Raw genomic sequence first — 55997 nt, forward strand, 5'->3', positions numbered from 1 at the left:
CCCGGACCGCCTGAACGGTCGCCGGCCCGGCGCCCTGCGGGCCGTTCGTCCGGCGGTCTGAGGCGGACGGCATCCGGGGCCGGCCGGTGCCCGTCAGACGGGGACTTCGTGCGCGTACGGCGGTTCCGCACCCGCGCGGGAACAGGTGACCGCCGCCGCGCGGGCGGCGAAGCCCAGCAGTTCGGCCCAGCCGTCCTGACCCAGAGCGGCCACGGCGCCCTCACCGAGGGCGTCCTGGGCCGCGAGACCGTGCAGCAGGGCCGCGTTCACCGTGTCGCCCGCGCCGATCGTGTCCACCACCTCCACGCGCTCGCCCGGCACCGTGTACTCGCCCCCGTCACGGGTGAACGCCGTCAGCCCGGCACCGCCCCGGGTGACCACGACCGCGGCCGGGCCCGCCGCGAGCCACTCCCGGGGCGTGCCGCCCAGCCACTCGGCGTCCTCGGCGGACAGCTTCAGCAGCGACACCGAGGGCAGCCAGTTCCTGAACCGGGCCCGGTAGGCGCCCGGGTCCGGGATCAGTCCTGCCCGGATGTTCGGGTCCAGCGCCGTGAACACGCCGCGCGCCGCCGTCTCGCGCAGCAGCTCCTCGTACGCGCCCGCGCCCGGCTCCAGCACCAGCGAACAGGTCCCGAAGGAGACGGCCCGGGTGCCGGACGGCAGACCGGCGGGCACCGAGAACAGCCGGTCGGCCGTCCCGTCCACATAGAAGGAGTACGCGGCCGAACCGTCCGCGTCGAGCGAGGCCACGGCCAGAGTCGTCGGCTCGGCGCCGCGCTGCACCCATGAGACGTCCACGCCGGTCTCGCGCAGCCGGTCGAGCAGCGCCTCGCCGAAGGCGTCGTACGACACCCGCGAGCAGAACGCGACGGGCGAGCCGAGGCGGCCCAGCGCGACGGCGGTGTTGTAGGGACCGCCGCCGAGCGCCGGCCGCAGCGCGGCGAGGGCGCCCGTGCCCTGCGGTACCAGGTCGATCAGTGCCTCACCGGCGACGACGATCACGGGAGGGTCCTTTCGTTGGCCTCGGCATGGGCTTCCCCGGACTGCTCGGAGGGCTGCCCGCGCTGCCCGGAGCAGCCGCAGGAGGTGCGGTGGACGAAGGCGCAGGGCAGCCGTACGGTCCGGGCGGGCCGGTCCGGCGCGGCGAGGCGTTCCAGCAGCATCCGGACCGCCTGTGCGCCCAGCTCCCTGCTGGGCTGGGCGACGGCGGTGAGCCGGGGCGAGAAGAGGTCCGCCCAGGCGAAGTCGTCGAAGCAGCACAGCGCGAGGTCGGCGGGCACGGACAGACCCCGGGCCCGAAGAGCCCGCAGGGCTCCGATGGTCATCGCGTTGTTGGCGGTGACCAGCGCGGTGGGCGGTACCGCCAGGGACAGCAGGTCCGCCGTGGCCCGTTCGCCGCCCGCCGCCTCGGAGTCGCCGTGGACCAGCAGCCGCTCGTCGAAGGGCAGCCCGGCGGCGGCCAGGCCGTGCCGGTATCCGGTGATCCGCTCGCGGGTCGTGCTGAGTCCCGGCCGGCCCGCGACCAGGCCGATCCGGCGGTGGCCGAGTCCGGCGAGGTGACCGACCAGCAGGGTCGTCGGCTCGGCGCTCTCGGCGCAGACCTGGTCGAAGCGCGGTGTGCCGTCGCTCTCCGGCGCGTCGACGACCCGGTCGAGGAACACGGCCGGCACCCGGTGGCGTCCGAGATAGGCGAGGAGGTCGCGCGGGTCGGCGGAGGGCGCGACGATCATGCCGTCCACGCGCCGCTCGTGCAGCAGCTGGACGACCTTGCGCTCGTGCCGGGGATCGTCGTGCGGATCGGCGATGAGCAGGCTGTAACCGTGCTCCAGGGCACTGGCCTCGACGCCCTGGAGGATCTCCGTGAAGTACGGGTTGCTGATCGCCGACACCGCGAGCCCGATGGAGCGCGTGCGGGAGGTGACCAGGGAACGGGCGAGGGTGTTCGGGGTGTAGCCCAGCTCCTCGACGGCGTCCAGCACCGCCCGACGGGTGTGCGGCAGCACCGGACGGGTGTCGTTGAGCACGTGCGAGACGGTCGCCACGGAGACCCCGGCGCTCCGTGCGACATCGGCCATGGTCGCCACCGGCGTGCCCCCTTCGCGTCGGTCGCGCATCGACCCCGTGCGGCACCTGACGGGTGCCGTGTCCGCGCGCACTGGCCGGACGGTATCTCATCCGCCGAGGACGCGTAAACGCTTGCGCAAGCGTTTACGCGGCCTCGAAGGAACCATCCGCGTCCGGCCCCCGGCCCCCGGCCCGCGGCACGGCCGCGCTCGCCGGATATCGTCGCTCTGCACCCGCATGCCGCCGTCCCGACCAGTGGAGATCCCATGCCCGGCCGTCCCGCCCCGCGCCGCCGTACCGTCCTGAGCGCGGCGGCTCTCACGCCCGTGGCCGGACTCGGCCTCACCGCCTGCTCCCCGGACGACGACGGTGCCGCGCCGGCCAGGCCCACCGCGCCCGTGGACCTCGGCGCGGACGGAGAGGTCGCCAAGGGCGCCGCCACACTCTTCCCGGACGGGAACGTGGTGGTCAGCCGGGCCGAGAACGGCTCCCTGAAGGCGTTCAGCACGGTCTGCACGCACGCGGGGTGCCCGATCGAGAAGCTGGAGGGGGCCAAGCTCGTCTGCCCCTGTCACGGCAGCGAGTTCGACGCCCGTACCGGCGAGGTGCTGCACGCCCCGGCGACCGCGCCGCTCATCGAACTGCCGGTCGAGGTGAAGCAGGGACGGATCATCGCGAGTCCGGGAGCCTGACCGGCACCGACCGGCCCCACCCGCCCGTCGCCGCATTCACTCCCAGTCCCAGCCGATCCCGAGCATCCCCGACCGCACGCGCGCTTCCACGAGGTGCACCGAGTGGTGCTGCCCGCTGAGCGCCAGCTCCTGCCGTCCGCCGCGCGGTGCCGCCGGCGAGTGCTGCGTGAACCGGTGGCAGCGCACCGGCAGGGCCGCGGCGTCGAACCGCACCTGCAGCGCGTACTGCCCGCCCGCCGTGCCGAACCCGCGGACGTACTCGCGCGACACACCGGCCGTGCCGTCCTCGACGCCGTAGCGGAAGAGGTGCGTGTCACCGGTCCGCAGCCGCGTGTCGAAGAGCAGCTCGGTCACGAGCACACCGGTGTCGTGGTGGGTGCGCACACGTCCCGTGCGGCAGTTCTCCAGCGCGTGGACGGTCATCCGGGCGGGAGCGCATCCCGGATCGCCGTAGTGGACGGCGACGAAACGGTCGACGCCGTCGCGGTGGGCGCGGACGATGTGGTGCGACTCGCGCCCCGCCAGCTCGCGGCCGGGTCCGATCCGGATCCGTTCGTGGTGCCCGAGGGTGTGCACCCCGCCGTCCGGCGACGGGTGTCCCAGCTCGGCCAGCAGCCGGTCCAGGACGCCCGACGCCGCCAGGTGGGCACGGTAGGAGCGGGCCGCGGGCCGCCGCCGGTCGGAGACCTCCTCGTCGGCCTCGGAGAGCAGGCGTATCAGCGACTCCTCGGGCAGCTGGAGTATCTCCTCCAGGGCCCGCACCGCCCGCAGCGACTCCGGACGCTGCGGGCGCCGGGCGCCCTGCTGCCAGTAGCTCAGACTCGTGACGCCCACCTTCACCCCGTGACGCGACAGATGGTGCTGCACGCGCTGCAACGGCAGTCCGCGTGCGGCGATCGCGGCGCGCAGGGCGACGTGGAAGGGCCCGCCGCGCAGGGCCGAGTCGAGTTGCGCGGTGGCGACGTCCGCGTGCTGTGTGGCGTGCGGCATGCAGAGGCCTTTCTGTGAAGTTCACGACGGCTGGTCAGACCGTCGACACGAATCGGCCGGGGCCGCCTCCCCCGGTCGCGGCGCAGAGGTCTTCACATCCGTACGCCGTGCTTCAAGGCCCCGAGTCCCCCCGCATTGAAGCGTGTTGACCTGGTCCGGACAACACCTGACGCCCGACCGTCATGGGCTCCTGGCCGAGAAAGCACGGGCCGGCCGCCTCGGGGGCCACCCGGTGTGACCGACCGGTCCCGTACCGTCCTCCCCGTCCTTCCCGGCCGGCCGTCCACAGGGGTGCGGCCCGTCGTCCACAGCCCCGCCGGAGTGTCGGTGCCCGCCAGTAGGGTGTGAGTCATGGCCGACCCCTCCAGCTACCGCCCCAGGCCGGGTGAGATCCCGGACTCCCCGGGGGTGTACAGGTTCCGTGACGAGCACCGCCGGGTGATCTACGTCGGAAAGGCGAAGAGCCTGCGCCAGCGCCTGGCGAACTACTTCCAGGACCTGGCGAACCTCCATCCCCGCACCCGCACCATGGTCACCACGGCCGGGTCCGTGGAATGGACGGTGGTGTCCACGGAGGTCGAGGCGCTGCAGCTGGAGTACTCCTGGATCAAGGAGTTCGACCCCCGGTTCAACGTCAAGTACCGCGACGACAAGAGCTACCCGTACCTCGCGGTGACGATGAACGAGGAGTTCCCGCGCGTCCAGGTGATGCGTGGCCACAAGAAGAAGGGCGTGCGCTATTTCGGTCCGTACGGGCACGCCTGGGCGATCCGCGACACCGTCGACCTGCTGCTGCGTGTCTTCCCGGTGCGCACCTGCTCCGCGGGCGTCTTCAAGAACGCCGCCCGTACCGGCCGCCCCTGCCTGCTCGGCTACATCGGCAAGTGCTCGGCGCCCTGCGTCGGCCGGATCGACCCCGACGACCACTGGGACCTGGCCGACGAGTTCTGCGACTTCATGGCCGGCCGCACCGGCACGTACCTGCGCCGCCTGGAGCGGCAGATGGCCGAGGCGGCCGAGGAGATGGAGTACGAGCGGGCGGCGCGCCTGCGGGACGACATCGGAGCCCTCAAGAAGGCGATGGAGAAGAGCGCGGTCGTGCTGGCCGACGCCACCGACGCCGACCTGATCGCGGTGGCCGAGGACGAGCTGGAGGCTGCCGTCCAGATCTTCCACGTGCGCGGCGGACGCGTGCGCGGCCAGCGCGGCTGGGTGACCGACAAGGTGGAGGAGATCACCACCGGAGCCCTCGTCGAGCACGCCCTGCAGCAGCTGTACGGCGAGGAGACCGGGGACGCGGTCCCCAAGGAGGTCCTGGTCCCCGCCCTGCCCGACCCGGTGGAGCCCGTCCAGCAGTGGCTGACCGGCCGCCGGGGGTCGGGCGTGTCGCTGCGCATCCCGCAGCGCGGCGACAAGAAGGCGCTGATGGAGACCGTCCAGCGCAACGCCCAGCAGGCCCTCGTCCTGCACAAGACCAAGCGCGCCTCCGACCTGACCACGCGCTCGCGAGCCCTGGAGGAGATCGCCGGGGCCCTCGCTCTCGACAGTGCCCCGCTCAGGATCGAGTGCTACGACATCTCGCACCTCCAGGGTGACGACGTCGTGGCCTCCATGGTCGTCTTCGAGGACGGGCTGGCCCGGAAGAGCGAATACCGACGGTTCCAGATCAAGGGCTTCAGGGGACAGGACGACGTCCGTTCCATGCACGAGGTCATCACCCGCCGCTTCCGCCGCTACCTCGCCGAGAAGGAGAGGACCGGCGAGTGGGCGGACGGCGAGGGCCTGGAGTACGGCGAGCAGGGCGCGAACGGCCGGGCCGCCACGACCGGCCACACCGCGCCCGACGGACCCACCGCCTCCGAGGCGCCGGCCGCCACGACGGGCCGAGCCGGCGCCGACGACGGTGAGATCCTCATGGACGGCCCGGCGCTCAAGGACGACGACGGCCGTCCCAAGCGCTTCGCCTACCCGCCCCAGCTCGTCGTCGTCGACGGCGGACAGCCGCAGGTCGCGGCCGCCCAGCGGGCGCTGGACGAGCTCGGCATCGACGACATCGCCGTCTGCGGTCTCGCCAAGCGCCTGGAGGAGGTCTGGCTGCCGCGCGAGGACGACCCGGTCGTTCTGCCCCGCACCAGCGAGGGCCTGTACCTGCTGCAGCGGGTCCGCGACGAGGCCCACCGCTTCGCGATCACCTACCAGCGCTCCAAGCGCTCCAAGCGCTTCCGCTCCAGTCCACTGGACGACGTGCCCGGCCTGGGGGAGACCCGCAAGCAGGCGCTGATCAAGCACTTCGGGTCGGTGAAGAAGCTGCGGTCGGCGACGATCGACCAGATCTGCGAGGTGCCCGGCATAGGCCGTAAGACGGCGGAGACCGTGGCCGTGGCCCTGGCCGGGGCCGCCCCGGCCGCTCCCGCCGTGAACACGGCGACCGGAGAGATCATGGATGACGAGGACGGGGCACCCGAGACGGAGGACGGGGCACCCGGGACGAGGGCGGATGCCCCGGGGGAGCCCGTGTCCGCGGGCACCCCGGACGAACGACGGGGGCAGGAGAGATGACCGAGCACGAGGCACAGCCCACAGCGGAACGAGAACAGACCCGCGACGACGGAGCACAGGTGAGTACGGGCAAGGAAACAGCCGGGGCGCACGAGGCGGCCATCCCCGAGCTGGTGATCATCTCCGGCATGTCCGGAGCGGGCCGCTCGACGGCCGCCAAGTGCCTGGAGGACCTGGGCTGGTTCGTCGTCGACAACCTGCCGCCCGCACTGATCCCCACCATGGTGGAGCTCGGCGCCCGCTCGCAGGGCAACGTGGCCCGCATCGCGGTGGTCGTCGACGTCCGGGGCCGGCGCTTCTTCGACAACCTGCGGGAGTCCCTGGCGGACCTCGACGCCCGCGGCGTCACCCGCCGGATCGTCTTCCTGGAGTCCTCCGACGACGCCCTGGTGCGCCGCTTCGAGTCGGTGCGCCGCCCGCACCCCCTGCAGGGCGACGGCCGCATCGTCGACGGCATCGCCGCCGAGCGGGAACTGCTGCGCGAGCTGCGCGGCGACGCCGACCTGGTGATCGACACCTCCAGCCTCAACGTGCACGAGCTGCGCGCCAAGATGGACGCCCGGTTCGCCGGCGACGAGGAGCCCGAGCTGCGGGCCACGGTGATGTCCTTCGGTTTCAAGTACGGCCTCCCCGTAGACGCCGACCTCGTCGTCGACATGCGCTTCCTGCCCAACCCGCACTGGGTCCCGGAGCTGCGCCCCTTCACCGGACTCAACGAGGAGGTGTCGAGCTACGTCCTGAACCAGCCCGGCGCCAAGGAGTTCCTCGACCGCTATGCCGAGCTGCTCCGGCTGATCGCCGCGGGCTACCGTCGTGAGGGCAAGCGCTATGTGACCGTCGCCGTCGGCTGCACCGGCGGCAAGCACCGGTCCGTGGCCATGTCGGAGAAGCTCGCAGCCCGGCTAGCAGCCGAGGGCGTGGAGACGGTGGTCGTCCACCGGGACATGGGACGGGAATGACAGGACGTACTCCGCGGCTGAGCAGGCTGCGCCGGGTGGTGCCCGAGGGGCGCGGCGGCAGACCCGCCGACACCCGCGCCGCCCGGCCCGAACAGACGCGCGGCGGCAAGCCGCGCCGCCGGGGCGCACAGCCCAAGGTCGTCGCCCTCGGCGGCGGCATGGGCCTGTCCGCCTCGCTCGCCGCACTGCGCCGGATCACCGGCGACCTCACCGCCGTCGTCACCGTGGCCGACGACGGCGGCTCCAGCGGGCGTCTGCGGGACGAGCTGGGCGTCCTGCCGCCCGGCGACCTGCGCAAGGCGCTGGCCGCGCTGTGCGGCGACGACGACTGGGGCCAGACCTGGGCCCGCGTCATCCAGCACCGTTTCCAGTCCCAGGGCGACCTGCACGAACACGCGGTCGGCAATCTGCTGATCGTCGCCCTGTGGGAGCAGCTCGGCGACCACGTCCAGGCGCTGGACCTGGTGGGCAAGCTGCTCGGCGCGCACGGACGCGTGCTGCCCATGTCCGCCGTGCCGCTGGAGCTCCAGGCCCTGGTCAGGGGCCACGACCCGGACCGGCCCGACGAGGTGGACACCGTACGGGGTCAGGCGAACGTGGCGCTCACTCCCGGCGAGGTGCAGTCGGTGCACCTGGTGCCCAACGACCCGCCAGCCGTCTTCGAGGCGGTCGACGCCGTCCTGGACGCCGACTGGGTGGTGCTGGGGCCCGGCTCCTGGTTCTCCTCGGTCATCCCGCACCTGCTCGTGCCCGATCTGCTGGACGCGCTGGTCGAGACGAAGGCCCGCCGGGTGCTCTCGCTGAACCTCGTCCCGCAGCCCGGAGAAACCGAGGGCTTCTCTCCGCAGCGTCATTTGGAGGTTTTGGGACGACACGCCCCTAAACTCGCCCTGGACGTGGTGCTGGCCGACGAGGCCGCCGTGCCCGACCGTGACTCGCTCACCGATGCCGCGAAACGGTTCGGTGCCGCGGTCGAGCTGGCTCCGGTCGCCCGGACCGACGGGACCCCGAGACACGACCCGGAGCTGCTGGCCGCCGCGTACGACCGTATTTTTCGGATGCATGGAAGGATCGGCCCATGGCGATGACGGCAGCGGTGAAGGACGAGATCTCCCGGCTCCCCGTCACCCGGACCTGCTGCAGAAAGGCGGAGGTCTCCGCCGCCCTGCGGTTCGCCGGCGGCCTTCACCTGGTGAGCGGGCGCATTGTGATCGAGGCGGAGCTGGACACCGCGCGGGCGGCCCGCAGGCTCAAGCAGGACATCCTGGAGATCTTCGGGCATGGCTCGGAGCTGATCGTGATGGCGCCGGGCGGACTGCGCCGCGGTTCGCGTTACGTCGTTCGGGTGGTTGCGGGCGGTGACCAGCTGGCCCGGCAGACCGGCCTGGTGGACGGCCGGGGCCGCCCGATCCGGGGCCTGCCGCCGCAGGTGGTCTCGGGGGCCACCTGCGACGCCGAGGCCGCCTGGCGCGGGGCCTTCCTGGCGCACGGCTCGCTCACCGAGCCCGGCCGCTCCTCCTCCCTGGAGGTGACCTGTCCGGGCCCCGAGGCGGCGCTCGCCCTGGTCGGCGCCGCCCGCCGGCTGTCGATCCCCGCCAAGGCCCGCGAGGTGCGCGGCGTGGACCGGGTCGTGGTCCGCGACGGCGACGCGATCGGCGCCCTGCTCACCCGTCTCGGGGCCCACGACTCGGTACTGGCCTGGGAGGAGCGCAGGCTGCGGCGCGAGGTCCGCGCCACCGCGAACCGCCTCGCCAACTTCGACGACGCCAACCTGCGCCGCTCGGCCCGCGCGGCCGTCGCCGCCGGTGCCCGGGTCCAGCGCGCCCTGGAGATCCTCGCCGACGACGTGCCCGAGCACCTCGCCGCCGCGGGCCGGCTGCGCATGGAGCACAAGCAGGCCTCCCTGGAGGAGCTGGGTGCCCTCGCCGACCCGCCGCTGACCAAGGACGCCGTCGCCGGCCGCATCCGCCGCCTGCTGGCCATGGCCGACAAGCGGGCCTCGGACCTCGGCATCGCCGGCACCGACGCCAACATCGGCGAGGAGCTGGCCGACAACCTCGTCGGCTGACCCGGCCGCCGACGGGCCGGCCTGCGAAAACAGAGCCAACAAGCCGGTGCCGGAGCCCACTTGGGTGACCGGCACCGGCTTCAGCGTGTCCTTGCCGCACTCTTGACTCGATCATGAGCTGTCATGAGCCTGGCATCTGTTCGCCACTGTGGCGAACCCAGGCCTGTTGGACAGGCCCCATCTAGGGGGGTTCATGAGACGAAGAGCGAGATCGATCCTCGCTGTCGGCGCGCTCCTGATCGGCGGAGCGAGCTTCGCGCCCATCGCCCAGGCGCAACCCGCGGATCCGGTGACCCCGGACGCGAACGAAGTGAAGGTCTTCCGCGCCGACGTCACCCGGGAGCAGGTACCCCTGCTGCTGGCCGCCGGACAGGACGGCCACGAACTCGGCGAGCAGGTCCCCGACCGGGGCACGGCCGCCGTGGAGCTCTACCTCACCGAAAAGCAGGCCGGCACGCTGGAGAAGCAGGGTGTCGACCTCGCCGAACACACCCTGTCCACCAAGGCCGAGAAGCGGGTCGAGGACGCCGCCGAGGGCGTCTTCCGCCCGTACAGCGGCAGCGGCGGCCTGCGCGAGGAGATCCTGCGCACCGCGCGGGAGAACCCCGGTCTCACCAAGGTCGTCTCCATCGGGAAGACCGTGAACGGCCAGGACATCCTGGCGCTCAAGCTCACCAGGCACGCGAAGAAGTCGAAGGACGGCTCCAAGCCGTCCGTCCTCTACATGTCCAACCAGCACGCGCGTGAGTGGATCACCCCGGAGATGACCCGGCGGCTGATGCACCACTACCTGGACAACTACAAGAAGGACCGGCGGATCAGGAAGATCGTCGACTCCACCGAGCTGTGGTTCGTCCTGTCGGCCAACCCCGACGGCTACGACTACACCTTCGAGGACACCGACCACCGCCTCTGGCGCAAGAACCTGCGCGACGTCAACGGCGACGGCACCATCGGCACCGGCGACGGCGTCGACCTCAACCGCAACTTCGGCTACAAGTGGGGGTACGACGACGAGGGCTCGTCCCCCAACCCCACCAGCGAGACCTACCGCGGCGCGAGCCCGGGCTCCGAGCCCGAGACCAAGGCGCTGGACGCCTTCGAGAAGCGGATCGGCTTCGCGTACGGGATCAACTACCACTCCGCCGCCGAACTCCTCCTCTACGGCGTCGGCTGGCAGGTGGCCACCAACACCCCGGACGACGTCCTCTACAAGGCGCTGGCCGGCACGCCCGACAACTCCGCGGTCCCCGGCTACCACCCGCAGGTCTCCTCGGAGCTGTACACCACCAACGGCGAGGCTGACGGGCACGCGGCCAACGTCAACGGCATGGCGATGTTCACCCCGGAGATGTCGACCTGCCAGACCGTCTCCGACGTGGACCCCGACGACCGGTGGAACGCGCGCGACTGCCGGTCGGGCTTCAACTTCCCCGACGACGAGAAGCTGATCCAGCAGGAGTTCGCCAAGAACGTCCCGTTCGCGCTCTCCGTCGCGGAGACCGCCGCCCACCCCGACCGTCCGTCCTCCTCGGTCGGCCTGGACGCCGCCGACTTCACCCCGGCCCCCTTCACCACCTCCTACGCGCGCGGCGCCGACCAGGAGGTCTCCGTCGTCGTACGCAAGTCCGTGCGCCACAAGGAGCTGAAGTACCGGGTCAACGGCGGACGCACGCACGACGAGGCGCTGCGGCCCTGGCGGGGCGGCGAGACGTACGGCGGCGAGGACAACTTGTACTTCGACGAGTACCGGGCCAGGGTCGGGCACGGCGACCCCGGCGACCGCGTCGAGGTCTGGTTCACCGGCGAGACGGAGCGGGGAACCCCTGACAGGCACGGAAGGCACGGCAAGCGCACCGAGAGCGAGCACTTCACGTACACCGTCGCCGAGCGGCCCCGCGCCAACGTCCTCGTCGTCGCCGAGGAGGGCGCTAAGGCCACGCAGACCCGCACGTACGTGGACGCCCTCAAGGCCAACGGCCGGCGAGCGGCCGTCTGGGACGTCGCCACGCAGGGCGCTCCCGACGCGCTCGGCGTCCTCGGCCACTTCGACACCGTCGTCCACTACACGGGCGCCGCGGTGCCCGGCAACGCCACCCAGCTCCAGCTGCGCGCCTTCCTCAACGAGGGCGGCAGCCTGGTCGAGGCCGGCGAGCAGGCCGGCGGTGACGTCGACCTCGGCGGCGGCACCCTCTCCGACGACTTCAGCCAGTACTACCTGGGCGCCTACACCCGCACCTCGACGTCCGGCGCCACCGGCTTCACCGGCTCCGGAGAACTCGACGGAGCCGGCGGCACGCTCGGCGACGCCCCCGGCAACCCGCTGAACGCCGCCGGCACGTACAGCGTGACCTCCGACGAGCTCGATCCCGGCACCTACCCGCAGTTCGCGAGTGAGGGCGCCGGGAAGTTCGCCGGGACGGTCAACCCGTACGGGCCGTACGCGGGCGGGTGGATGGCCGCCGCCGTCCACACCGACGACGCCTACAAGCGCCTCACCCGCACCGTCGACCTCACCGGCGTCACCGCCGCCGACCGGCCCACGCTCCGCACCCAGCTGCTGTGGGACACCGAGGGCGGCTACGACCACGCCCTGGTCGAGGCGCACACCACCGGCGCCGACGACTGGACCACGCTCGCCGAGGCGGGCGGTGCCACCGGCACGGCCGTGCCCGCGGAGTGCGCGGCCGGGTTCTACATGGGCGAGCACCCCTGGCTGGAGCACTACCTGACCCTGTCCGACGACGGCTGCACCGCGGCCGGCACGACCGGGCGGTGGAACAGCCTCACCGGCTCCTCCGGCGGCTGGAAGCAGGTCGGGTTCGACCTGAGCGCCTACGCCGGGAAGTCCGTCGAGCTGTCGATCGCCTACGTCACCGACCCCGGCAGCGGCGGCCGCGGCGTCCTCGCCGACGAGGCCTCCCTGGTCGTGGGCGGTACGGCGACGCAGACGGAGGGCTTCGAGACCTCGCTGGGCGCCTGGCGGGTCTCCGGGCCCCCCGCGGGCAGCCCCGCCGTCCTGAAGGACTGGTCCCGCACCGGGACCCTGTTCCAGACGTACGGCGCGGTCACCACGGACGACACGGTGCTGCTGGGCTTCGGCCTTGAGCACCTCGCCGAACCGGCCGCCCGCGCGGCACTGGTCCGGCAGGCGCTGCGTGCCCTGGACGAGTGAATTCCGGTGCGCGGGGGACTGACACGGTGTAGCGCATTCGGGTGATCGGTCCCCGTCGCCCAGGGCGGTCCGTACCCCTACTGGCGGGTACGGACCGCCCTGCCGGGTATGGGCCGTCTCGATGTCACCCCCGACGCCGCAGGGAGGTAGGGTCGGAGGTGGTCGGGGACATCCCAAACACAGCTCGCCGGCACATCGGGCCGGCGTACCAACGAGGAGATCGGTTCGTGACGATCCGCGTAGGCATCAACGGCTTTGGCCGCATCGGTCGTAACTACTTCCGCGCGCTGCTGGAGCAGGGTGCAGACATCGAGATCGTGGCTGTCAACGACCTGGGTGACACCGCGACCACCGCCCACCTGCTGAAGTACGACACCATCCTCGGCCGCCTCAAGCAGGAGGTCACGCACACCGAGGACACCATCACCGTCGACGGCAGGACCATCAAGGTCCTCTCCGAGCGCAACCCGGCCGACATCCCCTGGGGTGAGCTGGGTGTCGACGTCGTGATCGAGTCGACCGGCATCTTCACCAAGAAGGCGGACGCCGAGAAGCACATCGCCGGTGGCGCGAAGAAGGTCCTCATCTCGGCTCCGGCCAAGGACGAGGACATCACCATCGTGATGGGCGTCAACCAGGACAAGTACGACCCGGCGAACCACCACGTCATCTCCAACGCCTCCTGCACCACCAACTGCGTGGCGCCGATGGCCAAGGTCCTCGACGAGAACTTCGGCATCGTCAAGGGCCTGATGACGACGGTGCACGCGTACACGAACGACCAGCGGATCCTGGACTTCCCGCACAAGGACCTGCGCCGCGCCCGTGCCGCCGCGGAGAACATCATCCCGACCACCACGGGTGCGGCCAAGGCCACCGCGCTGGTCCTGCCGCAGCTCAAGGGCAAGCTCGACGGCATCGCGATGCGCGTCCCGGTCCCCACCGGCTCGGCCACCGACCTGGTCGTGGAGCTCCAGCGCGAGGTCACCAAGGACGAGGTCAACGCCGCGTTCAAGAAGGCCGCCGACGACGGCGACCTCAAGGGCTTCCTGTTCTACACCGAGGACGCGATCGTCTCCTCGGACATCACCGGCGACCCGGCCTCCTGCACCTTCGACTCCTCCCTGACCATGGTCCAGGACGGCAGGACGGTGAAGATCCTCGGCTGGTACGACAACGAGTGGGGCTACTCGAACCGCCTCGTCGACCTCACGGTCTTCGTCGGCAACCAGCTCTGATCGACTTCAGCAAGGCACCTCGATGCGGTAGCAGGGCTCGGGCAGCGCAAGGCCGCGCTGTCCGGGCCCTGCGTCGCGTCCGCCGCGACCAGCCCTCGTAGGATCACGAGCGATCCGAGAACCCAGGAGCCCTCTTGAAGACGATCGACGAACTGCTCTCCGAAGGCGTCGCGGGCAAGCGCGTCTTCGTCCGCGCCGACCTGAACGTGCCGCTGGACGGCACCACCATCACCGACGACGGCCGCATCCGCGCCGTAGTGCCCACCGTCAAGGCCCTGGCCGACGCGGGCGCTCGCGTGATCGTCGCCTCGCACCTGGGCCGCCCCAAGGGCGCCCCGGACCCCGCCTTCACCCTCGCCCCGGCCGCCGCCCGTCTCGGGGAACTGCTCGGCGCCGACGTCGCCTTCGCCGAGGACACGGTCGGCACCTCCGCCGAGTCCACCGTGTCCGCTCTGGCCGACGGCCGGGTCGCCGTCATCGAGAACCTGCGCTTCAACGCGGGCGAGACCAGCAAGGACGACGCCGAGCGCGCCGCCTTCGCCGACAGGCTGGCGGGCCTCGCGGACGTCTACGTCGGCGACGGGTTCGGTGCGGTGCACCGCAAGCACGCCTCGGTCTTCGACCTCCCCAAGCGGCTGCCGCACTACGCCGGCCACCTCATCGCCACCGAGGTCGGCGTCCTGAAGAAGCTCACCGACGAGGTCGAGCGCCCCTACGTCGTCGCCCTCGGCGGCGCCAAGGTCTCCGACAAGCTCGCCGTCATCGACCAGCTGCTCGGCAGGGCCGACCGGCTCCTCATCGGCGGCGGCATGGCGTACACCTTCCTGAAGGCCAAGGGGTACGAGGTCGGCGTCTCCCTGCTCCAGGAGGACCAGATCCCGGTCGTCAAGGAGTACATCGAGCGCGCGGAGAAGAACGGCGTCGAGCTGGTCCTCCCCGTCGACGTCCTGGTCTCGGGCGGGTTCCCGGACCTGAAGGCCAAGGCCCCGACCCACCCCACCACCGTCGCCGCGGACGCCATCCCGGCGGACCAGCTGGGCCTGGACATCGGTCCCGAGTCCCGCAAGCTGTACGCATCGAAGCTCGCCGACGCCGCCACCGTGTTCTGGAACGGGCCCATGGGCGTCTTCGAGCACCCCGACTACGCCGAGGGCACCAAAGCGGTCGCCCAGGCCCTCCTCGACGCCCCGGGCTTCACCGTGGTCGGCGGCGGCGACTCCGCCGCGGCCGTACGCACGCTCGGCTTCGACGAGAACGCATTCGGCCACATCTCGACCGGTGGCGGCGCCTCCCTCGAATACCTCGAGGGCAAGACGCTCCCCGGCCTCGCCGCACTGGAGGACTGACCCCGATGACCACCCGCACGCCGCTGATGGCGGGCAACTGGAAGATGAACCTCAACCACCTCGAGGCCATCGCGCACGTCCAGAAGCTCGCCTTCGCCCTCGCGGACAAGGACTACGACGCCGTCGAGGTCTCCGTCCTCGTACCCTTCACCGACCTGCGCTCGGTGCAGACACTGGTCGAGCACGACAAGCTCAAGATCAAGTACGGTGCCCAGGACGTCTCCGCCCACGACGGCGGCGCCTACACCGGCGAGATCTCCGGCCCGATGCTGGCCAAGCTGCGCTGCACCTACGTCGCGATCGGCCACTCCGAGCGCCGCCAGTACCACGGCGAGAGCGACGCGCTGGTGAACGCCAAGGTCAAGGCCGCCTACAAGCACGGTCTGACCCCGATCCTGTGCGTCGGCGAGGAGCTGGACGTCCGCGAGGACGGCAAGCACGTCGAGCACACCCTCGCCCAGGTCGAGGGCGGTCTGAAGGACCTCCCGGCCGAGCAGGCCGAGACCGTCGTGATCGCCTACGAGCCCGTGTGGGCCATCGGCACCGGCAAGGTCTGCGGCGCCGACGACGCCCAGGAGGTCTGCGCGGCCATCCGCGGCAAGCTCGCCGAGCTGTACTCCGAGGAGCTGGCCGGCAAGGTCCGCATCCAGTACGGCGGCTCCGTCAAGTCCGGCAACGTCGCCGAGATCATGGCGAAGCCCGACATCGACGGCGCCCTGGTCGGCGGTGCCTCGCTGGACTCGGACGAGTTCGTGAAGATCGTCCGCTTCCGCGACCAGTAGCCGGCGGCGGGTCGACCGGCAGATCGACCGGTGAGTATGCGGTAGCGGCGATACGTCGTACCCTTGCGGGGGCATGGTGGCCTGCTGTCACCGTGCCCCCGTCGTTCATCCGAATCCGAGGAAGTTGGTCCAGCCGTGGTTTTGGGGTTCTCGATCGCCCTGATCGTCTTCAGCCTGATGCTGATGCTGCTGGTGCTGATGCACAAGGGGAAGGGCGGCGGCCTCTCCGACATGTTCGGTGGCGGCATGCAGTCGTCCGTCGGCGGCTCCTCGGTCGCCGAGCGCAACCTCGACCGGATCACCGTGGTGGTCGGTCTGTGCTGGTTCGCGTGCATCATGGTGCTCGGCCTGCTCATGAAGGCCAACAACTGACACCTCACGCACTTCCGCACGTAAAGCCCCATGTTCGGTACGCGCCGCACGGCGCCGCCTATCATGGGGCTTGCGTCTGCGCGCTGGAGCTTGTAACTCCAATCACTAGACGCGCGTTGGGCCTTACGTAGACTGAGGCGCTCGCAGTGAAGCGAAACGCCGACTCGCTTCGCGGCACCATGACGCAGGGAGTTACGACCGTGGCAAGTGGCAACGCGATCCGGGGAAGCCGGGTCGGGGCGGGGCCGATGGGCGAGGCCGAGCGTGGCGAGTCCGCGCCGCGTCTGCGCATCTCCTTCTGGTGCTCCAACGGACACGAGACACAGCCGAGCTTCGCGAGCGACGCCCAGGTCCCGGAGACCTGGGACTGCCCGCGCTGCGGCTTCCCCGCCGGACAGGACCGGGACAATCCGCCGGACCCGCCGCGCACCGAGCCCTACAAGACCCACCTGGCGTACGTGCGCGAACGCCGCAGCGACGCGGACGGCGAGGCCATCCTCGCCGAGGCGCTCGCCAAGCTGCGCGGCGAGATCTAGTTCCGTCTCCGTCGGCCGCCTCAACTTCTGACCAACTAGGGCGGACCAGCCGGGGCAGCTGGGACACCCGGGGAAGACGGCTGACGTCCGACATGAACGCAGACGGCCGTACCAGGCTCAACCGGCGGCCGGAAGGGGCCGCGCTGGCCGAACACCGCGAGCAGCCCGGCGAGGTGCGGCTGCGCGAGCTGTTCGCCCAGGGCCCCGGGCGGGCGGAGCGGTACGTCGTGCGCGTCGGCGACCTGCGCGTCGACTACTCGCGCCCGGACCGCACCACCCCTACGCGCCGGCCACGCCGCCGTTCGCGCCACACCGTCACGGCCCCGGCAGCCCCTACTCACCGGGCCCGGGCCGTTCCTGACGCCTCAGGACCCGTGGCCGCCGCCGGGGGAGCGGAGGAGCCGACCGGGCCCGGCGCCCCGACCGCCGTGCTCAACGACGTGCGCGTTCCCGCCGAGTACAACCACCTGCTCTTCGACGCCGAGAGCGTCACCTCGATCCTGGGCCTGACCGCGCTGCGTCCGCAGGAGCGGCGGGACCACCTCTTCCGGTAGCCGCCCACCACGACGGAATGCCGGGCTCCGCGCTCGCGGAACCCGGCGTTCTCTCGCTCTCGGACGCTCTCGGACCTACGCCGACGCCGGTGGGTACAGCGACCTCGGCAGCTGGGACGCCGCCGCCGAGTCCAGGAGCCACAGGGTGCGGGCGCGGCCCCGGGCGCCCGCTGCCGGGGCCTGGATCTCGCCCGTGCCCGACAGGGCCATCGCCACCGCGTTCGCCTTGTCCTCGCCCGCCGCGAGCAGCCACACCTCACGGGCGGCGCGGACCGCGGGCAGGGTCAGGGAGATGCGGATGGGCGGCGGCTTGGGGGAGCCGTGGACGCCGATCACCGTGCGCTCCGTCTCCCGGACTCCGGGGTGCTCCGGGAAGATCGACGCCACGTGGGCGTCCGGGCCGACGCCGAGGAGCAGGACGTCGAAGGACGGGACCGCGGCGTGGTTCTCGGGGACGGACGCCGCGGCCAGCTCCTGCGCGTAGGCGGCGGCCGCCGCCTCCACGTCCGCACCGTACGGGCCGTCGGACGCCGGCATCGCGTGCACGCGCTTCGGGTCCAGCGGCACCGCGTCGAGCAGCGCCTCGCGCGCCTGGGTGACGTTGCGCTCCGGGTCACCCTCGGGCAGGAAGCGCTCGTCGCCCCACCACAGGTCGATCCGGCCCCAGTCGACCGCGTCCCGGGCCGGGGAGCCGGCGAGCGCCGCGAGCAGGCCGTTGCCGTTGCGGCCGCCGGTGAGGACCACGGACGCGCTGCCCCGGGAGGCCTGCGCGTCCACGATCTTCGTGATGATCCGGGCCGCCGCGGCCTCGGCCATCAGCGCCTTGTCACGGTGCACGACCAGCTGCGGGGTGTCGCTCATTTCGCCGCCGCCTTCCTTACCGGGGTCTTCTCCTGCGTCGCGTCCTTCGCGGGAGCTTTCGCGGCGGTCCCGGCCGCCGCGGCGGCACCGTCCCGGTCACCGGCGCCTCCTTTGGCGGGCGCGTTCAACCGGTTCACCCCGTACCGCAGGGCCGACGCGTACGTGTCGTCCGGGTCCAGGCGCCGCAGCTCCTCCGCGATCAGCTCGGCCGTCTCGCGGCGCTTGAGCGCGACCGCCCGGGCCGGCTGACCCTGGATGGAGAGGTTCGCCAGTGAGCCGTCGGCCCGGTCCAGGACGACCGGACCGCAGTCGGTGTCCATCCGGACCGCGGTCAGACCGGGACCGTTCGACACCGAGCGTTCCACCGGCACGTCCAGCCGGTCCGCGAGCCACATCGCGAGCAGCTCACAGCTCGGGTTGAACTCCTCGCCCTCCACCTCGACCGACCGCACCCGGCAGTCGGTCTGGTCCAGGGCCGCCGCCAGCATCGAGCGCCAGGGCGTGATCCGGGTCCACGACAGGTCGGTGTCGCCGGGGGCGTAGGCGTCGGCGCGGGCCACCAGTTCCCGTATCGGCTCCCCGCAGGCGTAGGTGTCGGTGACCCGGCGCTGGGCGAGCGCGCCCAGGGGATCCCTGGCCGGGTCCAGCGGAGCGTTCACCGGCCACCACACCACGACCGGCGCGTCCGGCAGCAGCAGCGGCAGGACCACCGACTGGGCGTGGTCGACGACGTCGCCGTACAGCCGCAGCACGATCGTCTCGCCGGTGCCCGCGTCGGCACCGAGCCGTACCTCGGCGTCCAGCCGGGACCGGGTGCGGTCCCGGGGCGAGCGCGAGACGCGCTTGATGACGACGAGTGTGCGCGAGGGGTGCTCGTGCGCGGCGTCGCTCGCGGCCTTCAGCGCGTCGTAGGCGTTCTCCTCGTCGGTGACGATGACCAGGGTGAGCACCATGCCGATGGCCGGGGTGCCGATGGCCCGGCGGCCCAGGACAAGCGCCTTGTTGATCTTGCTGGCGGTGGTGTCCGTGAGGTCTGTCTTCATGGCCGGCGCCAGCTCCGTCCGTCTCGCTCCAGCATGTCGTCCGCCTCCACGGGCCCCCAGGTGCCGGCCGGGTACTGGGCCGGGGTGCCGTGCCGGTCCCAGTACTCCTCGATCGGGTCGAGGATCTTCCAGGACAGCTCGACCTCCTCGGTGCGCGGGAAGAGGTTGGCGTCGCCCAGGAGGACGTCGAGGATCAGGCGTTCGTACGCCTCCGGGCTCGACTCGGTGAAGGACTCGCCGTAGGCGAAGTCCATGGACACGTCCCGGATCTCCATCGACGTGCCCGGCACCTTGGAGCCGAAGCGGACGGTGACGCCCTCGTCGGGCTGGACGCGGACGACGATCGCGTTCGAGCCGAGTTCCTCGGTGGCCGTGGTGTCGAAGGGGGAGTGCGGGGCGCGCTGGAAGACGACGGCGATCTCCGTGACCCGGCGGCCGAGGCGCTTGCCGGTGCGCAGGTAGAAGGGGACGCCCGCCCAGCGGCGGTTGTCGATACCGACCTTGATCGCGGCGTAGGTGTCGGTCTTCGACTCGGGGTCGATACCCTCCTCCTCCAGATAGCCGACGGCCTTGGCGCCGCCCTGCCACCCGGCCGCGTACTGGCCGCGCACGGTGTCCCGGCCCAGGTCCTTGGGGAGCCGGACCGCGCCGAGCACCTTGGTCTTCTCGGCGGCCAGCGCGTCCGCGTCGAAGGAGGCGGGCTCCTCCATCGCGGTCAGCGCGAGCAGCTGGAGCAGGTGGTTCTGGATGACGTCACGGGCGGCGCCGATGCCGTCGTAGTAACCGGCCCGGCCGCCGATGCCGATGTCCTCGGCCATCGTGATCTGGATGTGGTCCACGTAGGACCGGTTCCAGATCGGCTCGAACATCGTGTTGGCGAAGCGCAGCGCCAGGATGTTCTGGACGGTCTCCTTGCCCAGGTAGTGGTCGATGCGGAAGACCTGGTCGGAGCCGAAGACCTCGTGGACGATCGCGTTGAGCTCCTCGGCCGACCTCAGGTCGTGGCCGAACGGCTTCTCGATCACCGCGCGGCGCCAGGAGCCGCTCGACTGGTCGGCCAGCCGGTGTTTCTTCAGCTGCTGGATGACCACCGGGAAGGACTTCGGCGGCACCGACAGGTAGAAGGCGAAGTTGCCGCCCGTGCCCTGTGCCTTGTCCAGCTCCTCGATGGTGCCGCGCAGCCGCTCGAAGGCGTCGTCGTCGTCGAAGGTGCCCTGGACGAAGCGCATTCCCTGGAGGAGCTGCTGCCAGACCTCCTCGCGGAACGGAGTACGCGAGTGCTCCTTGACGGCGTCGTGCACGACCTGGGCGAAGTCCTCGTGTTCCCAGTCGCGGCGGGCGAACCCGACGAGCGAGAAGCCCGGCGGCAGCAGACCCCGGTTGGCGAGGTCGTACACGGCGGGCATGAGCTTCTTGCGGGACAGATCGCCGGTGACGCCGAAAATGACGAGACCCGACGGCCCCGCGATACGCGGGAGCCGTCGGTCTGCGGGGTCACGCAGCGGATTGCTGCTCGACAATTTCTAGCCCTTCGAGGGAGCGAGGCGCTTGAGCTCCGCCTCCGTGGACTTCAGCAGGTCGTTCCAGGCGTCCTCGAACTTGTCGACGCCCTCCTTCTCGAGAAGCTTGACCACCTCCTCGTAGGGGATCCCGAGCTTCTCGACCGCGTCGAGGTCGGCGCGGGCCTGTTCGTAGGTGCCGGCGACGGCGTCGCCGGTGATCTCGCCGTGGTCCTCGGTGGCCAGCAGCGTGGCCTCCGGCATGGTGTTGACCGTGTTGGGCGCGACCAGGTCGGTGACGTACATGGTGTCGCTGTACGCCTTGTCCTTCACGCCGGTCGACGCCCACAGCGGACGCTGCTTGTTGGCGCCGGCCTTCTCCAGGGCGGCCCAGCGGTCGTCGCCGAAGACCTCCTCGTACGCCTGGTAGGCGAGACGCGCGTTGGCGACGGCGGCCTTGCCGCGCAGGGCCTTGGCATCGTCGGTGCCGAGCGCGTCGAGCCGCTTGTCGATCTCGGTGTCCACGCGGGACACGAAGAAGGACGCCACGGAGTGGATCTGCGACAGGTCGAGGCCGCGCTCCTTGGCCTTCTCCAGGCCGGTCAGGAAGGCGTCCATGACCTTGCGGTAGCGCTCCAGCGAGAAGATCAGCGTGACGTTGACGCTGATGCCCAGGCCGATGGTCTCGGCGATCGCCGGGATGCCGGCCTCGGTCGCCGGGATCTTGATCAGCGTGTTGGGCCGGTCCACCAGCCAGGCGAGCTGCTTGGCCTCGGCGACCGTCGCCCGGGTGTTGTGCGCTAGGCGCGGGTCCACCTCGATGGAGACCCGGCCGTCCTTGCCGCCGGTGTTGTCGTAGACCGGGCGCAGGATGTCGGCGGCGTCGCGGACGTCCGCCGTGGTGATCATCCGGATGGCCTCTTCGACGGTGACCTCGCGGGCGGCGAGGTCGGTGAGCTGCGTGTCGTAGCCGTCGCCCTGCGAGATGGCCTTCTGGAAGATCGACGGGTTGGTGGTGACGCCCACGACGTGCTGCTGGTCGATCAGCTCGGCGAGGTTGCCGGACGTGATCCGCTTGCGCGACAGGTCGTCCAGCCAGATCGCCACGCCTTCATCGGAGAGGCGCTTGAGTGCGTCTGTCATGGAAAATGCATCTCCTACGTGTCGTATACGGGCGTCAGCGTCGGGCCGCGGCGAGAGATTCCCGCGCGGCCGAGGCCACGTTCTCGGCGGTGAAGCCGAACTCCTTGAAGAGCACCTTGGCGTCCGCCGAAGCACCGAAGTGCTCCAGGGAGACGATGCGGCCGGCGTCTCCCACGTACTTGTGCCAGGTCAGTCCGATCCCGGCCTCCACCGCGACACGGGCCCTCACGGACGGGGGCAGGACGCTGTCCCGGTACCCCTGGTCCTGCTGCTCGAACCACTCGACGCACGGCATGGACACCACACGGGTCGGCACACCGTCGGCCTGGAGCCGCTCGCGCGCCTCCACGGCGACGTGCACCTCGGAACCGGTCGCGACGAGCACGACCTCGGCGTCGCCGCCGTCCGCATCGAACAGCACGTAGCCGCCCTTGGCCGCGCCCTCGTCGGGTTCGTACGTCGGCACGCCCTGGCGGGTGAGCGCCAGACCGTGCGGCTGGCCCTTGCCGAACTCCTTCGTCCAGCGGCGCAGGATCTCGCGCCAGGCGATGGCGGTCTCGTTGGCGTCGGCCGGGCGGACCACGTTCAGACCCGGGATGGCGCGCAGCGAGGCCAGGTGCTCGACCGGCTGGTGGGTCGGACCGTCCTCGCCCAGTCCGATGGAGTCGTGCGTCCACACGTACGTCACCGGCAGGTGCATCAGCGCCGACAGCCGCACCGCGTTGCGCATGTAGTCGGAGAAGACCAGGAACGTTCCGCCGTAGATGCGGGTGTTGCCGTGCAGCGCGATGCCGTTCATCTCCGCGGCCATCGCGTGCTCGCGGATGCCGAAGTGGATGGTGCGCCCGTACGGGTCCGCGCCGGGCAGCGGGTTGCCCTCGGGGAGGAAGGACGACGTCTTGTCGATCGTCGTGTTGTTCGAGCCCGCCAGGTCGGCCGAGCCGCCCCACAGCTCGGGGACGACCGCGCCGAGCGCCTGGAGCACCTTGCCGGACGCGGCGCGGGTGGCGAGGCCCTTGCCCGCCTCGAAGACCGGGATCTTCTCCTCCCAGCCCTTCGGCAGCTCTCCCCCGGCCACACGGTCGTACTCGGCGGCGCGCTCCGGGTTGTTGTCCCGCCACTGCTGGAAGGACTTCTCCCACACCGCTCGGGCCGCCCGGCCCCGGTCCAGCGCCTGCCGGGTGTGCGCGATGACCTCGTCGGAGACCTCGAAGGACTTCTCCGCGTCGAAGCCCAGGACCCGCTTGGTGGCGGCGACCTCGTCGTCGCCGAGCGCCGAGCCGTGCGCGGCCTCGGTGTTCTGCGCGTGCGGGGCGGGCCAGGCGATGATCGAGCGCATGGCGATGAAGGACGGCCGGTCGGTGACCTTCTTCGCCGCCTCGATCGCGTCGTAGACCGCGTTCGGGTCCAGGTCGCCGTCCGGCTTCGGGGCGACGCGCTGCACGTGCCAGCCGTACGCCTCGTACCGCTTGCAGGTGTCCTCGGAGACGGCGGTCTCGGTGTCGCCCTCGATGGAGATGTGGTTGTCGTCCCACAAAAGCACCAGGTTGCCGAGCTTCTGGTGGCCCGCGAGGGAGGAGGCCTCGGCGGAGATGCCCTCCTGGAGGCAGCCGTCACCGGCGATGCAGTAGATGAAGTGGTCGAACGGGGACTCGCCCTCGGCGGCCTCCGGGTCGAACAGACCGCGCTCGTAGCGGGCGGCCATCGCCATGCCCACCGCGTTGGCGACACCCTGCCCCAGCGGGCCGGTCGTGGTCTCCACGCCCGTGGTGTGGCCGTACTCCGGGTGGCCGGGGGTCTTGGAGCCCCAGGTGCGGAAGGACTCGAGGTCCGCCAGCTCCAGGCCGAAGCCCGCCAGGTACAGCTGGGTGTAGAGGGTCAGGGACGAGTGGCCGGCGGACAGCACGAAACGGTCGCGTCCGACCCAGTTCGCGTCGGCGGGGTCGTGCCGCATCACCTTCTGGAAGAGGGTGTAGGCGGCGGGCGCCAGGCTCATCGCCGTACCCGGATGGCCGTTGCCAACCTTCTGTACGGCATCGGCGGCCAGGACGCGGGCGGTGTCCACGGCCCGCTGGTCCAGTTCGGTCCACTCGAGGTCTGCGGTGGTCGGCTTGGTGCTCACCCTGAGTCAGGGCTCCTCTCCATGTCGGATGCCGGTGCACGGATGCACCGGCTGCCGGCGCGTCCGTGAATCGGCCGGCCATTGTCGAGCCTACCCCCGTAAGTACGTGCGTTTTTCCGCTGGAAACCAGACTGCCGGGACTCTTCTCGATCCGCCTGTCGACTGGGCGAAACCGCATTCGGCAAGTGAATACGGAGCCGCTCATCTGACTGCTCAACCGACTGTCCGAACGCACGTCGGAGCGCCCGCGTCACAGCACCCCCGCCAACACGAGCGCACCCCCGCGAAGGCCGAGGTATGGGCAACGTCTAAAGTGGCGTGGTACGCGCGAGCCTTCACCGCCACTTCACATGGGGGGCTTGCTGGGATGTCTCTGTCAGGGGTGTGCGTGACGGCCGTTGAATCCCGTCCTGCGGGGGTTATCGGGACGAACCAGAGCCCGAGTCACCGGCCGTTCGGGGCCCGTGTCAAGGCGTTCGTGGCGCTGACCAAGCCGCGGATCATCGAGCTTCTGCTGATCACCACCGTTCCGGTGATGTTCCTCGCCGAACAGGGTGTTCCGGATCTGCGGCTGGTGCTGCTGACCTGCGTCGGCGGATACCTGTCGGCCGGCGGCGCCAACGCGCTGAACATGTACATCGACCGCGACATCGACGCGCTGATGGACCGGACCTCGCAGCGCCCCCTGGTGACCGGCATGGTCGGCCCGGCGGAGTGCCTGGTCTTCGGCATCACCCTGGCCGTCGTCTCCACGCTGCTGTTCGGCCTCACCGTCAACTGGCTGTCGGCCTGGCTCTCGCTCGGCGCGCTCCTCTTCTACGTCGTCGTCTACACGATGATCCTCAAGCGCCGTACCTCGCAGAACATCGTCTGGGGCGGCATCGCCGGCTGTCTGCCGGTGCTCATCGGCTGGTCGGCCGTGACCGACTCGATGTCCTGGGCGCCGGTCATCCTCTTCGGGGTGATGTTCTTCTGGACGCCGCCGCACTACTGGCCGCTGTCCATGAAGGTCAAGGAGGACTACGCGCGCGTCGGCGTGCCGATGCTCCCGGTGATCGCCTCCAACAAGGTCGTCGCCCGGCAGATCGTCATCTACAGCTGGGTGATGGTCGTCGTCTCCCTGCTGCTGACGCCGCTCGGCTACACCGGCTGGTTCTACACGGCGGTCGCCCTGCTGGCCGGCGGCATGTGGCTGTGGGAGGCCCACGGGCTGCAGAACCGCGCCAAGGCCGAGGTCACCGGCGGCAAGCTCAAGGAGATGCGGCTGTTCCACTGGTCCATCACCTACGTGTCGGTGCTGTTCCTGGCGATCGCGGTGGACCCGTTCCTGCGCTGAGCGCCCCATGGTGAGGCCGCCCGACGGGCGGGGCGCGTGGTCAAGGCCACGCACCCCGCCCGTCGCCGTTCGATCTACCCGTCGGTAGCATCCTGGTCATGGCAGACACGCAGCAGGTTGAGACGAAGGCGGACCGGCGGGCCGAGCGCCGGGTGGCCAGGCTGGCCGGGCGGATCGGCTCCTTCTCCGAGGCCCACGGCGGTGCCGAGGCCCAGGTGGCCTACCTCGGCGAACGCGGCGCCCGGATCGTGCTGGTCGGCGAGGACGGCGCCTGGGGCGATCTCGTCGCGCGCTCCTACGAGACGGCGCGGCAGGCTGTGGAGAAGTCCGGGGTCACCGTCCACGAGGACTTCGACGGCGAGTTCGCCGCCAAGGTGACGACCGGTCCCTACGAGTGGTCGCGCATGGCGGGCATCCAGGTCGGAGGCCCGAGCAACACCTGAGGCCGGGTTCACCCGTTAGGACCGTAGGAAGCCGCGAGGCGCGCGAGCCGCGAGGCCGCGAGCCACGAGGCGCACGGTCCCAGCACGGGGAGCCCGGATGATCGAAACGCCGTCCCTGGTGGACCAGTACTGCCACGGCGTCCTGAGAACGGAGCTGGGCCTCGGCACCTTCGAGGCCCAGCTGGCCCGCACCGAGGGCCCGCCCGCACCCGGCACCACCCTCTTCGACACCCAGACCGGCTTCGCGGTACGCCGCTGGTGCCCGCCCCTGCTCGGCCTGGAACCGCACTGCCCGCCCGCCCGCTACCTGGCCCGGCGCCGCGAGCTGGGTGTCATGGAGGCCGACCGCCGGCTGCTGCGCGGCAGCGGCGTCACGACCTACCTGGTCGACGCGGGACTGCCCGGCGACCTCACCGGACCCGCCGAGATGGCCTGCGCAGCGGACGCGGACACCCGCGAGATCGTCCGCCTGGAACTGCTCGCCGAACAGGTCGCCGACACCTCGGGGACCGTCGAGTCCTTCCTCGCCAACCTCGCCGAGGCCGTGCACGGCGCCGCCGCCGGCGCGGTCGCCTTCACCTCCGTCGCCGGTGTACGGCACGGCCTGTCGCTCGCGCCGGAACCTCCCGGCGCCGGCGAGGTGCGCGGGGCCGCCGCCCGCTGGCTGACCGGGCGCGAGGTCGGCGGGGAGCTGAGCGACCCGGTGCTGCTGCGCCACCTGCTGTGGATCGCCGTCGCCTCGGGGCTGCCGCTCCAGCTGCACGCGGGCCTCGGCGAGCCGGGCCTGCGCATCGACCGCACCGACCCGGTCCTGCTCACGGACTTCGTGCGGGCCACCGCCGGCCTCGGCACCGACCTGGTCCTGCTGCACGGCTACCCGTACCACCGTCACGCCGCCCATCTGGCCGGCGTCTTCCCGCACGTCTACGCCGACTCGGGCGCCGCCCTGCTGCGCACCGGCGCCCGGGCCGCCACGGTCCTCGCGGAGATCCTGGAGCTGGCGCCCTTCGGCAAGATCCTCTTCTCCAGCGGCGCGCAGGGCCTGCCCGAGCTGCACGTGGTCGCGGCCCGGCTGTTCCGCGAGGCCCTCGGCAGGGTGCTGGGCACCTGGGTGGCCGAGGGGGCGTGGTCGCCCGGCGACGCGCAGCGGGTGGCGGGGATGATCGCCTCGGGAAACGCCGGGCGGGTGTACGGACTGGAATGAGTCGTCGACACTGGGCGGATGCCGACCGCCGCACTGCTCGACCGCTTCCTCACCGGCCTGAAACCCCTCGGCCCCGTCGCCGTCTGGGCCCACGGCTCACTGGGCGGGGGCGACTACCAGGAGGGCCGCAGCGACCTCGACCTGATCGCGGTCCTGCCGCGGCCGGCCACGGCCCGCACCGCCTGGCGGCTGGGGCTGCTCCACGCCCGCCTGCGCGCCGCACCCCTGGCCGGACTGCTGCACTGCACCTATCTGTCGCCCGGCACCGCCGCCGACCCCGAGGAGCGGCATCTGACCTGGGCCCACCAGCAGCTCTTCAAGCGGACGGTCACGCCGGTCACCCGGCGCGAACTCCACGAGTCCGGGCGCGTCCTGTACGGCGAGTCGCCGCGGGAGCTGCTGCCGCCGGTGCCGGATCCGGAACTGGCGGCGTTCGTCGTCCGCGACCAGCGGGACTTCTGGCGGCCGACCCTGCGCAGGGCGGAGCCGTGGCGGCAGGACGTCTGGGTCGACCTGGGCCTGCTCACCTTCGCCCGCGCCACCGTCACGCTGCGGGAGGGCCGTCTGATCACCAAGCGGGAGGCGCTGGACGGGCTGCCCGCCCTGGGGGCTCCCGGCCAGGTCGTCGAGGACATCGCCGAGCGGCGGTACGGGAACGCCGCGCGGCCCGCGGCCACGCCGGAGTGGACCGCCCGCCGCGCCGAGCTGACCCGGAGCTACCTGGGACCGGCCATCGACACGCTGGTGGCCCCGTACTCCTGAACGGGCAGCCCGGACGCCGTCTCCTCGGACCGCTCACGCAGGGAGAGCAGCACCCGCAGCACCGCGATCCACACCAGGCACGAGCCGAACATGTGCAGATCCACCAGGATCTCGGGCAGGTCGGTGAAGTACTGGACGTACCCGATGGCCCCCTGGGCGAGCAGCACCAGGAACAGGTCGCGGGTGCGGGCCGGCGGCCCCTCGGGCGCGTCGACCGCCTTCAGCACGAACCACAGGGCGAACGTCAGCGTCACCACGATCCACGCCAGGACGGCGTGCGCCTTGCTCACCGTCTCCCAGTCGAGCGGCATCCGTGAGACGTCGCTGGAGTCACCCGCGTGGGGCCCCGCGCCGGTCACCACGGTGCCGACCGCGATCAGCAGCACCGAGACGACGGTCAGGACCCGCATCAGCTGCTGGACCGCCTTGCCGACCAGGGGGCGGGGTGCCGCGTCGCCCTCCCGGGTGCGCTGCCACATCACGGTCGCGACGGCGATCAGCGCGGTGGACAGCAGGAAGTGGGCCGCGACGGTGTACGGGTTGAGGCCGACCAGGACCACGATGCCGCCGAGAACCGCGTTGCCCATCACGATCCAGAACTGCAGCCAGCCCAGCCGGGTCACACCGCGCCGGTACGGCTTGTGCGACCGGGCGGCGATGATCGCCCAGCCGACCGCGGCGCACAGCACGTACGTCAGCATGCGGTTGCCGAACTCGATGACGCCGTGGAAGCCCATCTCGCTCGTGGTGGTGAGCGAGGTGTCGGTGCACTTGGGCCAGGTCGGGCAGCCGAGACCCGAGCCGGTCAGGCGTACGGCACCGCCGGTCACGACGATGACCACCGCCATGACGAGGGCGCCGAGGGCCGCCCGCTGGACCGTCCGGGGGTGCGGGGTCCAGCGCGCGGCGATGAAGGCGAGCGGGTTGCGCACGGCGGCTGCGGCGTCGGCGCGGGTCACGTTTGGCACGCCGTCCATCGTAGGCGCCCGCTTGTGCACGCTTTCACGAGGGTCGGTCTCCGGCGTGCGCCCCTACTCCCAGCGGAAGAACTTCCCCGCGGCCGCGAGCCCCACGACCGCCCACACGGTGAGGATCCCCAGGTCGCCCCAGGGCACCCCGGTCCCGTGCTGGAGGACGTCCCGCAGCCCGCCCGACAGGGCGGAGACCGGCAGCAGCCCCAGCAGGCTCTGCGCCGTGTCCGGGAACCTGTCCAGCGGTACGACGACCCCGCCGCCCACGAGGAGCAGCAGGAAGACCAGATTGGCGGCGGCGAGCGTGGCCTCCGCCTTCAGCGTGCCCGCCATGAGCAGTCCGAGCCCGGAGAAGGCGGCGGTGCCGACGACCAGGAGCAGCAGCACGGTCGCCGGGTTGCCGTGCGGCGACCAGCCCAGCGCGAAGGCGATCGCCGTCAGCAGGACGACCTGGAGCACCTCGGTGACCAGCACCGACGCGGTCTTGGCGGTCATCAGGGCCCAGCGGGGCAGTGGCGACGCGGCCAGCCGCTTCAGCACCCCGTACCGGCGCTCGAAGCCGGTGGCGATGGCCTGGCCCGTGAACGCCGTCGACATCACGGCGAGCGCGAGGATGCCGGGGGCGAGGAAGTCGACGGTCTCTCCGGTTCCGGTGTCGATGATGTCCACGGAGCTGAACAGGACGAGCAGCAGCGTCGGGATGACCACCGTCAGCAGCAGTTGCTCGCCGTTGCGCAGCAGCATCTTCGTCTCGAGCACGGCCTGCGCCGCGATCATGCGCCCGAGCGGCGCGGCGCCCGGCTTCGGCGTGTAGGCGCCGGCGGTGTCCGTGGTCGTGGTCATGAGCGCAGCTCCTTGCCCGTGAGCTCCAGGAAGACGTCCTCCAGGGTGTGCCGCTCCACCGAGATGCGGTCCGGCATCACTCCGTGCTGGGCGCACCAGGAGGCGACCGTCGCGAGCAGCTGCGGGTCGACCTTGCCGTTCACCCGGTAGGAGCCCGGTGTCAGCTCGGCGGCCGCGGAGTCCGCGGGCAGCGCCTTGAGCAGGGACGCGACGTCGAGTCCGGGACGGCCCGAGAACCGCAGGGTGTTCTCGGCGCCGCCGCGGCACAGCTCCTCCGGGGAGCCCTGCGCCACGACCCGGCCGGTGTCGACGATGGCGACGTCGTCGGCCAGATGCTCGGCCTCGTCCATGTGGTGCGTGGTGAGGATCACCGAGACCCCGTCGCGGCGCAGGTCCCGCACGAGGTCCCAGGTGGCGTGGCGGGCCTGCGGGTCGAGGCCGGCGGTCGGTTCGTCCAGGAACACCAGCTCCGGACGGCCGACCACGGCCATCGCCAGGGCGAGCCGCTGCTGCTGCCCGCCCGAGAGCCTGCGGTACGTCGTGCGGCCGCACGAGCCGAGACCGAGCCGCTCGATCAGCGCGTCGACGTCCAGCGGGTGGGCGTGCAGCCTCGCGACGTGGCGCAGCATCTCGTCGGCGCGGGCGCCGGAGTAGACGCCGCCCGACTGGAGCATCACGCCGATCCGCGGGCGCAGCGCGGAGCCCTGTCTCACCGGGTCAAGGCCCAGGACGCGGACGGTCCCGGAGTCCGGCCTCCGGTATCCCTCGCAGACCTCGACCGTGGTCGTCTTGCCCGCCCCGTTGGGACCGAGCACGGCGGTGACGCCCGCCCGGGCCACCAGGTCGAGGCCGTCCACCGCGGTCTTCGTGCCGTACCGCTTCACCAGGGCCTGGACCTGGACCACGGGCTCACTTCGCATGGGTCACGAGTCTAGGTAGCCCGCAGAGTGCTCGGTGGCGGGGGTGCGGGATCTCCTTCGCACGGGGCCGTCACCCGCGGGGCCGGTGCACGGGCAGCCAGCGTTCCGCGTAGGCGACCGCGGCAGGGAGCGGGAACAGCCGGGCCTCGGCCGAACCGATCCGGCCGCGCAGGACCGGCCGGTCGCGCTCGAAGTCGTGGCCCAGTTCGTCGAACCGCTCCGAGGTGATCGACACCTCGGTCACCCGCTCCCACCCCACCGGTCCCGGGCGCCCCACCTCCACCAGCGGGGAGGTGATCCGGTACTCGGCGAGATGGAAGGCGGTGCACGCCTTGTAGCCCGCGCCCAGGAGCAGGACCCTGGCGGCCAGCCGTTCCAGCACGGCCAGGGGACTGCGCTCGCCGAGCCGGCAGTCGGTCGCGTGGTCCGCGACGACCTCGGCGGCGCGTGCGCCGAGGGCCGCGAAGGAGGTCTGCGGATGCGCGCTGCGCCGGGCGCCCGGCCAGGTGCGCACCGTCTCGGGGAGCACGCCGACCCCGCGCGAGGGCGTGATCAGCGGGTCGAAGGGGGGCATCGCGGCCCGCACGGTGTCCCACCAGTCCTCGGGCACCGGCGGGCTCGTCCACAGTGCCGGGTCCGAGAGGTCGCCGGTCTGGGTGGGGACCACCAGGGTGCCACCCGGACCGAGGACGTCGAGCAGCGCCTGGACGACGGCGACGGGCCCTCCGCAGACCCAGCCGAGGGAGCTGAGGGAGGAGTGCGCGAGGAGGGTGTCACCGGTGCGCACACCCAGTTCGCGCAGGCCGGTGCCGATCGTGCCCCGGGTGACGAGCGGGCCGGTGGGAGGGGGTGTGGGCATGCGGGGAGTGTTGCGGAAGCGGCCCGGGTACGCCAGCGGATCGCCGCCCGCGCCGGCGCCGCCGTCGCCCCGCGGTGGTCGATCAGAGATCGTTTCCGCAGGTCACCTTAGGTATGCCTAAGTGACGCAGGGCACCGCCGGATGATCCGGCACGGCTTGCCCGCCCCCGAGGAATTACGCAACAATGGCGTTGTGAAAAACGTTGGCGAGGCTCCGCAGGAGGAACTCGCGACCGGTGAGCGGTCCACCCGCAACCGCGTCGCGCGCTCCATCCTGGACCACGGGCCGTCGACCGTCGCCGAGCTCGCCGGGCGCCTGGGCCTGACCCAGGCCGCCGTCCGGCGCCATCTCGACGCGCTGGTCGCCGACGACGTGGTCGAGGCCCGCGAGCAGCGGATCTACGGCGCGCGCACGCGCGGGCGACCCGCCAAGGTCTTCGCGCTCACCGACTGCGGCCGGGACGCCTTCGACCAGTCGTACGACAAGCTGGCCGCCGACGCGCTGCGCTGGATCGCCGAGCAGGAGGGCGGGGAGCAGGCGATCGCCGCCTTCGCCCGCGCCAGGATCGCCGCCCAGTCGGGCGTGTACCGCAAGGCGGTCGAGTCCGTCCCCGCGGAAAAACGCGCGGAAGCCCTGGCCAAGGCCCTGAGCGAGGACGGGTACGCTGCTACCGCGCGGAGCGCGCCCCACCCCCAGCAGGGCGAGCAGCTGTGCCAGCACCACTGCCCGGTCGCCCACGTCGCGGAGCAGTTTCCGCAGCTGTGCGAGGCGGAGACGGAATTTTTCGCCGAGCTGCTCGGTACGCATGTACAGCGGCTCGCGACCATCGCGCACGGCGACGGGGTCTGCACCACGTTCATTCCGAAGACTTCGCACGCGCCGCCCGCGGCGCACGCGCCCACGAACACCGCTCACGCATCTGCAAGCACGGCCGGGAGGAACCCCGCATGACGCTCCCCACGGAGACTGCTCACCCTGAGCTCGAGGGCCTGGGCAAGTACGAATACGGCTGGGCCGACTCCGACACGGCCGGCGCCTCTGCCAAGCGCGGCATCAACGAGGACGTCGTCCGCGACATCTCCGCGAAGAAGAACGAGCCGGAGTGGATGACCAAGCTCCGTCTCAAGGGACTGCGCCTCTTCGAGAAGAAGCCGATGCCGAACTGGGGCTCGGACCTGTCGGGCATCGACTTCGACAACATCAAGTACTTCGTGCGCTCCACGGAGAAGCAGGCGGAGTCCTGGGAGGACCTGCCCGAGGACATCAAGAACACCTACGACAAGCTCGGCATCCCCGAGGCGGAGAAGCAGCGCCTCGTCGCCGGTGTCGCGGCCCAGTACGAGTCGGAGGTCGTCTACCACCAGATCCGCGAAGACCTGGAGGAGCAGGGTGTCATCTTCCTGGACACGGACACGGCCCTGAAGGAGCACCCGGAGCTCTTCAAGGAGTACTTCGGGACGGTCATCCCCGTCGGCGACAACAAGTTCGCGTCGCTGAACAGCGCCGTGTGGTCCGGCGGCTCCTTCATCTACGTGCCGAAGGGCGTGCACGTCGAGATCCCGCTCCAGGCCTACTTCCGTATCAACACGGAGAACATGGGCCAGTTCGAGCGGACCCTGATCATCGTCGACGAGGGTGCCTACGTGCACTACGTCGAGGGCTGCACCGCGCCGATCTACAAGTCGGACTCGCTGCACTCCGCGGTCGTCGAGATCATCGTCAAGAAGAACGCCCGCTGCCGCTACACGACCATCCAGAACTGGTCGAACAACGTCTACAACCTGGTCACCAAGCGCGCCGTGGCGTACGAGGGCGCGACCATGGAGTGGGTCGACGGCAACATCGGCTCCAAGGTGACGATGAAGTACCCGGCCGTCTACCTGATGGGCGAGCACGCCAAGGGCGAGACCCTGTCCATCGCCTTCGCGGGCGAGGGCCAGCACCAGGACGCCGGTTCCAAGATGGTCCACATGGCGCCGAACACCTCCTCCAACATCGTGTCGAAGTCCGTGGCGCGCGGCGGCGGCCGTACCTCCTACCGCGGTCTCGTCGAGATCGGCGAGGGCGCCCACGGGTCCAAGTCGAACGTGCTGTGCGACGCGCTGCTCGTCGACACCATCTCCCGCTCCGACACGTACCCCTACGTGGACGTCCGCGAGGACGACGTGTCCATGGGCCACGAGGCGACCGTCTCCAAGGTCTCCGAGGACCAGCTCTTCTACCTGATGAGCCGCGGTCTGAGCGAGTTCGAGGCGATGGCGATGATCGTGCGCGGCTTCGTCGAGCCGATCGCCAAGGAGCTGCCCATGGAGTACGCCCTCGAGCTCAACCGGCTGATCGAGCTGCAGATGGAAGGCGCGGTCGGCTGAGGCCCGCCCCCGAAGCAGTCGCCAGATTCCGACGCAGGAACGCAGGAAGAGAGCAGACCGACAGCCATGGCTGAGGCTCAGAACATCCCCGTGGGGTCCACCACCGCGGGCCAGATCGCGGTGGCCGCCGAGTCGACCGTCGCCACGCGCATGAGCGCGCCCGCGTCCTTCGACGTGGCGGACTTCCCCGTCCCCCACGGCCGCGAGGAGGAGTGGCGGTTCACGCCCCTGGAGCGGCTGCGCGGGCTGCACGACGGCACCGCCGTCGCCACGGGTGACGGCGTGAAGGTCGACATCGACGCGCCCGAGGGCGTCGTCGTCGAGACCGTCGGCCGCGACGACGCGCGTGTCGGCAGGGCCGGCACCCCGGTGGACCGGGTCGCCGCCCAGGCGTACGCGGCGTTCGAGAAGGCCGGCGTGATCACCGTCCCCAAGGAGACGGTCCTCACCGAGCCGATCCGCATCGCCGTGCACGGCGAGGGCGGGACCGCCTACGCCCACCAGGTCGTCGAGCTGGGTGCCTTCGCCGAGGCCGTGGTCGTCATCGACCACACCGGTGACGCGGTGCTCGCCGCCAACGTCGACTACGTCCTGGGCGACGGCGCCAAGCTGACCGTCGTCTCCGTCCAGGACTGGGACGACAAGGCCGTGCACGTCGGCCAGCACAACGCGCTGATCGGCCGCGACGCCGGCTTCAAATCCTTCGTCGTCACCTTCGGCGGCGACCTGGTCCGGCTGCACCCGCGCGTGGCCTACGCCGGTCCCGGCGGCGAGGCCGAGCTGTTCGGCCTGTACTTCACCGACGCCGGCCAGCACCAGGAGCACCGCCTCCTGGTCGACCACAACGTCCCGCACTGCAAGTCGAACGTCGTCTACAAGGGCGCGCTCCAGGGCGACGACGCGCACGCGGTGTGGATCGGCGACGTGCTCATCGAGGCCGCGGCCGAGGGCACCGACACCTACGAGATGAACCGCAACCTCGTCCTCACGGACGGCGCCCGGGTCGACTCGGTGCCGAACCTGGAGATCGAGACCGGCGAGATCGTCGGCGCCGGCCACGCCTCCGCCACCGGCCGCTTCGACGACGAGCAGCTCTTCTACCTGATGGCGCGCGGCATCCCCGAGCTCGACGCCCGCCGCCTGGTGGTCCACGGCTTCTTCGCCGAGCTGGTCCAGCAGATCGGTGTCCCGGACATCGAGGCCCGCCTGCTCACCAAGATCGCCAAGGAGCTGGAGGCGTCGGTCGCATGACCTTCGTACGCGTCTGTGGAGCGGACGAGCTGGAGGAGGACACCCCGAAGCGGGTGGAACTCGACGGCACGCCGATCTCCGTCGTGCGGACCGAGGGCGAGGTCTTCGCGATCAACGACATCTGCTCGCACGCGAACGTCTCCCTCGCCGAGGGCGAGGTCGACGACTGCCACATCGAGTGCTGGCTGCACGGCTCGCGCTTCGACCTGCGGTCCGGCAAGCCCGACAGTCTTCCGGCGACGCGCCCCGTCCCCGTATATCCCGTAAAGATCGAAGGGGACGACGTGCTCGTCTCCCTCACCCAGGAGTCCTGAGGCACCCATGGCAACGCTTGAAATCCGAGACCTGCACGTCACCGTCGAGGCCGACAACGCCACGAAGGAGATCCTCAAGGGCGTCGACCTCACCGTGAAGCAGGGCGAGACGCACGCCATCATGGGCCCCAACGGCTCCGGCAAGTCGACCCTCGCCTACTCGCTCGCGGGTCACCCCAAGTACACGATCACCGGCGGCTCCGTCACCCTCGACGGCGAGGACGTCCTGGAGATGTCCGTCGACGAGCGCGCCCGCGCCGGCCTGTTCCTCGCGATGCAGTACCCCGTCGAGGTGCCCGGCGTCTCGGTCTCCAACTTCCTGCGCACCTCCGCCACCGCCGTCCGCGGCGAGGCCCCCAAGCTGCGCCACTGGGTCAAGGAGGTCAAGGAGGCCATGGAGCGCCTCAACATGGACCCCGCCTTCGCCGAGCGCAACGTCAACGAGGGCTTCTCCGGCGGTGAGAAGAAGCGCCACGAGATCCTCCAGCTGGAGCTGCTCAAGCCGAAGATCGCGGTGCTCGACGAGACCGACTCCGGCCTGGACGTCGACGCCCTGCGCGTCGTCTCCGAGGGCGTCAACCGCGTCCGTGAGTCCGGTGAGGTCGGCACGCTGCTGATCACGCACTACACGCGCATCCTGCGCTACATCAAGCCCGACTTCGTCCACGTGTTCTCCGCCGGCCGCATCGCCGAGTCCGGCGGCGCCGAACTGGCCGACAAGCTGGAGAACGAGGGCTACGAGGCATACACGAAGGGTGGCGTATCCGCGTGACACAGCTGCCGGGCCTCCTCGACACCGAGGCGATCCGCAAGGACTTCCCCATCCTGGACCGCCAGGTCCACGACGGGCAGAAGCTCGTGTACCTGGACAACGCGGCGACCAGCCAGAAGCCGCGACAGGTGCTGGACGCGCTCAGCGAGTACTACGAGCGCTACAACGCCAACGTCCACCGTGGCGTGCACGTCCTCGCCGAGGAGGCCACGGCGCTGTACGAGGGCGCGCGTGACAAGGTCGCGGAGTTCGTCAACGCGCCCTCGCGCGACGAGGTGATCTTCACCAAGAACGCCTCGGAGTCACTCAACCTCGTCGCGAACATGCTGGGCTGGGCCGACGACCCCTACCGCGTGGACCACGAGACCGAGATCGTCATCACGGAGATGGAGCACCACTCCAACATCGTGCCGTGGCAGCTGCTCGCGCAGCGCACCGGCGCGAAGCTCCGCTGGTTCGGCCTCACGGACGACGGCCGCCTGGACCTGTCCAACATCGACGAGGTCATCACCGAGAAGACGAAGATCGTTTCCTTCGTGCTGGTCTCCAACATCCTGGGCACCCAGAACCCGGTCGAGGCGATCGTGCGCCGCGCCCAGGAGGTCGGCGCGCTCGTGTGCATCGACGCCTCCCAGGCCGCGCCGCACATGCCGCTGGACGTGCAGGCCCTCCAGGCCGACTTCGTGGCCTTCACCGGCCACAAGATGTGCGGCCCGACCGGCATCGGCGTGCTGTGGGGCCGCCAGGAGCTGCTGGAGGACCTCCCGCCGTTCCTCGGCGGCGGCGAGATGATCGAGACGGTCTCGATGCACTCCTCCACCTACGCCCCGGCCCCGCACAAGTTCGAGGCGGGTACGCCCCCGGTCGCGCAGGCGGTCGGTCTGGGCGCGGCGATCGACTACCTCGACTCGATCGGCATGGACAAGGTCCTGGCCCACGAGCACGCGCTCACCGAGTACGCGGTGAAGCGGCTCCTTGAGGTCCCGGACCTGCGCATCATCGGCCCCACCACGGCCGAGGAGCGCGGCGCCGCGATCTCCTTCACCCTGGGTGACATCCACCCGCACGACGTGGGCCAGGTCCTCGACGAGCAGGGCATCGCGGTCAGGGTCGGCCACCACTGCGCCCGCCCCGTCTGCCTGCGCTACGGAATTCCTGCGACCACGCGAGCGTCGTTCTATCTGTACTCCACGCCGACCGAGATCGACGCGCTGGTCGACGGTCTGGAGCACGTACGGAACTTCTTCGGCTGACGGGACGAGCGAAGAGCATGAAGCTGGACTCCATGTACCAGGAAGTCATCCTGGACCACTACAAGAACCCGCACGGGCGGGGCTTGCGGGATGGCGACGCCGAGGTTCACCACGTCAACCCGACCTGCGGTGACGAGATCACGCTCCGCGTGAAGTACGACGGCACCACGATCAGCGACGTCAGCTACGAGGGCCAGGGCTGCTCGATCAGCCAGGCGAGCGCCTCCGTGCTGAACGACCTGCTGGTCGGCAAGGACCTCGCCGAGGCGCAGCGCATCCAGGAGACCTTCCTGGAGCTGATGCAGTCCAAGGGCAGGATCGAGCCCGACGACGCGATGGAGGAGGTCCTGGAGGACGCGGTCGCGTTCGCCGGGGTCTCGAAGTACCCGGCCCGGGTCAAGTGCGCCCTGCTGAGCTGGATGGCATGGAAGGACGCGACGGCCCAGGCACTGGACGGCGCCGACGCCGAGAAGGAGACGACGGCATGAGTGAGACCGTGGAAATGAAGCCGGCCTCCGAGGAGGAGGTCCGCGAGGCCCTGCTGGACGTCGTGGACCCCGAGCTGGGCATCGACGTCGTCAACCTGGGCCTGATCTACGGCGTCCACATCGACGACGCGAACATCGCGACCATCGACATGACCCTGACGTCGGCGGCCTGTCCGCTGACGGACGTGATCGAGGACCAGGCCAAGTCCGCGACGGACGGCATCGTCAACGAGCTGCGCATCAACTGGGTGTGGATGCCGCCGTGGGGCCCGGACAAGATCACCGACGACGGCCGCGAGCAGCTGCGCGCGCTCGGGTTCAACGTCTGAGACATACCGCGCGGCGTCCGGAACACCACCGGACGCGGAAACGGCGACGCCTTCGGGTGCCGCCGTTTCCGTATACCTGCCCGCCGTCGTTATGTACGCTCGTACGCATGGGATACCTGCTCCTGGCCGGAGCCATCGCCGCCGAGGTCGCCGGCACCACCGCCATGAAGTACAGCGAGGGCTTCAGCAAGCTGGTGCCGTCCCTGCTGACGGCACTCGCCTACGTACTCTCCTTCGCGCTGCTCGCCCAGACCCTGAAGCTCCTCGCCGTCGGCACCGCGTACGCCATCTGGGCCGGGGTGGGGACGGCGGCCATCGCCACGATCGGGGTGGCGTTCCTGGGGGAGGGGATGACCCTCACCAAGGCCGCCGGCATCGCGCTCATCATCATCGGCGTCGTCGTCCTCAATCTGGGGGGTGCGCACTGATGCCCCGCCGCCACGACCCGGAGCGCCGCCAGCGCATCATCGACGCGGCGATCGCGGTCGTCGGACGGGCCGGCATCGCGGGTCTCAGCCACCGCACCGCCGCCGCCGAGGCGGACGTGCCGCTCGGCTCCACGACGTACCACTTCGCGACCCTGGACGACCTGATGGTCGCCGCCCTGCGGCAGGCCAACGAGGGCTTCGCCAAGGTCGTCGCCGCCCATCCCGCCCTGTCCGACCCCGAGGCCGACCTGCCCGGCGAACTGGCCCGCGTCCTGGGTGAATGGCTGGGCGGCGACCGCACCGGCGTGGAGCTGGAGTACGAGCTGTACCTCGCCGCCCTGCGCCGCCCGGCGCTGCGCCCGGTCGCCGCGGAGTGGGCCGAGGGCGTGGGCGCCCTGCTCGCCGCCCGCACGGACCCCACCACGGCCCGCGCACTGGTCGCCGTACTGGACGGCATCTGCCTCCAGGTCCTGCTCATGGACACGCCGTACGACGAGGCGTACGCGCGGGAGGTGCTGACGCGGCTGATCCCCGCGCCCGGCACCCGGGACGACCCCGGCCCCGGCTCGCATCCACGGCGGACGGCCGGTTAGGTTGCCCTCATGACCGACACGACTGCTCCCCGCACCACCGGCGCCGTGGCCGCCGGCCTCGCCACGATCGCCGCCGACGGCACCGTCCTCGACACCTGGTTCCCGGCTCCCGAACTGACCGCCGCGAGTGCCGAGGGCCCTGGCCCGTCAGGTACCGAGCGGCTCACCGCCGAGCAGGCCGCCGAACTCCTGGGCGGCGGCGCGACCGCCGCGGTCGGTCCGGACGCCCGCCGCGGCGTCGAGGTGGTCGCGGTCCGCACGGTCATCTCCTCGCTGGAGGAGAAGCCGGTCGACACGCACGACGTCTACCTGCGCCTGCACCTGCTCTCGCACCGCCTGGTCGAGCCGCACGGCCAGAGCCTGGACGGCATCTTCGCCCACCTCGCCAACGTCGCCTGGACCTCGCTGGGCCCGGTCGCCGTCGACGACGTCGAGAAGGTCCGCCTCAACGCCCGCGCCGAGGGCCTGCACCTCCAGGTCACCTCGATCGACAAGTTCCCCCGCATGACGGACTACGTCGCCCCCAAGGGCGTCCGCATCGCCGACGCCGACCGGGTCCGTCTCGGCGCGTACCTCTCCGAGGGCACCACCGTCATGCACGAGGGCTTCGTCAACTTCAACGCCGGCACGCTCGGCACCTCGATGGTCGAGGGCCGCATCTCCGCGGGCGTCGTCGTCGGCGACGGCTCCGACATCGGCGGCGGCGCCTCCACCATGGGCACCCTTTCCGGCGGCGGCAACGTCCGCATCACCATCGGCGAGCGCTGCCTGGTCGGCGCCGAGGCGGGCGTCGGCATCGCGCTGGGCGACGAGTGCGTGGTCGAGGCCGGTCTCTACGTCACCGCAGGCACCCGCGTCACGATGCCCGACGGCCAGATCGTCAAGGCCCGCGAACTCTCCGGCGCCTCCCACATCCTCTTCCGCCGCAACTCGGTCACGGGCACGGTCGAGGCCCGCCCGAACAACGCGGTATGGGGCGGCCTGAACGAGGTCCTGCACAGCCACAACTGACGGTGTGTCCGCCGAGCGCCCTCCCGGCCCGTCGCGGGGAGGGCGCTCACGCGTTGCCTTTGGCGGCCCTGTCCTGCTGACGGCGCACGATCTCCGTGATCCAGACGGGGGCGTACGGGGAGGTGCAGCCCGGGGGAGTCGGGTAGTCCTTCAGGACCCCGAGGCGCTCACCGACGGCGATCGCGCGGGCGCGGTGCTCGGGGTGGTCGATGCCGATCCGGGCCAGACAGTGGTTCATCGCCCACTGGAGGCGGTCCGGGGCGTCCTTCATCCGCGTCTCGACGGTGTCGAGCAGCCCCGGCAGGTCCAGGCCCGCGGGCTTCCTCGTCACGCGTTCGGTCGTCAGTGCCCAGCCGGCGCTCGCGACGACGGGGTCGGGATCGGCGCTCCAGGCCACGCGCAGGTCCTCGGCGTGCGGGTTCTTCTTCACCACGTAGGTGACGAGCCAGTCGTGCACCTTGGGCGTGCGCGCCTCGCGCAGCATGGTGTCCAACTCGTCGCGCGCGAAGGTCCTGGGGCGGCAGATCAGGATCCCGAGCAGCCGTGCGGCGGTGTCGTCCGTCGCCCAGAGGCGGCGCGCGAGTTCCGGCTGGGTCTTCAGCCGCCTGGCGAGCGCGCGGAGCCTGGTGAGGTTCACCCCGTGGTCGTCGCCGTGCTTCTCGTTCACCGCCCGGATCCTGGGGTCCTCGAGCCCGGCCAGCTCGGCCATCACCTCGGCCGCCGTCGGCCCGGTCGGCGTGTTCTCCGGCACGTCGGCCGCCTCCTGTCGCCCCCTGTCGGTCACCTGCGGGGCCCAGCCTACGGCGTTCACCCTTCAGGGCCCGGTGCCGCTTCAGCAGCGCGGTGACGCGGGCCTGGCCGGCCGTGGTGCCGAGCCCGGTAGGGAGGTCGTCGGGGCACGGCTCGCAGGGGTCGCTCCACCAGCGGCAGCCCGTTGTCCCGGATGCGTGTCCGCCCGGCACGCCACGGGCCACGGAGCGTGCTCCGCTCGTCGCGAGGACCGAGGGCGGTGGGTGCGGCGCACCGCCGGCGCTTGGGGCGGGCGGTGCCACGCGCGCACGTACGGATGACTCCCCGTGGCCTTCCGGTGGTCCTGGCGGATGAACGGGTGGACGCGGAGTCGATCAGACGCCGGTCCGACGGAACGAGGGGCCCGGGACGACCAACGAACGGGCGGGGAGCGTGGCGCGCCGGCCGGCCGGGGCGGGCGCCGCGGTGCTGGTGTGCTGCCTCCCGGTGGGGGCCGCGGGGACGCGCACGCCGACGAGACGACCACCGGTTCGCACAACGGACCCCGCGTGGGGCTCCTCAACGTCCACGTCGGGCAGCAGATCGACGACCCCCCGGAGGACGTGCTGGAGCACACCCTGCTGTTCGGCGACGGCTACGCCTGGGCCCGGCCCGCGTCGGCGACCAGTTCCTCGTACGCCGCCAGCAGCGCGGCCGTGGTCTCCCGGTCGGCGTCCCGCAGCGGTGCGCGGACCGGGCCCGCCGGCAGGCCCAGCGCGCCGAGGAGGGCCTTGGCGGCGACCGTGCCGGGCAGGCCGGCCGCCATCATCGGCTCGATGAGCGGGATCGCCCGTCGCTGGAGCAGGGCGGCGCGCCCGGTGTCGCCCGCGTCGAAGGCGTCGAGGACGGCCCGGAACAGGTCCGGGACGACGTTGGCGACGGTGCTGACGTATCCCGTCGCGCCGACCGCGTACAGGGCGAGGATCTGCTCGTCGCAGCCCGCGTAGTACGCCAGGCCGGTGCGGGAGAGCACCTTCTGGGTGCCGAGGAGGTCGTGGGCGCAGTCCTTGACGGCGACGATCCGCGGGTGCTCCGCGAGGCGGACGAGGGTGTCGGGTTCGATACGGATGCCGGTGCGGGCCGGGATGTCGTAGAGGGCGGCGGGCAGGCCGCTCGCGTCGGCGACCTCCCGGAAGTGCGCCTCCAGGGCGTCCTGCGGGGGCCTGCTGTAGTACGGCGCGACCACCAGCAGTCCGTCCGCGCCCGTCTTCTCGGCGGCCAGGGCCAGTTCCACGGTGTGCCGGGTGTCGGCGGTACCGACCCCGGCGACGAGCGCCGCACGGTCCCCGACCGCCTCGCGCACCGCCGTGACCAGCGCCGCCTTCTCGGCGTCCGTGGTGGTCGGCGACTCGCCCGTGGTGCCGGACAGCACCAGGCCGTCACAGCCCCGCGAGACCAGCCGCTCGGCGAGCCGCTGGGCACCGTCGAGGTCGAGGGCGCCGGACCCGGTGAAGGGCGTGACCATGGCGCACAGGGTGCGGCCGAAGGGGGCGGGGCGGTCGTCGTCTGTCGTCATGGAAGTAGTGTCGGCGGTCGGACCGTGTAGCTCCACTTAATTCTCCTACGAGGTACCGATAAGGAACGCTTCGGTGGCGGGGCCGTTCCGGCAGAGGGGAGGGCGAGGGCGAGGGCAGGGGTAGCGCCGCTCGGGCCGGGGTACCCGGGGTGCTCCGAACCGAGAGGAGGCGGGAACACCGTGACCGGAACCATGCACACCAGGCCGGTGCGCGACGAGCAGCACTCCGTGGGCGAACTCGTCGGTCAGGCCACCGAACAGCTCTCCCGGCTCGTGCGCCAGGAAGTGGCCCTCGCCAAGATGGAGCTGGCCGAGAAGGGCAGGCGTGCCGGGCGCGGCGGCGGACTGCTCGGTGCCGCGGGCGCCATCGCCTACGTCGGTCTGTTCGCCCTGGCCGGCACGGCCACCGCCGCGCTCTCGCTGGTGCTGCCCGTATGGGCCGCGGCGCTCATCGTGACGGGGGCGCTCTTCGTCGTCGCCGCCGTACTCGCCATGACCGGGCGCGCCCAGCTCCGCCGGGCCGTGCCGCCCAAGCCCGAGGAGACCCTCGGCAGTGTCAGGGCCGACGTGGACCAGATCAGGGAAAGGGCACATCGATGACCGAGGCGACGAGCCGGGACGGTACGGGGAGCGGCTCCACCGCGCGGCCGGTCGGCGGGGCCAAGGGCCCCGACGAGCTGCGCAGGCAGATCGAACAGACCCGCGGACAGCTCGGCGACACCGTCGAGGAGCTGGCGGGCAAGGCGGACGTGAAGGGCCGCGCCAAGGTTCGGGCCGCCGACCTGCGGGACAAGGCCGGTGCCATGACCGTGCAACTGCGCAGTTCCGCCGCACAGGCAGGGCACGCCGTCCAGGACAGGGCGGGCCGGGCCGGTCACACCGCGCAGGACACGGCGGGCCGGGCCAGGAACACCGCGCGCGACAAGGCGGGCCGGGCCCGTGACACCGCGGAGCGGCACGTGCCGACGGGGCGCGCTCGCGGTGCCGTACGGGCGGGGCTCGGGCACCCGCGTGCCGTGCTGGTCGCCGGGGCGGCGGCGGGCGTGGTGGTGGCGGCGAGCCTCATGCGACGCCGTCTGCACGGGCACCGCTGAGCGCACAGGGGGGCGAGGGTGGCGAGGGACCCCGGACGGGGCCCCTCGCCACACCTGCGGTCAGGGACGGAACCGCAGCACCTGCGGGTCGTGGTCGCTGATCTGGTCGTGGAACTCGGCGTTGACGTGCACGCTGTCGTAGGACAGGTGACCGCCGTGCCGGACCGACGGGCTGACCAGGATCTGGTCGAGGACCTGGCTGTTGCCCTGGTAGACGTACGAGTAACGCTCGCTCCTCGGCAGCGACTTGACCGCGGACCACAGGACCCCGTCGTCCTCCAGGATGCGGGCGGTCGTCGAGAACTCGAAGTCGTTGATGTCGCCGAGGGCGACGACGTCCGCGTTCCTCTGGGTGGCCAGGACCTCCTTGACGAAGGTGTTCACCACCTTCGCCTGGGCGTGGCGCTGGGTCTCGGAGCTGCGCGACGGCGGCTGGTACTGCGCCGCCAGACCCTGGTCGCCGCCCTTGGAGTTGAAGTGGTTGGCGATGACGAAGACCGTCCGGCCGCGGAAGACGAACTCGCCCGCCAGCGGCTTGCGGCTGTCCTCCCAGGCCGCGTTCGCCGGGTCGACCCGGCCGGGGGAGAGGGTCAGCGCCGCCTTGCCGCGCACCTTCCGCACCCCGGTCGCGGTGATCGCGTCGCCGCCCGCGCGGTCGGTGAAGGAGACCCGCTCGGGGTTGAACAGGAACGCCTGGCGGATGTTGCCGCCCGGCTGGCCGCCGTCCGTCCTGTCGAACGGGTCGATGCCGCGCCAGTCGTAGCGCGGGCCGCCGGCCGCGACGATCGCGTCGATCAGCTTGCCGACCGTCGCGTCGGCGGCCACCGTGCCGTCGTCCGTGGCGCCGTTGTTGTCCTGGATCTCCTCCAGGGACACGATGTCGGGCGACTTCAGGTGGTGCACGATCGCGTCGGCGTGTGCCGCGAACGTGTCGTCGGACGGGTCGAGGTTCTCGACGTTGTACGTGGCCACCGCCAGCTCGCGGGCGCTCTGCCGACGCGTCGACTCGCGCTCCGTGCCGCCGCGCTCCAGGGCGCCGGTCTCGCCCGCGACCAGGGTGTAGCCGCCGTACTGGTTGTAGTCCAGCGGACCGGCGGTGGTGCCGGTGAGCGTGTCGCCCACGTCGGCGGCGGGGAAGTCGGCCGGCTTGCCCAGCGACTGGATCTGCAGCCGGCCGGTGTTCTGGGCGGCGTAGGAGCCGTAGACCGTGCCGCCGCGGCGGTTCGGGTTCTCCCACGGCTTCACCGTGACCCACAGCTCGGTGTAAGGGTCCGAGGCGCCGACCACACGGGCGTCGGCGACCCGGACGCGCATGCCCTCCAGGGACTCGTAGTAGTCCAGGGCGTACCTCGCGGGCCGCAGCGGCAGGCCGTTGACCGACCCGTTCGCCGCCTCGTCGCCCTCGGGGGCGTACGCCCACGGCACGGAGCGGGCGGAGACGGTCGTCGCGGCCGGGAGCGCGTTGCCGCTGGAGGCGACGGTGACCGTCGGGCGGGTGATCTCGGTCACCGACTGGTTCCTCGAGGACGTACCGCCGGGTACGTACTCCGAGACCGTGCCGGAGACCGTCACGGCGTCGCCGGCGGCGACCTCCGGGGCCCTGCTCGTGAAGACGAAGACGCCCTCACTGGTGGCCGGGTCGGCGTCCGGCCGCGGGTCCTGCATCCAGAAACCCTTGGAGGAGCCGTAGCCGCGGACGCCGGTGACGATTCCGGCCACGTCCGCGACCTGTTCGCCGGCGTAAGGGGACAGCCGGGTGCTGCCCTGGATGTCGTGGACACGTACGGATTCGGCCGCCGCGGAGGCGGCGTGCGCGGGCATGGTGAGGGCGACGGTGGACGCCGCCGAGCAGACGGCGGCGACGGTGAGCGCGGCGAGGCGCGTGGAGGACTTGCTGGCCAACGGGATCCCTCCGGGGACGTGACGTGGCGCCGGGACGAGGGTGGGGCGCGAGGGGGTCACGGGCTCGTCCGAGCCCGGTACGGGCTCACGAGGACCCGTTACGGGGCGCACGATCCGATACGGGGCGCACGTGGGCCCGAGGAGCGACATGGGTCCGGGTGAACACCTGTCCCCCCGGCTCGCCCCCCGCTTTCTACGCGCGTCAATCTCCTGTGTGGCCAGGCCGGTTGTCAAGGTTTCGGCCAGGTACACCACCCGACGGGGAGAGGAACCGGGCGGCATGGGTTCAAACCCGTCTAGGCTGAGCCGTTGAGCCGTACGCAGTCCGGACGCACTCCGTGATCCGTACGCAGGCCGGAGCCGGAGTCCGGATGCGGCCGTACGGCGGTCAAGAGGCGCGCGAGGAGAAACAGCCGATGTCAGACAGCTCCACCCTGCCGCCCGCACGGCTGCGCCCCGAAGCGGAGCTGGCCCGCGACGCGATGTCCGCCCCGGTGCTCGCGCGGGCCGCGCGGCTGGCCCGCTGGGCCGGACCCGACACCCGCGTCGACGCCGGGGGCGGACTCGTCGAGGAACAGTTGCCCGCGGCGGCCGAGCAACTCGGGCTGAGCGGGGACGACGCCGCCGCGTACGCGAGCGAGGCCTGGCGGATCGCCGTGGACACCGGGCTCGTCGAGATCACCGACGAGGAGGCGGGCACCGTGGCGGCGGGCGAGGATCTCACCCTGCTCACCGGCGGCTCCCCCCAGGACGTCCTCGGGGTCTGGCTCACCGCTCTGGAGGCGGTACTCGCCGACGCGAGCGTGCCCGACCTCGACGACCTGGTCGACGCGATGGCCGAGGGCGGCGAGGTCGACCTGTCGTCCCTCGACTGGGATCCGGACGCCGAGTCCGAGTTCCTCGACGGCGTGCTCGGCAACCTCTACCTGCTGGCCGTCGGCGGGGACGGCCCCGAAGCCCCGGTGCCGCTGCCCGCGCTGGCCGCCTCCGTGATCGTGCCCAGTGACATGGGCGAGCCCAGCAACGAGGTGCTGGAGCGGGTGTCGGACGCGATGATGCGCCTGGACGACCAGTTCCGGCTGCTCGGACCGGTCGGACTCGTCGAGTACCAGCCGGTCGACGAGGCGCTCATGGCCGACGCGGACGAGGAGCCCGCCGCCCCCGTCGACGAGGCCGACGTGGCCCGCTACGGCATGGTGCGGCTCACCCCGCTCGGTCTGTACGGACTGCGCGCCCGGCTCCTGGACGCCGGTTTCGAGGCCCCCGCCGTCGGTGACCTCGCCGACAAGGGCGCCGACGCGCTGCTCGACGGCACCGCACCCTTCCCGCCGGCCGCGGCCCACGCCGAGACCGAGCTGTGGCTGTCCGGCCGGAGCCCGCTCGACGCCGCCCGGGAACTGCTGGCGGCGGCCCGTGGCACCGACACCGGCGCGCCCCTGCGACGGCTGCGCTGCCAGCAGGCGCTCTCGCTCGTCGGCGCCGAGGCCGAGCCCGCCCTGCGGGAGGTGCTCGACGACGCCGAACTGGGCGGCCTGGCCCGGGTGTGGCTCACCGAGCACGGGGCCCGGGACGTGCCGGCCCCGCCGCAGGAGATGGTCTTCTGGCTGACCATCGACACCGTGGCCGCGCAACTCGCGGCCGAGGGCAACTCCGAGGAACTGCGCGCCCTGGTGGAGGGTCTCGCCCGTCAGCACAGCGGCTTCTTCGACACGGCCTGGCGGGTCGGGCACCCGGCCACGCCGGACGTCCTGGAGGCGATGGGGCGGCTGCACCCCGACAAGAAGATCGCCAAGGAGGCCCGCAAGGCGGCGTTCAAGGCACGTTCCCAGCAGGGCGGCTGACGGGCGGCGCGGGCGAGCGGCTGCGCTGCCTGCGCGGACAGCGCTGCTCGTGCCGCTCGCGTCGACCGTGCTGCTCGTGCCGCTCGCGTCGACCGACGGGCCGGGAGAGACGGCCGGGCAGTCGGAGGGGAGCGGCGGTTGGCCGCCTCCGGCCGGGGGACACGGTCGGCGCGGCCTGGAGGTGGTGGTCGGTCCGCGGCTGGGAGGCGGCGGCCGGCCCTGCGGCCGGGGGTGGTCGTTGGTCTGTGGTCGGCACTCGGGACGTGGCGATCGGCCCGTGGCCGGAAGGCGGCGGTCGGTACGTGACGACCGGTCCGTGGCCGGTATGTGGAGGTCGGCCCCCCGCTGCCGTGTGGAGACGGCCCCCTGCCGGGTGGAGACGGTCGGCCTGCGGCGGGTGGAGACGGCTCCCTGCCGGGTGGAGGCGGCCGGCCTGCGGCGGGTGGAGGCGGTCGGCCTGCGGGGGGCGGAGGCGGCCGGCCGCCGGGAGGCGTCGTCGCCAGTTCAGCTCCTGTTCAGGCACCGTCGGGACCGCCGTTCAGGCGCGGGCGGAAGCGTGACGCCGGACCGAGGTCCGCCACCCCCCCCATGGCTCGCCCACCGTCACAGGAGACAACATGTCACTCACCCGCAGGGACTTCGCCAGTCGATCCGCGCTCACCGGCGCCGGAGTCGTACTGGCGGGCAGCGTCGGCGCCCTCGCCACCGCCCCGAACGCCCTCGCGTCCACGGACACCGACAGCGCGGGGGAGGAGCACGGCCGCGGACACGGACACGGACATGGTCACGATCACGGCGGCGTCGGTTACGGACCGCTGAACCCCGACCCGGACGGCATCCTCGCCCTGCCCGCCGGCTTCCGGTACGAGATCATCACCTACTCCGGCCGGACCAAGCTGGAGTCCGGCGAGTACACCCCGTCCAACCACGACGGCACCGCTGCCTTCGACGGCCCGCGCGGCACCACCCTCCTCGTCAACAACCACGAACTCGGCGGCCACCGCGACGACTGGCCGCACCCCGTGCCGCTCACCGAGGGCCTCGTCTACGACCCGGCCGCCGCCGGCGGCTGCACGGTCGTCGAGGTCCGCCGCGGCGGCCAGGTCGCCGAGTGGGTCGGCATCGCCGGTACCGCCACCAACTGCGCGGGCGGCAGCACCCCGTGGGGCACCTGGCTGACCTGTGAGGAGACCGAGGACAAGGCCGGCAGGAACGGCATGACCAAGGACCACGGCTACGTCTTCGAGGTCGACCCCGAGGACCGCCGCGCCAACCGGGACCCCAAGCCGGTCAAGGCACTCGGCCGCTACGCCCACGAGGCCGTCGTCATCGACCCCAAGCGCGGCCACGCCTACCTCACCGAGGACGCCTCCGGCCCCAACGGCCTGTTCTACCGCTGGACGCCGCCGGAGCACTTCCGGCACGGCCGCGGCCGGCTGCGCACCCTGGCCGACGACGCCGGGGTCCTGCAGGCATTCAAGTGCTTCGACTCCGGCGGCAAGTTCGTCGACGACCTCTCCCGCGCGACGAGGACCGGCACGGTCTACGGCGTCGACTGGGTCGACGTCCCCGACCGCGACGCGAGGACCACGTCCGTGCGCAAGCAGTTCGCCGCCGGTGAAGTCACCCGCGCGCGCAAGCTGGAGGGCATGTGGTGGGCCGACGGCGGCACCTACATCGTCTCCTCCTTCGCCCGTGACGAGAGCCCCGGCCGCCCGCACGACGGCCAGGTCTGGTTCTACGACCCCAAGCGCCGCACCCTGACGTTGAAGGTCCTGCTCGGCGTCAACGCCGCCCCCTCGGCCGACGGCGCCTTCGACGGCCCCGACAACATCACCGTCTCCCCGTACGGCGGCCTGGTCATCGCCGAGGACGGCGACGGCGTCCAGCACCTGTTCGGCGCCACCGACAGCGGGCGCACCTACCCCATCGCCCGCAACGAACTGAACCTGGGCAGCGCGGACGACCCCGAGTACAGCGAGTTCACCGGGGTCACCTTCTCGCCCGACGGCCGGACCCTGTACGCCAACATCCAGACGCCCGGCATCATGCTGGCCATCACCGGGCCGTGGAAGCGCCACACGCGCCGGTGACCGATTCGGCCGCCCGACCGACGGCCGCCGTTTCGAAGTGATGAACGTCCACGTGCGAAGGCAGGAGGTACCTCCACCCGTAACGGGGCGGTCACGGGTCCGGGTCCCGGCTCCGCACAACGCGCCGGTGTGGCAGCGGTACGCGCACAGCCGCACGGCGGCCCGACCGAACAGGTGCCGCGGCAGTGCGCGCCCCCACCTGGAACCTCGCCGGGTGCCGGGCGGCCACGGCCCGTCGGCCAGGGCGAACCGGCACACCTTCGGCGGTCTCTCGGACGCGGCGTCCCGGACGGTCCCGCTGCCGGAGGCCGCCCGGGACGCCGACTGCCCTGGGCGGCCCGAGCCAGGCGCGCCGCCCTCGGCGCCGCCCGCACCCGCATCCGCGCGCGGGTGCGGGCCGCACCCCTGCCGACCGCGGTAGGGTGCGGCGACGAACCTCCGTGTGCAGGGAGTACCGGGATGGCGCGGGTCAGGCCCATGCGCGCGGATGCCCGCCGCAACCGTGAGCGGCTGCTGGAGGCGGCGGCGGTGGCCTTCGCGGAGCACGGGGAGGGCGCGTCCCTGGAGGACATCGTCAAACGCGCGGGAGTCGGGACCGGCACCCTGTACCGGCACTTCCCGACGCGGCAGGCACTGCTGGAGGCCGCCTACCTCGACCGGATCGAGGCGATCGCGGCGCGCGCCGACGTGATCGCGGCCGAGCGGGCGCCGGGCGGCGCGCTGCTGGAGTGGCTGGGTGAACTCGCCGCCGGGATGATCCGGGTCCGCGGGATGAAGACGCTGCTCGGCACCGCCGTCACGGCGGGCGGTTCGGCGGTGGACACGGCCTGCGGCGACTGTCTGCGGGGCGCGGCCGGGCGGCTGGTGCGGGCGGCGCAGGCCGAGGGCACGCTGCGGCGGGACGTCGAGCCGATCGAGGTACTCAGGCTGGTGCACGGGGTGGCGACGGCGGTCGAGTCGACCGGCGAGGCGGACCCGGCGGAGGGGACGTCCGTTCGCCGGTATCTGTCGCTGGTGTGGGACGGGCTGCGGGCGTAGTCCGCCGAAGGGGCGCTCGCGGATCCGGGAGCGCCCCCGCGGCCGCTCGCCTACAGTGCCTTGGCCGCCGGCTTCACCATCCCGCGCACCGTGCGGGACTTGACGAAGTCGCCCAGTGCGGTCATCTCCCACTCGCCGGAGTACTGGCGGATCAGCTTCGCCATCATCACACCGGTCTGCGGCTCGGCGCTGGTGAGGTCGAAGCGGACCAGTTCCTCGCCGCTCGCGGCGTCGATGAGGCGGCAGTAGGCCTTGGCGACCTCCGTGAACTTCTGGCCCGAGAAGGAGTTCACCGTGAAGACCAGGCCGCTGACCTCCTGCGGGAGCCTGCCGAGGTCGACGACGATCACCTCGTCGTCGCCGCCGCCCTCGCCGGTCAGGTTGTCGCCCGAGTGCTTGATCGCACCGTTCACGATGGAGAGCTTGCCGAAGTAGCAGCTGTCGATGTGGTTGCGCTGCGGGCCGTAGGCGATGACCGACGCGTCCAGGTCGATGTCCTTGCCGCGGTACGCCGGCTCCCAGCCGAGGCCCATCTTGACCTGGGAGAGCATCGGCCTGCCGCCCTTGACGAGGGAGACGGTCTGGTTCTTCTGGAGGCTGACCCGGCCCTTGTCGAGGTTGATCTTCCCGGCGCCCGGGGCGGGGGCCGGCGGGGCGGGCGGTGCCGCGGGCATCGCCGGCGGAGCGGCGGGCATCGTCGGCGCGGCGGCGGGCGGGGGCGGCGTGGCGGCCTGCGGCCGCTGCGGCGCGGGCTGGACCGGGGCGGCCGGCTCCTCCACCGAGACGCCGAAGTCCGTGGCGATGCCGGCCAGGCCGTTGGAGTAGCCCTGGCCGACCGCACGGGCCTTCCAGGCGCCGTTGCGCAGGTAGACCTCGACGATCACCAGTGCGGTCTCGGTGCCGAGCCGCGGAGGCGTGAAGGTGGCGAGGACGGAGTTGTCGTCCGCGTCGCGGACGGTGGCGGTCGGCTCGATGCCCTGGAAGGTCTGGCCGGCGGCGTCCGGGCTGGCCGTGACGACGATCTTCTCGATGCCCGGCGGGACGGCGGAGGTGTCGACCACGATCGCGTCCGGGGCACTGCCGCCGCCGGAGCGGTAGGTCACGCCCTGGCCGCTGGGCTGGTTGTAGAAGATGAAGTCGTCGTCGGAGCGCACCTTGCCGTCGGCGGTGAGCAGCAGGCCCGATACGTCGAGCCGCACGGGCGCGGCGACGTCCACCGTCACGCGGGCGGCGGAGAGGGGGATGTTCGAGCCGGGGGTCATAGCTGTCATGCCGGGTGAACGAGCGAGGGCGTTTTACCGTTCCCTTACCCGGCGGCCAATCGGGTCAGCGGCGGGACCGGGGGATGTCGCGGGGGTGCTCGCGGGCTGCGCGCTCGTTGCCGTGCTTGTAGTTCCCGGTCCAGCGGGCCATGACGAGTTGAGGGTCGCCTGCCGTGACCTCTTCGAGGAAGCGGGCGGCTCGGGCGCCGTCGAGGGTGGTGGCGGGGTGGTTGTGGTGGCTGACGCGGACGGTGCCGGCCGCCGTGGCGGTGTAGGCGAAGCCTTGGGGTGCGGGCACGCGGGGGATCGTACGGGGAGTGGGGGCGGCGCCCCAGGGCTTCTCGCCCCCGCCGCCCCTCCCCCGCCCCGTCCCTCAAGGGCTGCCGCCTCCGGCCCCCGCTTCGGCCCGGACGGCCTCGTCCCTCTGGACGGTCTCGTCTCCCTGGACGGTCTCGTTGTCGGACGCCGGACCGGCGGAGTGTGCCGGGCGTCGCCCGGGGCGTACTACGGCACGACCACGATCTTGCGGCCCACACCCGCCGCGAACTGCTCCAGTGCCTGCGGGTAGCGGTCCAGCCCGACGCGGTCGCTGATGAAGACGTCGGGGTCGAGGACGCCGTTGGCGAAGAGTTCGGCGGCGCGTTCGTAACTGTGGAGGACGGCCATCGAGCCCGTGATGGTGATCTCCTGGTTGTAGACGCGGTACGGGTCGATCTGCACGCGCGTCGCGTAGTCGGCGACGCCGAACTGGAGGAACGTACCGGCCTTGGCGACCCGGTCGAGGCCGTCCTGGATCGCCGCCGCGTTGCCCGTGGCGTCGATGACGAGGTCCCAGCCCTGGGGGCGGTCCAGCTCGTCCGGGGTCGCGGCCGACGCGGAGACGCCGAGGCCGCGGGCCGTCTCCAGGCGGGCCGGGTTGAGGTCGACCATGTCGACGCTGGCCGCGCCGGTGCGCTTGGCCAGCTCCAGCATCATCAGGCCCATCGTGCCGGAGCCGTAGATCAGGACGTGGGCGCCGAGGCGGGACTGGAGGACGTCGTAGCCGCGGACCGCGCAGGACAGGGGCTCGATCAGGGCGGCGTCCTGGGTGCGGACGTGCTCGGGGAGCTTGACGCAGTTCGCCACCGGTGCCACCGCGTACTGCGCCGCGCCGCCCGCCGTCGTCACGCCGATCGCGGCCCAGCGTTCGCAGAGGTTGTTGTGGCCGGTGCGGCAGTAGCGGCACTCGTAGCAGTAGAGGGACGGGTCGACCGCGACCTGGTCGCCGACCGCCACCTCCGTGACCCGGGCGCCGACGCCGACCACCTCGCCGGCGAACTCGTGGCCCGGCACGATCGGGAGCTTGGGCGCGAACTCGCCCTGGAGGATGTGCAGGTCGGTGCCGCACAGGCCGCAGGCGGCGACCTCGACGACGACCTCGCGCGGACCTGGCGTCGGGTCCGGGACCTCGGCGACGACGGCACGGCCCACGGACTCGATGACGGCGGCCTTCATTTCACGGCTCCCAACGACAGGCCCTGGACCAGTTTGTCCTGGGCGGCGAACCCCGCGGCGAGCACCGGCAGGGAGATGACGAGCGACGCGGCGCACACCTTGGCCAGGAAGAGGCCCTGGCTGGTGATGAAGCCGGTCAGGAAGACGGGGGCGGTCTCGGCGACCACGCCCGTCAGCACCCGGGCGAAGAGCAGTTCGTTCCAGCTGAAGATGAAGCAGATCAGGGAGGTCGCGGCGATGCCCGGCAGGGCGATCGGGGCGACCACGCGGACCAGGATCGTGGGCAGCCTCGCGCCGTCCACCCGGGCCGCCTCGATGATCGCGACCGGGACCTCGGCCAGGAAGGACTGCATCATCCAGACCGCGATCGGCAGGTTCATGGAGGTGTAGAGGATGACCAGCAGCCAGATGTTGTCCAGCATGTCGGTGTTCTTGGCGAACAGGTAGATCGGCAGCAGGCCCGCCACCACCGGCAGCATCTTGGTGGACAGGAAGAAGAACAGGACGTCCGTCCACCTCTTCACCGGGCGGATGGAGAGGGCGTACGCGGCGGGCAGGGCCAGGACCAGAACGAAGAGGGTCGAGGCGATCGACGCCACGGCCGAGTTGGCCAGCGCCGGCCAGGGGCTCGCGCCACCGCCCGCGCCGAAGAACTCGCGATAGCCGTCCAGGGTCAGCGACGCCGCGAAGGAGGGCGGGTTGGTGGCCGCGTCCGACTCCGAGTGGAGGGAGGTCAGCGCCATCCACGCGATGGGCAGGAAGAAGACGATTCCGGTCAGCCAGGCCACCAGGCCCAGGCCGGCACCCGCCTTGCGGCGGACTCGCAGGGGCTTGGCTCCCGCGGCGGCGGGTCGTACGGCGGTGGCGCTCATGCGCGGCCAACCTCCTCGCGGAACAGGGACGACACCACGCGCAGCGCGAAGGTGGCGATGATGATCGAGCCGATGACGACCAGGACGCCCGCGGCCGAGGCGAGGCCGTTCTCGTGGGCCTGGTAGAAGCTCTGGTAGACGGTGTAGGGCAGGTTGGCCGTGCCCAGACCGCCGGACGTGATCGTGAAGACCGCGTCGAAGTTCTGCACGATGTAGATCGAGCCGAGCAGGGCGCCGAGTTCCAGGTAGCGGCGCAGGTGGGGCAGGGTGAGGTGGACGAAGATCTGCCAGTCGCCCGCGCCGTCGACCCGGGCGGCCTCGAGCTGCTGCTGGTCCCGGCTCTGCAGGCCGGCCAGCAGGATGAGCATCATGAACGGCGTCCACTGCCACACCAGTGACAACTCGACGGCGAGCAGCGGCGTGTTGGAGATCCAGTCCGGCTGCGGTCCGCCCACGTAGTGCAACAGTCCGTTGAGCAGGCCGTACTCGGGGTTGTAGAGGACGTGCTTCCACAGCAGGGCGGCTGCCACGGGGACCACCAGGAACGGGGCGATCAGCAGGGTGCGGACCACGCCCCGGCCCTTGAACCTCCGGTCGAGGAGCAGGGCGAGGGCCAGGCCCAGGACCAGGCTGGCCAGGACGACCGCCACCGTCAGCAGGATCGTCGTCCACACGGACTTGCGCAGGGCCGGGTCGCTCAGGACGTCGCCGTAGTTGGCGAAGCCGGTGAAACCGCGGGCGTCCGGGTAGAGGGCGTTCCAGTCGAAGAAGGAGATCACCAGGGTCGCCACGAAGGGCAGCTGGGTGACCGCGATCATGAAGATCAGGGCGGGGAGGAGGGGGGCCCGGGTGGCCCAGGCGCGCAGCCGGGAGGACGGCGGACGGACGGTGGGGCGGGTGCGCTCGGGTGCGGCCGAGGGGGCCGTTGTCGTGGCGGTCATCGTCCCTCGTACTCCTCGGAGATCTTCTCGGCGAGCTGCTGGGACTTCTTCAGGGCCTCTTCGACGGACTGGCGTCCGGCGATGGCCGCGCTGATCTCCTGGGAGACCTTGGTACCGAGGTCGGTGAACTCGGGGATGCCGACGAACTGGATGCCGGGCGCGGGCCGCGGCTGTACGCCGGGGTCCTTGGGCCTGGCGCCCTCGATGGCCTTCCTGGTCATCTCCTGGAAGGCGGCGGCCTCCTTGACGTAGGCCGGGTTCTCGTAGGTCGAGGCGCGCTTGCCGGCCGGGACGTTGGACCAGCCGATCTCGTCGCCGACCAGCTGCTCGTACTCCTTGCTGGAGGCCCAGGAGACGAACTTCCAGGCCTTGTCGGCGTTGCGGGAGGCCTTCTGGATGCCCCAGGCCCAGGTATAGAGCCAGCCGGAGGAGTCCGTCTTCTCCACGGGGGCGGGCGCGTAACCGATCCTGCCCCTGACCGGGGACCCGGCGGCGTCCAGGGAGCCGGCCGCGGAGGTGGCGTCGTACCACATGGCGACCTTGCCCTGGGTCATGTTGTTCAGGCACTCCGCGAAGCCGGACTGGGCGGCGCCGGACTCGCCGTGTTCGCGGACGAGGCCGACGTAGAACTTCGTCGCCTTCTCCCACTCGGGGGAGTCGAGCCGGGCCTGCCAGTCCTTGTCGAACCAGGTGCCGCCGAAGGTGTTCACGACCGTCGTCAGGGGTGCCATCAGCTCGCCCCAGCCGGGCAGCCCGCGCAGGCAGATGCCCTTCATGCCGGGCTCGGACCCGTCGAGCTTCTCGGCGAAGCCGGCCACCTGGGTCCAGGTGGGGTGCTCGGGCATGGTCAGGCCCGCCTTGGCGAACAGGTCCTTGCGGTACATCAGGAAGGACGACTCGCCGTAGAAGGGCTGGCCGTAGAGCTTGCCGTCGTCGCCGGTCAGGGACTCGCGCATCGGGCGCAGGATGTCCTGCTCGTCGTAGGCCGGGTCCTCGGCGACGTATG

At 71.7% G+C, this 55997-nt stretch carries 53 protein-coding genes and 2 pseudogenes (2 of these 55 running past the window's edge); 34 read left to right on the plus strand and 21 right to left on the minus strand.

Annotated elements, in window-relative coordinates:
• Nucleotides 1-61: the 3' portion of a hypothetical protein gene (locus tag ACGFYH_RS03370; RefSeq protein ID WP_393801421.1), read on the plus strand. Its footprint begins 422 nt before the window's first position; only the last 61 of its 483 coding nucleotides appear in the window; the start codon falls outside the window, past its left edge; its stop codon occupies nucleotides 59-61.
• 32 nt (nucleotides 62-93) lie between these two features.
• On the opposite strand, the gene ACGFYH_RS03375 is transcribed toward ACGFYH_RS03370, so the two are convergent.
• Together ACGFYH_RS03375 and ACGFYH_RS03380 are read right to left on the minus strand one after the other, a co-directional pair.
• Nucleotides 94-1002, minus strand: a complete 909-nt coding sequence (locus ACGFYH_RS03375; RefSeq protein ID WP_393801422.1) for a carbohydrate kinase — start codon at nucleotides 1000-1002, stop codon at nucleotides 94-96.
• Nucleotides 999-2084, minus strand: a complete 1086-nt coding sequence (locus ACGFYH_RS03380) for a LacI family DNA-binding transcriptional regulator (protein WP_393801526.1) — start codon at nucleotides 2082-2084, stop codon at nucleotides 999-1001. The genes ACGFYH_RS03375 and ACGFYH_RS03380 overlap by 4 nt, the downstream gene beginning before the upstream one ends.
• Before the next feature lie 246 nt (nucleotides 2085-2330).
• Here ACGFYH_RS03380 and ACGFYH_RS03385 point away from each other — a divergent pair, with 246 nt between their 5' ends.
• Nucleotides 2331-2756, plus strand: coding sequence for a Rieske (2Fe-2S) protein (locus ACGFYH_RS03385; RefSeq protein ID WP_393801423.1), 426 nt, complete (start codon nucleotides 2331-2333; stop codon nucleotides 2754-2756).
• Between the two features lie 36 nt (nucleotides 2757-2792).
• On the opposite strand, the gene ACGFYH_RS03390 is transcribed toward ACGFYH_RS03385, so the two are convergent.
• Nucleotides 2793-3746 (minus strand): hypothetical protein, encoded by a 954-nt coding sequence (locus tag ACGFYH_RS03390; protein ID WP_393801424.1) that lies wholly within the window; start codon nucleotides 3744-3746, stop codon nucleotides 2793-2795.
• Nucleotides 3747-4097: 351 nt separating this feature from the next.
• On the opposite strand from ACGFYH_RS03390, the gene uvrC reads away from it, so the two are divergent.
• The 11 genes and pseudogenes from uvrC to ACGFYH_RS03445 form a co-directional block, all read left to right on the plus strand.
• Nucleotides 4098-6305, plus strand: a complete 2208-nt coding sequence (gene uvrC, locus ACGFYH_RS03395) for an excinuclease ABC subunit UvrC (RefSeq protein WP_393801425.1) — start codon at nucleotides 4098-4100, stop codon at nucleotides 6303-6305.
• Nucleotides 6302-7264: an RNase adapter RapZ gene (gene rapZ / locus ACGFYH_RS03400; protein ID WP_393801426.1), complete on the plus strand. Its 963-nt coding sequence runs from the start codon at nucleotides 6302-6304 to the stop codon at nucleotides 7262-7264. Before uvrC ends, rapZ begins: the two co-directional genes overlap by 4 nt.
• Nucleotides 7261-8352: a uridine diphosphate-N-acetylglucosamine-binding protein YvcK gene (gene yvcK / locus ACGFYH_RS03405; RefSeq protein ID WP_393801427.1), complete on the plus strand. Its 1092-nt coding sequence runs from the start codon at nucleotides 7261-7263 to the stop codon at nucleotides 8350-8352. The genes rapZ and yvcK overlap by 4 nt, the downstream gene beginning before the upstream one ends.
• Entirely contained in the window at nucleotides 8343-9332 is a 990-nt protein-coding gene (gene whiA / locus ACGFYH_RS03410) for a DNA-binding protein WhiA (protein WP_393801428.1), read from the plus strand. Before yvcK ends, whiA begins: the two co-directional genes overlap by 10 nt.
• A 193-nt stretch (nucleotides 9333-9525) precedes the next feature.
• On the plus strand, nucleotides 9526-12507 hold the full coding sequence (locus tag ACGFYH_RS03415) for a M14 family zinc carboxypeptidase (RefSeq protein ID WP_393801429.1): 2982 nt from the start codon (nucleotides 9526-9528) through the stop codon (nucleotides 12505-12507).
• A 227-nt stretch (nucleotides 12508-12734) separates the two neighbouring features.
• The gene (gene gap, locus ACGFYH_RS03420; RefSeq protein WP_393801430.1) at nucleotides 12735-13745 is read left to right on the plus strand and encodes a type I glyceraldehyde-3-phosphate dehydrogenase; all 1011 of its coding nucleotides are present in this window, start codon (nucleotides 12735-12737) and stop codon (nucleotides 13743-13745) included.
• Between the two features lie 134 nt (nucleotides 13746-13879).
• On the plus strand, nucleotides 13880-15091 hold the full coding sequence (locus ACGFYH_RS03425; protein WP_393801431.1) for a phosphoglycerate kinase: 1212 nt from the start codon (nucleotides 13880-13882) through the stop codon (nucleotides 15089-15091).
• 5 nt (nucleotides 15092-15096) lie between these two features.
• Entirely contained in the window at nucleotides 15097-15873 is a 777-nt protein-coding gene (tpiA, locus tag ACGFYH_RS03430) for a triose-phosphate isomerase (RefSeq protein ID WP_393801432.1), read from the plus strand.
• Between the two features lie 135 nt (nucleotides 15874-16008).
• Entirely contained in the window at nucleotides 16009-16245 is a 237-nt protein-coding gene (gene secG, locus ACGFYH_RS03435; protein WP_393801433.1) for a preprotein translocase subunit SecG, read from the plus strand.
• A gap of 200 nt (nucleotides 16246-16445) precedes the next feature.
• Nucleotides 16446-16781, plus strand: a complete 336-nt coding sequence (locus ACGFYH_RS03440) for an RNA polymerase-binding protein RbpA (RefSeq protein WP_003976875.1) — start codon at nucleotides 16446-16448, stop codon at nucleotides 16779-16781.
• A 92-nt stretch (nucleotides 16782-16873) separates the two neighbouring features.
• Nucleotides 16874-17044: pseudogene (locus ACGFYH_RS03445) on the plus strand (glucose-6-phosphate isomerase); the annotation flags it as partial.
• Nucleotides 17045-17410: 366 nt separating this feature from the next.
• Here the strand turns inward: ACGFYH_RS03445 and pgl are convergent.
• From pgl to tkt, 5 genes are read right to left on the minus strand one after another with little or no spacing between them, the layout of a single operon-like run.
• Nucleotides 17411-18196: a 6-phosphogluconolactonase gene (pgl, locus tag ACGFYH_RS03450; protein ID WP_393801434.1), complete on the minus strand. Its 786-nt coding sequence runs from the start codon at nucleotides 18194-18196 to the stop codon at nucleotides 17411-17413.
• Entirely contained in the window at nucleotides 18193-19239 is a 1047-nt protein-coding gene (gene opcA, locus ACGFYH_RS03455) for a glucose-6-phosphate dehydrogenase assembly protein OpcA (RefSeq protein WP_393801435.1), read from the minus strand. Before opcA ends, pgl begins: the two co-directional genes overlap by 4 nt.
• The gene (gene zwf / locus ACGFYH_RS03460; protein WP_393801436.1) at nucleotides 19236-20759 is read right to left on the minus strand and encodes a glucose-6-phosphate dehydrogenase; all 1524 of its coding nucleotides are present in this window, start codon (nucleotides 20757-20759) and stop codon (nucleotides 19236-19238) included. The genes opcA and zwf overlap by 4 nt, the downstream gene beginning before the upstream one ends.
• Before the next feature lie 3 nt (nucleotides 20760-20762).
• Nucleotides 20763-21881 carry a transaldolase gene (gene tal / locus ACGFYH_RS03465; RefSeq protein ID WP_393801437.1) on the minus strand — a complete coding sequence of 373 codons (1119 nt, stop codon included), beginning with the start codon at nucleotides 21879-21881 and terminating at the stop codon, nucleotides 20763-20765.
• A 34-nt stretch (nucleotides 21882-21915) separates the two neighbouring features.
• Nucleotides 21916-24003 carry a transketolase gene (tkt, locus tag ACGFYH_RS03470; protein ID WP_393801438.1) on the minus strand — a complete coding sequence of 696 codons (2088 nt, stop codon included), beginning with the start codon at nucleotides 24001-24003 and terminating at the stop codon, nucleotides 21916-21918.
• Between the two features lie 367 nt (nucleotides 24004-24370).
• Here tkt and ACGFYH_RS03475 point away from each other — a divergent pair, with 367 nt between their 5' ends.
• The 4 genes from ACGFYH_RS03475 (at nucleotide 24371) to ACGFYH_RS03490 (ending at nucleotide 27748) form a co-directional block, all read left to right on the plus strand.
• Nucleotides 24371-25339 (plus strand): heme o synthase, encoded by a 969-nt coding sequence (locus tag ACGFYH_RS03475; RefSeq protein WP_393801439.1) that lies wholly within the window; start codon nucleotides 24371-24373, stop codon nucleotides 25337-25339.
• A gap of 98 nt (nucleotides 25340-25437) precedes the next feature.
• A complete protein-coding gene (locus ACGFYH_RS03480) occupies nucleotides 25438-25782 on the plus strand; it encodes a hypothetical protein (RefSeq protein WP_393801440.1) in 345 nt (114 codons plus the stop codon).
• A 97-nt stretch (nucleotides 25783-25879) separates the two neighbouring features.
• Nucleotides 25880-26986: an amidohydrolase family protein gene (locus tag ACGFYH_RS03485; RefSeq protein ID WP_393801441.1), complete on the plus strand. Its 1107-nt coding sequence runs from the start codon at nucleotides 25880-25882 to the stop codon at nucleotides 26984-26986.
• A gap of 18 nt (nucleotides 26987-27004) precedes the next feature.
• The gene (locus ACGFYH_RS03490) at nucleotides 27005-27748 is read left to right on the plus strand and encodes a nucleotidyltransferase domain-containing protein (protein WP_393801442.1); all 744 of its coding nucleotides are present in this window, start codon (nucleotides 27005-27007) and stop codon (nucleotides 27746-27748) included.
• Here the strand turns inward: ACGFYH_RS03490 and ACGFYH_RS03495 are convergent.
• The 4 genes from ACGFYH_RS03495 to ACGFYH_RS03510 form a co-directional block, all read right to left on the minus strand.
• Entirely contained in the window at nucleotides 27703-28725 is a 1023-nt protein-coding gene (locus ACGFYH_RS03495; RefSeq protein WP_393801443.1) for a heme A synthase, read from the minus strand. The genes ACGFYH_RS03490 and ACGFYH_RS03495 overlap by 46 nt on opposite strands.
• 54 nt (nucleotides 28726-28779) lie before the next feature.
• Complete coding sequence (locus ACGFYH_RS03500) at nucleotides 28780-29562, minus strand: ABC transporter permease (RefSeq protein WP_393801444.1); 783 nt, start codon at nucleotides 29560-29562, stop codon at nucleotides 28780-28782.
• Nucleotides 29559-30482 carry an ABC transporter ATP-binding protein gene (locus tag ACGFYH_RS03505; RefSeq protein WP_393801445.1) on the minus strand — a complete coding sequence of 308 codons (924 nt, stop codon included), beginning with the start codon at nucleotides 30480-30482 and terminating at the stop codon, nucleotides 29559-29561. Before ACGFYH_RS03505 ends, ACGFYH_RS03500 begins: the two co-directional genes overlap by 4 nt.
• A 70-nt stretch (nucleotides 30483-30552) precedes the next feature.
• Nucleotides 30553-31341, minus strand: a complete 789-nt coding sequence (locus ACGFYH_RS03510) for an aminoglycoside N(3)-acetyltransferase (RefSeq protein ID WP_393801446.1) — start codon at nucleotides 31339-31341, stop codon at nucleotides 30553-30555.
• A gap of 192 nt (nucleotides 31342-31533) precedes the next feature.
• On the opposite strand from ACGFYH_RS03510, the gene ACGFYH_RS03515 reads away from it, so the two are divergent.
• From ACGFYH_RS03515 to dapD, 11 genes are all read left to right on the plus strand, one after another.
• On the plus strand, nucleotides 31534-32292 hold the full coding sequence (locus tag ACGFYH_RS03515; RefSeq protein WP_393801447.1) for a helix-turn-helix transcriptional regulator: 759 nt from the start codon (nucleotides 31534-31536) through the stop codon (nucleotides 32290-32292).
• Nucleotides 32289-33710: a Fe-S cluster assembly protein SufB gene (gene sufB / locus ACGFYH_RS03520; RefSeq protein WP_393801448.1), complete on the plus strand. Its 1422-nt coding sequence runs from the start codon at nucleotides 32289-32291 to the stop codon at nucleotides 33708-33710. The genes ACGFYH_RS03515 and sufB overlap by 4 nt, the downstream gene beginning before the upstream one ends.
• Before the next feature lie 66 nt (nucleotides 33711-33776).
• Nucleotides 33777-34961: a Fe-S cluster assembly protein SufD gene (sufD, locus tag ACGFYH_RS03525; protein WP_393801449.1), complete on the plus strand. Its 1185-nt coding sequence runs from the start codon at nucleotides 33777-33779 to the stop codon at nucleotides 34959-34961.
• Nucleotides 34958-35275: a non-heme iron oxygenase ferredoxin subunit gene (locus ACGFYH_RS03530; protein WP_053128856.1), complete on the plus strand. Its 318-nt coding sequence runs from the start codon at nucleotides 34958-34960 to the stop codon at nucleotides 35273-35275. Before sufD ends, ACGFYH_RS03530 begins: the two co-directional genes overlap by 4 nt.
• 7 nt (nucleotides 35276-35282) lie before the next feature.
• On the plus strand, nucleotides 35283-36047 hold the full coding sequence (gene sufC, locus ACGFYH_RS03535; RefSeq protein ID WP_393801450.1) for a Fe-S cluster assembly ATPase SufC: 765 nt from the start codon (nucleotides 35283-35285) through the stop codon (nucleotides 36045-36047).
• Complete coding sequence (locus tag ACGFYH_RS03540; RefSeq protein WP_393801451.1) at nucleotides 36044-37300, plus strand: cysteine desulfurase; 1257 nt, start codon at nucleotides 36044-36046, stop codon at nucleotides 37298-37300. The genes sufC and ACGFYH_RS03540 overlap by 4 nt, the downstream gene beginning before the upstream one ends.
• Before the next feature lie 17 nt (nucleotides 37301-37317).
• Complete coding sequence (gene sufU, locus ACGFYH_RS03545; protein ID WP_037770408.1) at nucleotides 37318-37788, plus strand: Fe-S cluster assembly sulfur transfer protein SufU; 471 nt, start codon at nucleotides 37318-37320, stop codon at nucleotides 37786-37788.
• On the plus strand, nucleotides 37785-38117 hold the full coding sequence (locus ACGFYH_RS03550; protein WP_055416328.1) for a metal-sulfur cluster assembly factor: 333 nt from the start codon (nucleotides 37785-37787) through the stop codon (nucleotides 38115-38117). The genes sufU and ACGFYH_RS03550 overlap by 4 nt, the downstream gene beginning before the upstream one ends.
• A gap of 107 nt (nucleotides 38118-38224) precedes the next feature.
• Nucleotides 38225-38545, plus strand: a complete 321-nt coding sequence (locus tag ACGFYH_RS03555) for a DMT family transporter (RefSeq protein ID WP_393801452.1) — start codon at nucleotides 38225-38227, stop codon at nucleotides 38543-38545.
• Complete coding sequence (locus ACGFYH_RS03560; protein ID WP_393801453.1) at nucleotides 38545-39138, plus strand: TetR/AcrR family transcriptional regulator; 594 nt, start codon at nucleotides 38545-38547, stop codon at nucleotides 39136-39138. The genes ACGFYH_RS03555 and ACGFYH_RS03560 overlap by 1 nt, the downstream gene beginning before the upstream one ends.
• A gap of 9 nt (nucleotides 39139-39147) precedes the next feature.
• The gene (gene dapD, locus ACGFYH_RS03565) at nucleotides 39148-40149 is read left to right on the plus strand and encodes a 2,3,4,5-tetrahydropyridine-2,6-dicarboxylate N-succinyltransferase (protein ID WP_393801454.1); all 1002 of its coding nucleotides are present in this window, start codon (nucleotides 39148-39150) and stop codon (nucleotides 40147-40149) included.
• A gap of 46 nt (nucleotides 40150-40195) precedes the next feature.
• Here the strand turns inward: dapD and ACGFYH_RS03570 are convergent, their stop codons facing one another.
• The gene (locus tag ACGFYH_RS03570; RefSeq protein ID WP_393801527.1) at nucleotides 40196-40858 is read right to left on the minus strand and encodes a DNA alkylation repair protein; all 663 of its coding nucleotides are present in this window, start codon (nucleotides 40856-40858) and stop codon (nucleotides 40196-40198) included.
• Nucleotides 40859-41331: 473 nt separating this feature from the next.
• On the opposite strand from ACGFYH_RS03570, the pseudogene ACGFYH_RS03575 reads away from it, so the two are divergent.
• Nucleotides 41332-41543, plus strand: a pseudogene (locus ACGFYH_RS03575) (hypothetical protein); the annotation flags it as partial.
• On the opposite strand, the gene dapA reads toward ACGFYH_RS03575, so the two are convergent.
• Nucleotides 41534-42454 carry a 4-hydroxy-tetrahydrodipicolinate synthase gene (dapA, locus tag ACGFYH_RS03580; protein WP_393801455.1) on the minus strand — a complete coding sequence of 307 codons (921 nt, stop codon included), beginning with the start codon at nucleotides 42452-42454 and terminating at the stop codon, nucleotides 41534-41536. The pseudogene ACGFYH_RS03575 and the gene dapA overlap by 10 nt on opposite strands.
• Before the next feature lie 180 nt (nucleotides 42455-42634).
• On the opposite strand from dapA, the gene ACGFYH_RS03585 reads away from it, so the two are divergent.
• Both ACGFYH_RS03585 and ACGFYH_RS03590 read left to right on the plus strand, forming a co-directional pair.
• Nucleotides 42635-43054, plus strand: coding sequence for a phage holin family protein (locus ACGFYH_RS03585; RefSeq protein ID WP_393801456.1), 420 nt, complete (start codon nucleotides 42635-42637; stop codon nucleotides 43052-43054).
• Nucleotides 43051-43548, plus strand: coding sequence for a DUF3618 domain-containing protein (locus ACGFYH_RS03590; protein ID WP_393801457.1), 498 nt, complete (start codon nucleotides 43051-43053; stop codon nucleotides 43546-43548). The genes ACGFYH_RS03585 and ACGFYH_RS03590 overlap by 4 nt, the downstream gene beginning before the upstream one ends.
• Nucleotides 43549-43608: 60 nt before the next feature.
• On the opposite strand, the gene ACGFYH_RS03595 is transcribed toward ACGFYH_RS03590, so the two are convergent.
• Nucleotides 43609-45450 (minus strand): endonuclease/exonuclease/phosphatase family protein, encoded by a 1842-nt coding sequence (locus ACGFYH_RS03595; protein WP_393801458.1) that lies wholly within the window; start codon nucleotides 45448-45450, stop codon nucleotides 43609-43611.
• A 416-nt stretch (nucleotides 45451-45866) separates the two neighbouring features.
• On the opposite strand from ACGFYH_RS03595, the gene ACGFYH_RS03600 reads away from it, so the two are divergent.
• The 3 genes from ACGFYH_RS03600 to ACGFYH_RS03610 all read left to right on the plus strand — a co-directional run bounded on the left by ACGFYH_RS03600 (nucleotide 45867) and on the right by ACGFYH_RS03610 (nucleotide 50422).
• A complete protein-coding gene (locus ACGFYH_RS03600; protein WP_393801459.1) occupies nucleotides 45867-47291 on the plus strand; it encodes a hypothetical protein in 1425 nt (474 codons plus the stop codon).
• A gap of 617 nt (nucleotides 47292-47908) precedes the next feature.
• Complete coding sequence (locus tag ACGFYH_RS03605; protein ID WP_393801460.1) at nucleotides 47909-49384, plus strand: PhoX family protein; 1476 nt, start codon at nucleotides 47909-47911, stop codon at nucleotides 49382-49384.
• A gap of 459 nt (nucleotides 49385-49843) precedes the next feature.
• The gene (locus tag ACGFYH_RS03610) at nucleotides 49844-50422 is read left to right on the plus strand and encodes a TetR/AcrR family transcriptional regulator (RefSeq protein WP_393801461.1); all 579 of its coding nucleotides are present in this window, start codon (nucleotides 49844-49846) and stop codon (nucleotides 50420-50422) included.
• A gap of 50 nt (nucleotides 50423-50472) precedes the next feature.
• Here the strand turns inward: ACGFYH_RS03610 and ACGFYH_RS03615 are convergent, their stop codons facing one another.
• From ACGFYH_RS03615 to ACGFYH_RS03640, 6 genes are all read right to left on the minus strand, one after another.
• Nucleotides 50473-51693, minus strand: coding sequence for a TerD family protein (locus tag ACGFYH_RS03615; RefSeq protein ID WP_393801462.1), 1221 nt, complete (start codon nucleotides 51691-51693; stop codon nucleotides 50473-50475).
• A 55-nt stretch (nucleotides 51694-51748) separates the two neighbouring features.
• A complete protein-coding gene (locus ACGFYH_RS03620) occupies nucleotides 51749-51982 on the minus strand; it encodes a hypothetical protein (protein ID WP_393801463.1) in 234 nt (77 codons plus the stop codon).
• A 206-nt stretch (nucleotides 51983-52188) separates the two neighbouring features.
• Complete coding sequence (locus tag ACGFYH_RS03625) at nucleotides 52189-53178, minus strand: zinc-dependent alcohol dehydrogenase family protein (protein ID WP_393801464.1); 990 nt, start codon at nucleotides 53176-53178, stop codon at nucleotides 52189-52191.
• A complete protein-coding gene (locus ACGFYH_RS03630) occupies nucleotides 53175-54050 on the minus strand; it encodes a carbohydrate ABC transporter permease (protein ID WP_393801465.1) in 876 nt (291 codons plus the stop codon). Before ACGFYH_RS03630 ends, ACGFYH_RS03625 begins: the two co-directional genes overlap by 4 nt.
• Nucleotides 54047-54991 carry a carbohydrate ABC transporter permease gene (locus ACGFYH_RS03635; protein ID WP_393801466.1) on the minus strand — a complete coding sequence of 315 codons (945 nt, stop codon included), beginning with the start codon at nucleotides 54989-54991 and terminating at the stop codon, nucleotides 54047-54049. The genes ACGFYH_RS03630 and ACGFYH_RS03635 overlap by 4 nt, the downstream gene beginning before the upstream one ends.
• Nucleotides 54988-55997 carry the 3' portion of an ABC transporter substrate-binding protein gene (locus ACGFYH_RS03640; protein ID WP_393801467.1) on the minus strand. 361 nt of this gene lie beyond the right edge of the window, so 1010 of the gene's 1371 nt are visible here — the last part of the coding sequence; its start codon lies beyond the right edge, outside the window; the stop codon is at nucleotides 54988-54990. The genes ACGFYH_RS03635 and ACGFYH_RS03640 overlap by 4 nt, the downstream gene beginning before the upstream one ends.

The sequence above is a fragment of the Streptomyces sp. NPDC048392 genome, from assembly GCF_043200575.1.
GTDB lineage: Bacteria > Actinomycetota > Actinomycetes > Streptomycetales > Streptomycetaceae > Streptomyces.

Excerpts from the sequence above, each read along its gene's own strand:
- tpiA (WP_393801432.1), top strand. The coding sequence starts at position 15,097 with ATGACCACCCGCACGCCGCTGATGGCGGGCAACTGGAAGATGAACCTC.
- ACGFYH_RS03635 (WP_393801466.1), bottom strand. The coding sequence starts at position 54,991 with ATGACCGCCACGACAACGGCCCCCTCGGCCGCACCCGAGCGCACCCGC.
- ACGFYH_RS03590 (WP_393801457.1), top strand. The coding sequence starts at position 43,051 with ATGACCGAGGCGACGAGCCGGGACGGTACGGGGAGCGGCTCCACCGCG.
- ACGFYH_RS03505 (WP_393801445.1), bottom strand. The coding sequence starts at position 30,482 with ATGCGAAGTGAGCCCGTGGTCCAGGTCCAGGCCCTGGTGAAGCGGTAC.
- ACGFYH_RS03415 (WP_393801429.1), top strand. The coding sequence starts at position 9,526 with ATGAGACGAAGAGCGAGATCGATCCTCGCTGTCGGCGCGCTCCTGATC.
- whiA (WP_393801428.1), top strand. The coding sequence starts at position 8,343 with ATGGCGATGACGGCAGCGGTGAAGGACGAGATCTCCCGGCTCCCCGTC.
- dapD (WP_393801454.1), top strand. The coding sequence starts at position 39,148 with ATGACCGACACGACTGCTCCCCGCACCACCGGCGCCGTGGCCGCCGGC.
- rapZ (WP_393801426.1), top strand. The coding sequence starts at position 6,302 with ATGACCGAGCACGAGGCACAGCCCACAGCGGAACGAGAACAGACCCGC.
- pgl (WP_393801434.1), bottom strand. The coding sequence starts at position 18,196 with ATGAGCGACACCCCGCAGCTGGTCGTGCACCGTGACAAGGCGCTGATG.
- ACGFYH_RS03550 (WP_055416328.1), top strand. The coding sequence starts at position 37,785 with ATGAGTGAGACCGTGGAAATGAAGCCGGCCTCCGAGGAGGAGGTCCGC.
- ACGFYH_RS03490 (WP_393801442.1), top strand. The coding sequence starts at position 27,005 with ATGCCGACCGCCGCACTGCTCGACCGCTTCCTCACCGGCCTGAAACCC.
- ACGFYH_RS03570 (WP_393801527.1), bottom strand. The coding sequence starts at position 40,858 with ATGGCCGAGCTGGCCGGGCTCGAGGACCCCAGGATCCGGGCGGTGAAC.
- sufU (WP_037770408.1), top strand. The coding sequence starts at position 37,318 with ATGAAGCTGGACTCCATGTACCAGGAAGTCATCCTGGACCACTACAAG.
- ACGFYH_RS03500 (WP_393801444.1), bottom strand. The coding sequence starts at position 29,562 with ATGACCACGACCACGGACACCGCCGGCGCCTACACGCCGAAGCCGGGC.
- dapA (WP_393801455.1), bottom strand. The coding sequence starts at position 42,454 with ATGACGACAGACGACGACCGCCCCGCCCCCTTCGGCCGCACCCTGTGC.
- ACGFYH_RS03615 (WP_393801462.1), bottom strand. The coding sequence starts at position 51,693 with ATGACAGCTATGACCCCCGGCTCGAACATCCCCCTCTCCGCCGCCCGC.
- ACGFYH_RS03485 (WP_393801441.1), top strand. The coding sequence starts at position 25,880 with ATGATCGAAACGCCGTCCCTGGTGGACCAGTACTGCCACGGCGTCCTG.
- ACGFYH_RS03390 (WP_393801424.1), bottom strand. The coding sequence starts at position 3,746 with ATGCCGCACGCCACACAGCACGCGGACGTCGCCACCGCGCAACTCGAC.
- uvrC (WP_393801425.1), top strand. The coding sequence starts at position 4,098 with ATGGCCGACCCCTCCAGCTACCGCCCCAGGCCGGGTGAGATCCCGGAC.
- ACGFYH_RS03495 (WP_393801443.1), bottom strand. The coding sequence starts at position 28,725 with ATGGACGGCGTGCCAAACGTGACCCGCGCCGACGCCGCAGCCGCCGTG.
- opcA (WP_393801435.1), bottom strand. The coding sequence starts at position 19,239 with ATGAAGACAGACCTCACGGACACCACCGCCAGCAAGATCAACAAGGCG.
- ACGFYH_RS03600 (WP_393801459.1), top strand. The coding sequence starts at position 45,867 with ATGTCAGACAGCTCCACCCTGCCGCCCGCACGGCTGCGCCCCGAAGCG.
- ACGFYH_RS03555 (WP_393801452.1), top strand. The coding sequence starts at position 38,225 with ATGGGATACCTGCTCCTGGCCGGAGCCATCGCCGCCGAGGTCGCCGGC.
- ACGFYH_RS03510 (WP_393801446.1), bottom strand. The coding sequence starts at position 31,341 with ATGCCCACACCCCCTCCCACCGGCCCGCTCGTCACCCGGGGCACGATC.
- ACGFYH_RS03605 (WP_393801460.1), top strand. The coding sequence starts at position 47,909 with ATGTCACTCACCCGCAGGGACTTCGCCAGTCGATCCGCGCTCACCGGC.
- ACGFYH_RS03630 (WP_393801465.1), bottom strand. The coding sequence starts at position 54,050 with ATGAGCGCCACCGCCGTACGACCCGCCGCCGCGGGAGCCAAGCCCCTG.
- yvcK (WP_393801427.1), top strand. The coding sequence starts at position 7,261 with ATGACAGGACGTACTCCGCGGCTGAGCAGGCTGCGCCGGGTGGTGCCC.
- sufC (WP_393801450.1), top strand. The coding sequence starts at position 35,283 with ATGGCAACGCTTGAAATCCGAGACCTGCACGTCACCGTCGAGGCCGAC.
- ACGFYH_RS03480 (WP_393801440.1), top strand. The coding sequence starts at position 25,438 with ATGGCAGACACGCAGCAGGTTGAGACGAAGGCGGACCGGCGGGCCGAG.
- sufD (WP_393801449.1), top strand. The coding sequence starts at position 33,777 with ATGGCTGAGGCTCAGAACATCCCCGTGGGGTCCACCACCGCGGGCCAG.
- ACGFYH_RS03530 (WP_053128856.1), top strand. The coding sequence starts at position 34,958 with ATGACCTTCGTACGCGTCTGTGGAGCGGACGAGCTGGAGGAGGACACC.
- sufB (WP_393801448.1), top strand. The coding sequence starts at position 32,289 with ATGACGCTCCCCACGGAGACTGCTCACCCTGAGCTCGAGGGCCTGGGC.
- ACGFYH_RS03610 (WP_393801461.1), top strand. The coding sequence starts at position 49,844 with ATGGCGCGGGTCAGGCCCATGCGCGCGGATGCCCGCCGCAACCGTGAG.
- ACGFYH_RS03385 (WP_393801423.1), top strand. The coding sequence starts at position 2,331 with ATGCCCGGCCGTCCCGCCCCGCGCCGCCGTACCGTCCTGAGCGCGGCG.
- ACGFYH_RS03475 (WP_393801439.1), top strand. The coding sequence starts at position 24,371 with ATGTCTCTGTCAGGGGTGTGCGTGACGGCCGTTGAATCCCGTCCTGCG.
- ACGFYH_RS03560 (WP_393801453.1), top strand. The coding sequence starts at position 38,545 with ATGCCCCGCCGCCACGACCCGGAGCGCCGCCAGCGCATCATCGACGCG.
- tal (WP_393801437.1), bottom strand. The coding sequence starts at position 21,881 with ATGACAGACGCACTCAAGCGCCTCTCCGATGAAGGCGTGGCGATCTGG.
- ACGFYH_RS03625 (WP_393801464.1), bottom strand. The coding sequence starts at position 53,178 with ATGAAGGCCGCCGTCATCGAGTCCGTGGGCCGTGCCGTCGTCGCCGAG.